This window comes from Algicella marina (genome assembly GCF_009931615.1).
Lineage (GTDB): Bacteria > Pseudomonadota > Alphaproteobacteria > Rhodobacterales > Rhodobacteraceae > Algicella > Algicella marina.
The window spans coordinates 3,566,662-3,624,332 of sequence record NZ_CP046620.1; the positions used below are offsets into that span (position 1 = coordinate 3,566,662).

Genomic DNA, 57,671 nt, shown 5'->3' on the forward strand with positions numbered 1-57,671 from the left:
CGATACATCCTGTCGCCCAAGGTTTTGAGAAACCTGAACAAGATGAAAAAGGGTGCAGGCGGAGAGATCCAGCTCACCGATGCTATCGCTCAGGAAATCGGCGAGTCCGACAACGTGTCCGGCTTCCGTTTCCGGGGCCAGCGCTACGATTGCGGTTCCAAGGCGGGTTTCCTGCAGGCAACTGTAGCTTTCGGGCTCGAACGTCCCGAATTGCGCGACGAATTCCGCGCTTTCCTTGCCGATACGGTTGCGCATCCGCAAGCCGCCGAATAATCAGAGCCGCGATACCTGCGGTTTGAGAGGTTCGGATGCGTAAAGTGCTCGTCACCGGTGGTGCCGGTTATATCGGCAGCCATGCGTGCAAACAATTGGCCGAGGCGGGCTACGAACCCGTAACCTACGACAACCTTTCCACCGGCTGGCAGGATGCCGTCAAATTCGGCCCTGCCGAAATTGGCGAACTGACTGACAGGGCGCGTCTGAATGAAGTCATCGCCCGCCACCAGCCCGAAGCGGTGATGCATTTCGCGGCGCTGTCCGATGTCGGCCAGTCCATGCGCGAACCCCAACTCTACTGGCGCAACAACGTCGTCGGTTCTATGACCCTGCTGGACGCCATAACCGCCGCCGAAATCCCGCGGTTCGTCTTCTCATCCACCTGTGCCACGTATGGAGAGCAGGACGGCGTCATGCTGGACGAGACAAGCAGCCAGAATCCGATAAACGCCTATGGCGGCTCCAAGCGCGCTGTCGAGGACATGTTGCGCGATTACGGCCGCATGTCCGGGCTCGCCCATGTCTCTTTCCGTTATTTCAATGTGGCGGGCGCGGACCCGGAGCGCCAGATCGGCGAATTCCACCGGCCCGAAACCCACCTCATTCCGCTGGCGCTGGATGCCGTCCGTGGCCGCCGCGACGCGCTCACCATTTTCGGCACCGATTACGAGACGCGTGATGGCACCTGTGTCCGCGACTACGTCCATGTGATGGACCTCGTGGACGCCCATATACGCGGTCTCGACTACCTCGCTTCAGGTGGCAAGGAGACGGTCTTCAACCTCGGCACCGGAAGCGGTTTCACTGTTCGCGAGGTCATCGATGCCGTCGCCGATGTGACCGAGCAGAAAGTGCCCTGCACAGAGGGGCCCCGCCGTCCCGGAGATTGTACGGCGCTCGTCTCCGGCAGCAGCAAGGCCCGCGAGATCCTCGGCTGGGAGCCGCAGTATTCCACCCTGCCGCAGATGATCTCCGACGCGTGGGGTTGGCACCAGTCGCAGGGATACATCAGGTGATCCGGCGCAGCCGCGGCAGATGAGCCTCGTACCGGGCAACATATGCCTCGACATCACGCGCACCGTTTCGCGCGCCGGCGCCGGTGCGCCTTCGGGCGTCGACAGGGTCGAACGCGCCTATATCCGCCAGGTCATGAAGGCCGACCGCAGCTATTTCCTGTCTCGGATACTCGGCGGCTTCGCGTTGCTTGATTCCGCCGGAATGCAGGAATTCCTCCATCTCGCCGACGCGGGGGACGGGCTGGACCCGCCCGACATGCTCTCCAGCCTCGGTCGACGCCAGACACCGGGACACAAGCGTGCCGAGAGCACCATCCGGCGTCTCGCTCTTCTCACCGTCCGCCGTACCCGCCTCGCTGCGATGCTGAAGGCCGACATGCAGGACGGTTTCACCTATCTGACCACCGGCCACAGCAACCAGACGGCCTTCACCTATTCCGCCATCCGCGCGGGTGGCGCCCATACCATCGCCACCCTCTTGCACGATGTGATCCCGCTTGATTTCCCGGAGTATACACGGCCGGAGGCGGTGCCCCGGTTCGAGACCCAGTTTCGCACCATGGCGGAAGCCAGCGACCTCCTGATCCACAACTCTGCCTACACCGCCGAGCGGGCAGCCCACTGGCTTGATGAGTTCGGCCTTGCCGTGCCCGGTGTCACCGCGCTTCTCGGCTGCGATCCCTTGCCGCTGCCCACCGCCACGGCCGCAGCCAGTCCGCCCACTTTTGTCACCCTTGGCACGATAGAGCCGCGCAAGAACCATCTGCTGTTGCTCAACGTCTGGCGCCGCTTCCACGATACCCTGCCGCCGGAAAAGGTACCGCATCTGCACATCGTCGGCCGGCGTGGCTGGGAAAACGAGAATATTGTCGACATCCTCGACCGCGCCCCCTTCATGGGCCGGACGGTCTTCGAACACGGCTTTCTGTCAGACGAGGATCTCGGCGCTCTCCTGTCCTCCGCCACAGCGCTCCTGTTCCCATCGTTCGTGGAGGGGTTCGGTTATCCGCTGGTGGAGGCCGTGCAGATGCGCAAACCGTGCATCGCCGCCGATCTGCCGCCCTTCCGCGAGATCGCGGGCGACCACGTCAACTACCTAGATCCCCTCGATGGCCCCGGCTGGGCCGCCGAAATCATGAAACACACTGAAGCAAAGCCTGATCCCGCAGCGGCCGATTCTCCGCTGCCGCCATTGCCAAGCTGGGATAATCATTTCAGAACAGTGGCCCACGCGCTCGCCGCGTTGAACGAGGGACAGGGCTGAAACCGAATGCCATGGATGGAGACAACCAGACTGCGCCGCGAACGGGTGGAATGGCAATTCCGTGCGGCCAAGAAATTCCTCCAACTCAGGAATGTGGTGGACCGTACCCGCGAGATCGCCAAGGGCGACATCCTTGTCTTCGCCACCGTGCGCAACGAACACCCGCGTCTTCCCTTTTTCATGAAGTACTATCGCGATCTCGGTGCCAACCATTTCTTCTTCGTGGACAATGACAGCACCGACGGCACCCGCGAATACCTCACCGCGCAGGAAGATGCGTCCGTCTGGACAACAACCGGCAGCTACAAGCGTGCCAAGTTCGGGATGGACTGGCTCAACGCCCTGCTGAACCTCCACGCCCACGATCACTGGGTGCTTGTCGTCGATGTCGACGAGTTCTTCGTCTATCCCAAGATCGATACACGCCCGCTGCGTGCCCTAACGGACTGGCTGGACGCCTCCCGCCGCCGCACGTTCGGCGCCATGTTGATTGATATGTACTCGAAAAGTCCGATCACCGACAATGTCTACCAACCGGGTGACAACCCTTTCGATACACTTAATTTTTTCGACAGCGGAAACTACGTCTACGAACAGAACCACAAGTATTTCAACCTGTGGATTCAGGGCGGCCCCCGTCAGCGCGTGTTCTTCTCCGATCAGCCGGAACTTGGCCCCGCGCTCAACAAGATTCCGCTGGTCAAATGGACGTTCGGCAATGTCTACATCTCCTCCACCCACACGATCCTGCCGCGCGGCCTCAACCGCGTCTATGACCAATGGGGCGGAGAAAAGGCGAGCGGTTGCCTGCTGCACGCCAAGTTCCTCTCGTTCTTCGCCGACAAGGCGGAGGAGGAACTGGACAGGGGGCAGCACTACGCCGCCAGCCGCGAGTATCGCGCCTACCAGTCGCATCTGGTCGAGGGGCAGGGGCTCTGGACACCCAACTCCACCCGCTACACCGGCTGGAAACAGCTTGAAAACCTTGGCCTGATATCCTCCGGTGGCTGGCTGTGATCGGTATCGTCATCCTCGCCCACAATCACCTGCACCGGGTGGAGTCACTTGCCCGCTATCTCGCTGGCCAGTCCTGCGCCGTCGTCATCCATATCGACAAGACCGCCAGCGCCGAGGCGGCAGACGGGCTGATCGCGGCCCTCGCGTCGATCCCCAATATCGCCTTCAGCGAACGCCACCATTGCGAGTGGGGGCGCTTCTCTCTTGTGGAGGCCGCGCTCACCGCCTCGCGCCAACTGCTCGACAGTTTCCCGGAGGCGACCCACGTCGCCCTGATCTCCGGCAGTTGCCTGCCCATCCGCCCGATTACGGAATTGGCGGCCCATCTTGCCGAAGAGCCGGAGGCTGACCACATCGAATCCGTGCTGGTGGAGCAGGACGGCTGGGTCCGTGACGGACTGTCCGCCGAGCGCTTTACCCTCTACTTCCCGTTCTCCTTCCAGCGCCACCGCCGGATCTTCGACCGGTTCGTCGATCTCCAGCGCAAGCTGAAGGTCCGCCGCCAGATGCCGGAGGGCCTGTCGCCGCATATAGGCCTGCAATGGTGGTGCCTGTCGCGCGGCACCCTGCAGCGCATTTTCGACGATCCGCTGCTGCCCGCCTACAAGCGCTTCTTCAAACTTACCTGGATCCCCGACGAGAGCTTTTTCCAGACGCTGGCCCGCAAGCACAGCCGCCACATCATCAACCGGCCGCTGACCTTCGTGACATTCGACAATCAGGGCAAGCCGTTCACGTTCTACGACGATCACCTCGATCTGCTGACGAAATGCGACAACTTCTTCGTACGAAAGATCTGGCCCGGTGCCGACAAGCTCTACGAAGAACTGCTCGACCCGTCCCGCAAGTCGCCGGACCCGGCCACGCGCTCTTCCGATCCGATGCTGAAAGCCGTAACCCGCTCCGTCAACCTCCGCTCCCGCGGCAGGCCCGGCCTCATCAACCAGAATCGGTACACTTCTCGCTGGTACGAGCAGGTCTTCGCTACCGCGCGGCCCTACTATGTCTTCGACGGCTTCGACCGCCTGTTCCCGCGCTTTCTCGAAGGCCTGCGCGAGAGCGAGGGACTGGAGATGCATGGCCATCTCTATGCCGCTGACAAGGTGGAATTCATCGGCGATGCCCAGGTCTTCGCCGGCAACCTGATCGCCTCACCCCCGCATCGCGATTACCGGCCGGACCAGTTCCTCGTCAATCTGGTTTGGGGTCGCCGCCAGATCCTTCAGGGATTTCTTCACGATTTCGGCCCTTCCATCCGGTTGCGCAGGCACATCCTTCGCGACCCCAATGCCCAGATCGTCCGCATCGCCGAAGGCTGGATGCTGGCTGCCTACCTCCATAGTCGTTCGCAGCCGGACATGGAGGCCGTCTTCTTCGGCCTGTTCAGGTCGGAGCGCGAGAACCTCACAAAGGGCTTCGAGGAATGGGATCTGAAGGCCGACATCCTCGAAATCCCGTTGCTGGCCCTGCTGAACCGCCCCTTGCGCACCGCCCGCAGCATTCAGACCGTTCTTCCGCCGGATACCGATATCGCCCCGGCCCTCTCGCACATCGCCGTGCCCGAGGGCTTCCCCGAGTTCCTCGAACGCATGGCTTCCGAAGGGTTCGATATACCGGAGATGGAGCCACTGCTTGCCGCTCTTCGCCGCCAACAGAAATCTGACGGCTTCGATCCTGCAAAGCAGATCCGCCGAATCTGATGCCCGGCGCTCAGTCTCGGCAAAGGGTTCCGGTGGCAACGATCTGACCCGCCTTGCCCGAAAGGCGCTTGCACCTGAGAGAACCAGTGTTCAGACGCCGCCCATCATGCCGGGCGGCCCGGGCCAAAAATCTTGAGTTATCGAGAATCGGCAAAATCCCACGGCATCACGCCGCCTGGGATTTCTCGGTGTCGGCCAGAATGGCATAGAGCGCCGCCACATCCTTGGTGGACCGGAGCTTGGCGCAGACAGATTCGGAGCGCAGTACCCGCGAGACCTTGGCCAAGGCTTTCAGATGCTCCGCACCCGCACTCTGCGGCGCAAACAGCGCGAACACCAGATCGACCGGCTTGCGGTCCACAGATTCGAATTCCACCGGAGATTCGAGGCTGAAGAACAGCCCGACCACATGGTCGAGCTGTTCGATTCGTGCATGGGGAATGGCCACGCCGAAGCCGACACCCGTCGGCCCGAGGTTCTCGCGCTCCAGCAGCGCAGCCTGAAGCTGCGCTTCCGGCAGTCGCAGTCGGGCGCTTGCCGCCGACGCGATTTCCTGAAACAGCCGTTTTTTACTCTGAACTTTTACGCACGCGAAAACAGCGTCTGATCCAAGTATATCCGTCAGCTCCATCAAGCGCCTCTCTTCAGTTACGCGAGTCTCGGCTCACCCCAGATTGCGGGGATCGACCCAACCTATATTTCCGTCTTCCCGCCGATATACGACGTTCACACCACCATGTTTGTCATTTCTGAACACCAGAACGGGAGCACCGGCCAACTCCATCTGCATGACCGCCTCTCCGACTGAGAATGACTGTACCTTTGTTTCCATTTCAGCCACAATTACGGGCTGCAGTGTCTCCGGTTCCTGATCGTCATCCTCATGGCTTTCTGACTCGAGGATATACGCGGGTGCGCCGAAAGCTTCAATAGGGGTAGGGCGGTTCTGGTGATGGTCCTTCAATCGCCGTTTGTACCGGCGCAATTGCTTTTCGATCTTCTCGGCCGCATCCTCGAAAGCCTCGTAGACTTCTGCCGCGCGGCCCTTGGCCTGCACCGTCATTCCCGTGGACAGATGCAGCGAGGTATCGGCGATAAATTCATGCCGGTCCTTGGAAAAAGTGGCTTGCGCCTCTGTCGGGCGCGGGGTCGAAAATTTCGCCACCACATCCCCGACACGGGTTTCGACATGGGTCCGCAATGCGTCCCCGACATCCATGTGTTTTCCGTTAACCAGAATGCGCATTGGATCTCCTTTACCATGCTTATCGCTGCGCGCCTTATCCCCGGCGCGGTGTGGAGAGATCAGAGTTTCCAAGACTTCAGTACCCGAGCGCACGATGCTTCCAACTCGTTAAGCTTCGGTGAAGCGTCACATGTAAAAGTGAACGAAGTATGGCGCGATGAGGAAAAGCCGGTTCTGACCATACGTTAAACCTATGGTTGCCATCGCATTCCTGCAATGGGTTTGATCAGATACGGAAGCGCTCGCCGAGGTAGACACGGCGAACATTGTCATCGGCAACCACCTCATCGGGTGTGCCGCTCATCAGGATGGTGCCGTCGTGCAGGATGTATGCTCGATCGACGATGGAGAGCGTTTCGCGCACGTTGTGGTCGGTGATCAGTACGCCGAGCCCCCGGTCCTTCAATTGTGCCGTCAGCGTCCGGATTTCCCCCACGGCAATCGGGTCCACCCCGGCGAACGGTTCATCCAGCAGCACGAAACTCGGGTCACTGGCAAGGCAGCGCGCGATCTCCACCCGCCGACGCTCACCGCCCGAAAGCGCCAGCGCGGAGGCGCGCCGCAGATGCGTGATGGAGAATTCCGCCAGCAACTCGTCCAGCCGGTTTTCCCGCTCCGTCCGATCGCTGTAGTGGAGTTCCAGAACCGCGCGGATGTTGGATTCGACGCTCAGGCCGCGAAAGATGCTGGCTTCCTGCGGCAGGTAGCCTATACCCATTTTCGCCCTGCGATACATCGGCAGCAGCGTCACGTCCTGGCCGTCCACCGTCACGCTGCCCAGTTCCGGCGTCACCAGCCCGGCCACGGCATAGAAACATGTGGTCTTGCCCGCACCGTTCGGCCCAAGCAGCGCCACTACCTCGCCACGCTTCAGATCCAGCGACACATCCGTCAGAACCCGGCGCTTGCGATAGCTCTTGCCCAGTCCGCGCACGGCCAGTCCGCCACCACCGTCAACAACTGAGAGTCCCGCCTCGGCCATCACTGGCTTTCCGGCTGGAAGATCGTTTTGACCCGGCCTTCCATCTGCGCCGTTCCGGCGTTCAGGTCTATCCGCAGGCGCTGCCCGGAAATCGCGTTCTGTCCCTGGCTCAGCAAAACGTCGCCCTGCATCAGCACAGCACCATCGGCGACGGTGTAGACAGCCTCCGCCGCTTCGGCGGCCTCCGCGCCGTTGCTCAACGTCACTCCGCCAGAGGCCTTCATCTCCCGAACCTCGCCAGTGCCGCTGCCGCCGTAGGTCACCTCGATCCGTTCGGCCGCCAACCGCAGGCTGCCCTGGCCGACAACGACGTTGCCCGCAAAAGTAGCCAGCCCATTGGCCTGATCGACGCTCAGATTGTCGGCCGTTATTTCCACTGGCAGCGAACTGTCGTGGCTGAAACCGCCGAAAGGCACGTTCGTGCCCTGCGCTGCAGCCCCGCTTGCCAACGTCAACGTCGCAAACACCACGGCCAACAGCACTGCCCATGCAGGTCTGCGAACTGCGCTCATCGTCAATCGCTCTCTCCGGCTTCCTTGGCCGGTACATACCGCACTTTCACGTCGTTGGTAAACGTTATCACCGACTCGTTGCCGATTTCGGTCAACGCGGTTTCCTCGCCGCTCTCGATCAGGAATTCCTCGGAACTGATCTCGCCGATCGGTCCCTCCGCGTAAACCTTGCCTTCGCCCCAGATACGCCCGCCCTTCAAGTCGATCCGCACATCTTCGGCCCGCGCCACGTACCCATCGGAACTCTCCAGTCGCATCCCCTCGCCCAGTAATATCCGCTCTCCGGGCAGGTCGATGGCAGCCGTGGCAGATGAGACATGCACGCTCCGCCCGTCGCGGAACCGGATCGTGCCCTCCAGCGCGGCAATATCGGCGATCTCCAGCGACGCATCACGCGGGATCACCTCGTCGGCCATGAAGTCATAGAGATCGCCATCGAGGCTCGCCCCCGAAAACCGCGGCTCCGTCACTTTCAGCCCGGTGCCCAGCGCCTGCAGGTCAGCGTCGGAGAATGAAAGCCCGCCCGGCAACTCGCTCCGCGTTCCCAACATGAAGACGGACGCAAGGAGTGCCATCGCCACCAGAGGCAGGCCCACTTTCAGCGCAGCGACGAAACGGGAGTAGCGATCGGCACCCCGCCGTGCCACGTCAGGCCACTCCGGCGCGCAGGCAGTCGTGAACGTGGATGATGCCCTCGGGCCGGTGCTGGCTGTCCATGACGAACAGGGTGGTAACCTTCTTGCGGTTCATCACAGCCAACGCATCCGAGGCCCGCGCTTCGGCGGTGATTGTCACCGGGTCCGGCGTCATCACGTCACCGGCCTTGTGTGCCAGCAGATTGGCCATGTGCCGCCGCAAGTCACCATCGGTGATTATTCCGGCCAGGCGGCCATCGGCGTCGCGCACCCCGGCCACGCCAAAGCCCTGGCTGGTGATCGCGATCAGCACTTCCGGCATCGGGGTGGAGATATCCACCATCGGCAGATCGTCCTTGCCGTGCATCAGGTCGCCGACGGTGGCGAGAATGGCGCCCAGCTTGCCGCCCGGGTGGAAATCACGGAAGTTCTCCGGCGTGAAGCCGCGCATGTTCATCAGCGCTACCGCCAGAGCATCGCCCAGCGCCAGCGTCAGCGTGGTCGATGTCGTCGGCGCCAGCCCGTTCGGGCAGGCTTCCGGCGCCTGCGGCAGCAGGATGGCAATGTCGGATTTCTTCAGCAGCGTGCTTTCCGCCCGTGCTGCCACGCCGATCAGCGTGTTGCCCTTCTTGCGGGTGTAGGCGATCAGATCCGCCAGTTCCGGTGTCTCGCCGGAGTTGGACAGCAGCAGCACCACGTCGGCGTTGGTGATCTTGCCGAGGTCGCCGTGGCTCGCCTCGCCGGGATGCACGAACAGCGAGGGCGTGCCGGTGGAGGCGAACGTCGCCGCGATCTTGCGGGCGATATGGCCGGATTTCCCCATACCGCTGACGATCAGATGGCCGCGCGAATTCAGGATCGCCTGCGTCGCCTTGGCGAAATTCTCGTCCAGCATGTCAACGAAGCTGCTCAGCGCTTCCGCTTCCACGCGCAGCACTTCGCGACCGTGGGCGATAATATCCTGCGCCGCATTGCGCGGCATCAGTTCCGGGGCATTCAAGGCCATACTCACCTCAAGTTTCCTGCAGCATTCTTGCCGTCAAACCGCGAGGTTTCGGGCGATTTCTGCGTTAGTGGGCAAATATATCCACCTCGGGCCACCCCTGCAAATCAAGCTCTGCCCGAAACGGTAGGAAGGTGAAACATTCCGTGGCCAACTCCGTCCGGCCTTCACGGGCCAGCATCCTGTCCAGTTCCGCCTTCAACTGGTGCAGGTACAGCACGTCCGACGCCGCATAGGCCACCTGCGCATCGGTCAAGGTCTCCGCGCCCCAGTCGGAGCTCTGTTGCTGCTTGGAGATATCGATGTTCAGCAGTTCCGACAGCAGGTATTTCAGCCCGTGCCGGTCAGTATAGGTCCGCACCAGCTTGCTGGCGATCTTGGTGCAATAGACGGGCGCTGCCAGCACGCCGAACCGCTGCCGCATTGCCGCGATGTCAAACCGCCCGAAGTGAAACAGTTTCAGAACCTCGGGGTCGGCCAACAACCGGCAAAGATTGGGGGCTTCGGTCTGGTCCTGCGCGATCTGCACGACGTGGGCATCGCCGTTGCCACCGGAAAGCTGCACCACGCACAGCCGGTCCCTCCCCGGCACCAGCCCCATCGTCTCGCAGTCGATGGCCACGGTTTTCCCGAGATCGAGATCGTCGGGCAGGTCACCCTTGTGCACGTGGTTCGTCAATGCTCGGTCCTCATCGCCATGCCTGTGTTGCCCCGGCTTGTACGAGACCGTGGGGCACACCTCAAGCAATCATCTCGGTGCAGCGTTGCCGACAGGTGAATCCGTTCAGGGCTTGCTGTCCATCTCCGTCACGGTAACGGAGACATTCAGGCCGAGAAAATCAGAAGGCAGGCCCCGGAAACTGCCTGACACCGGCGAGGCCTGCGCCGGCTTGCGCGTCGTCGCCACCCGGATCAGCGCACTGCCGGCGGTGATCCTGTTGGTCGGGTCGAACTCGATCCAGCCCTCGCCCGGCACGAATACATCCGCCCAGGCATGGGTGGCGCCGCCACCCACGGGCATGCCGGAACCTGTGGAAGAACTGTTCAGGTAGCCTGTCACGAACCGGGCTGCAAAACCGAAACGGCGCGACGCTTCCATGAACAGGAACGCGAAGTCCCGGCATGTTCCCAACCCGCGCTGGATGGTTTCTGCCGCCGTCTGCGTTCCCATCTCCTCCCGGCTCAGGTAGCCGATGGCACCGTGCAGCGCACTGCTCAGGCTGTTGAGGAAGCCGACGGCATCGCCCGGACGCTCCGTGAAAACCCTGTCCAGCCACTCACCCAGCACGTCGGCTTCGCCCTTGTTCTCAAGGCCGAGGTACGGGTCCAGATCCTGCAGGTCATCGTCGCCGTAATCGAACGGATAGGGGCAGGCACATACGTTGCTCGCCCCGAACCTCAGGTCCCGAGGATAGCGCCGCAACAGCAACTCGCTCTCGATCACCAGCTGGTCCGCCTCCTGCGTGAAGGTCGCGTCCGCGATCGAATTGCCGAACGTGTCGAAATGCCAGCGCAGATTCGCGTTTGGCTGGATGCGCAGGAAGGCATCGTCCACCCACAGGTCATGGGCATCCCGGGGGCGCAGCATCAGCCGATGCTGGTTCAGTACCACCCGTTGGCGGTAATTGTATTCGGTCCTGTGCAGGACCCGAAGAAAACTCGGCAAAGGAACGTTTCCCGGCGCAGTGCGTTGAATGATCAATGCGCAATGTAGGTCGAAGAAGGCCACAGTTGGTGCAGTATTACCGAAAAACAAGGATAAAATGATGCTCATCCGCGTCGGATTCGAAATCGAGATCGATAGCTCAGCGCCAGTTCCGATGCTCTTGGCGCTTTCGATCCACAGCCGGCAGGCCGGGCGACAATTCGGCGAGGATTGCGTCCGCACCGGCGATCACGCCTCCGGGCACGTCTATCTGGACCGGTTCGAAAACCGCATTACCCGCATCGTCGCGCCCGGCGGCCCGCTGCGGCTCTGGTCAGATTGCGTGATCGAAAGCGATGGTCAGCCAGACATTCAGAACCCATCCGCCCGCCAGATGGCGGTTCAGGATCTCCCCGATGATGTGGTGTCGTATCTGGTGCCCAGCCGCTACTGCGACAGCGACAACCTGTTGAACGCGGCCTGGTCGCACTTTGGCCAATATCCGGAAGGCTGGCAGCGGGTGCAGGCCATCACGGAGTTTGTCCACAACCATGTCGTGTTCGGCTACCAGTTCGGCCGATCCAACAAGACAGCTTCCGAAGTCTACAAGGAACGTTCCGGCGTCTGCCGCGATTTCGCGCATCTCGCCATCGCCTTCTGCCGCGCGATGAACATCCCAGCCCGCTACGCCAGCGGTTATCTGGGCGATATCGGTGTGCCGTATTCTGGCCCGGGTGATTTCTGCGCATGGTTCGAGGTCTACTTGGAAGGCCGATGGTATACGTTTGATGCCCGCTACAACACGCCGCGCATTGGCCGGGTGTTGATGGTCAGGGGTGCCGATGCAGCGGATGTCGCCATGATTACCTCATTCGGCGATCACAGTCTCAGGCACTTCGTTGTCTGGTGCGATGAACTCGATCCGACGTTGAGCGAAAGCGCCGTTCACCAACTGCTGCAATCGCGCCCCAAGGCCGAAGCGCTCGTCTACAGCACCTCCGCCCGCGTCGCCTGATTTTCGATCGTTCAGCCGGCATTTGCCACCTTCGGCACCGTATGGTGCCGCAAACCGCCTGCCATACCAAACCCATATCAAACCCATACCGAATCCATATTCCGTCCCGCAGGCCGGAACTGCCTCATTTCTGGGCACAGTCCGCCCAGCCCGCTTGCGGCTCACGCATTCGCACGGATTTGCTCCGACACAACCTAATGATGCGTTGCAGCATTTTCCGCGCCGGGCGAACATGCAGCAGCCATTAGCCGGAGCCATGGATGGAAGACCTCCACATCGTCGTGATCGAAACCAACCGGGACCGGGCGGGAATGATCGTCGAGGGCCTGCGCCAAGGCGACGACATCCACATTACAGTTATCTCCGAAATGGCGGGTCTCGCCCGTCGCCTGCGCGATCTCAAGCCTGATATCGTATTGATAGACTTGGCAAATCCCAGTCGCGACATCCTCTCTGAACTCGCCACGGCGACAGAGCCGAGCGAACGCCCGGTAGCCATGTTCGTCGATCAGTCCGACAAGTCGATGATGACGGCCGCGCTGGAAGCCGGGGTCAGCGCCTATGTCGTGGATGGCCTCAAGCCGGAACGCATCCGCTCTGTCATGGAAACAGCCATCGCCCGCTTTCATGCCTTCTCCCGCCTTCGCGCCGAACTCGCCGCAACCAAGGCCGCACTGGAGGAGCGCAAGACAATCGACAGAGCCAAGGGCCTGCTGATGAAACTGAAAAACATAGGCGAGGAAGAGGCTTACGCGCTCCTGCGCAAAACGGCCATGGATCAGGGAAAACGCGTAGCCGATGTCGCCGCCTCTCTCGTGACTACCGCGGGACTGCTCCGATGAAGCAGGCGAAAGTGGATTGCGGATTCATCCGCCTGACAGACAGCGCAGTTCTTATCGCTGCCTTGGAAATGGGTTTCGCCAGTGAGGAGAGACTGGAACTCGTGCTGCACCGCGAAGGCAACTGGTCCAGCATCCGCGACAAGATCGCCCTCGGCGCCTACCCGGCGGCACATATGCTGTCTCCCATGGCCATCGCCATGTCGCTGGGACTAGGGCCGATACCAACTCAGATAATCGCGCCATTCGTCCTCAGCCGCAACGGCAGCAGCTTGTCAGCCACGCAAGGTTTCGCAAATCAAATCCGGCAGTTAGGCGGTCACCCGGCCTCCGCCCGATCCATCGGCGCTGCCATCGCCAGCCTCTCGAAGCAGCGTGTCCTGCGCATCGGCGTGCCGTTTCCGCACTCCATGCATCTGCTTCTCAGCCGCTACTTTCTCCTGTCCTCCAGCGCCTCTCCGGCCAACCTCACCTTCACCGTAGCGCCCCCTGCCATCCTGCCGGATGTCATGGCCGCTGGCGAAATCGACCTCCTGATGGTCGGTGCGCCCTGGGGCTCCGTTGCGGTGGAGCGCGGCGACACGGAAATATTGCTGCCCAGCGCCGCCATTTGGGACTCTGCTCCGGAAAAAGTGCTTGGCGTCCGCAAGGACTGGGCCGACGACGAACCTGAAACCCTCCGCCGCCTCCTGCGTGCGCTCCACCGGGCGGCGGAGTGGTGCGCAAGCCCCGACACCCGTGCCACCCTATCGGAAATTCTTTCACTGCCACGCTATCTCGATGTCCCTGCCGACATCCTCGAGCGCGCACTGCGCGGCGAACTGATTCTGAATGGCGCAGGCGAAATCCTCAGCCACCCGCGTCTGATCTCCCTCGGCGGCGGCGACACGAACTTCCCCTGGCGCAGCGCCGGCATGTGGATAGGCGACCACGCGGCAGCTCCATGGGGCGTGGCCCGTCAGAAAGCGATTTCCGCCGGCGCAGAGTGCTTCCGCAGCGATCTTCTGCGTCAGGCGCTAGGCGCAATGGGCAGCGATCTGCCGACATCCATCACCCGTGTCGAGGGCGAACTAGGCCGATCGGGCCAGAGCGGCCGTTTCTTCGATGACGCGGAATTTACCTATTTAGATGAATAATTGTGCAAAAAATCGCGATTTTTCGCCCGACAAATAGGCAGAGGCCGCATTTTGGGCAATTTTCCACCTGATTTTCCTTCACCAACTTGACCGAATCCGATCCCTGCCCGCAGAAGGAACGCAACGGACGACGCAGTCTGTAGATCACCCCAAGGTTGGGGACCATCCAAGCAAAGCCGCTTGAACCGTGCACGGGAACGCTCCCGGCCACTGGTTCTGCGGCTTTTTTTCGTTTTCAGGAGATCACAACCTATGTCCATCCGCACCCTGCTTCCGGCAACCGCGTTTCTTGCCTTGGGCCTTTCTGCTGCTCACGCCCAGTTTCTGGAACTTGAAAAGGACGAACTGACCTTCGGCTTCATCAAGCTCACCGACATGGCCCCGCTCGCCGTAGCCTACGAGAACGGCTATTTCGAGGATGAGGGCCTCTTCGTCACTCTCGAAGCCCAAGCCAACTGGAAAGTCCTTCTCGACGGCGTCATCGACGGCCAGCTTGACGGCGCCCACATGCTCGCGGGGCAGCCGCTCGCCGCGACCATCGGTTTCGGCACGGAAGCGCACATCGTCACGCCCTTCTCGATGGACCTGAACGGCAACGGCATCACCGTCTCCAACGAAATCTGGGCAGCAATGAAAGAACATGTGCCCCACGAGGACGGCAAGCCTGTCCATCCGATCCCCGCATCCGCGCTGAAGCCCGTCGTCGAACAGTATCGCGCCGACGGCAAGCCCTTCAACATGGGCATGGTCTTCCCCGTCTCGACCCACAACTACGAGCTTCGCTACTGGCTCGCCGCCGGCGATCTGAAGCCCGGCTATTACTCGCCAGAGAACGTTTCCGGCCAGATCGACGCTGATGTTCTGCTCTCAGTCACCCCGCCGCCGCAGATGCCTGCCACGATGGAGGCCGGCACGATCTACGGCTACTGCGTGGGCGAGCCATGGAACCAGCAGGCTGTGTTCAAGGGCATCGGCGTCCCGGTGATCACCGACTACGAGATTTGGAAGAACAACCCCGAGAAGGTGTTCGGCATCACCGCCGAATTCGCCGAGGAATATCCCAACACAACACTCGCCATCACCAAGGCGCTGATCCGCGCCGCGATGTGGCTCGACGAGAACGACAACGCCAACCGCCCTGAGGCGGTGGAAATCCTCTCCCGCTCCGAATACGTGGGTGCGGACGAGGAGGTGATCGCCAACTCGATGACCGGCACCTTCGAATACGAGAAGGGCGACAAGCGCGAGATCCCGGACTTCAACGTCTTCTTCCGCTACTACGCAACCTATCCCTACTACTCGGATGCCGTCTGGTACCTGACTCAGATGCGCCGCTGGGGTCAGATATCCGAGGCAAAGACCGACGAGTGGTATTTCGAGCAGGCAGAAAAGGTCTACCGCCCCGATATCTATCTCGAAGCGGCCCGTCTGCTGGTCGATGAAGGCCTCGCTAGTGAGGCAGATTTCCCTTGGGAAACAGATGGCTACCGAGAGGCGACGTCGGAATTCATCGACGGTCTCGAGTATGATGGCCGCCAGCCGAACGCTTATCTGGACAGTTTCCCGATCGGGCTCAAGGGCTCCCAGAAGGTCGTAGGAAACGCCGTCGAGGGGTGAGTGAAAGGGGGCGGGCCATCTTTGCCCGCCCGATCCACCCAGCCAACGTCAGCCCGGAAGGACACTTCGCAATGACCACCGTCACCGAGACAGACTTCGCAGCGGAAGCCGCCAGGGAAGCCCGGCGCGCCAAGCTCTTCACCCGCATCAACAAGGCCGACACCTGGTTCAGGGTGCTGGGCCTCAGCTGGGTAACGCCCGTTCTGCGCGCAGCGGCGGGGGATAACCCCAAATCCCAGATCACCGAAATCTGGCGGCTCCTTGGCGTGCCACTGCTCGCCATCATCGCTTTCCTAACCCTGTGGGCCACGCTCGCGCCCACGGTACAGACATCCCTTGGCGCCATCCCCGGCCCCGGTGCCGTGTGGGAACAGGTGGGTGAACTTCATGCCGACCATGTCCGGGAACGGGAAAAGGCCGCCGCTTTCTATGAACGGCAGGATGTTCGCAACGCCAAGTTGGAGGCCGAGGGCCAGGCCGACAGGATCAAGTTCCGCACTTATACCGGTAAGCCGACCTACTACGACCAGATATGGACCTCGATCCAGACCGTTTTCTTCGGCTTCCTGATCGCCACCGCCGTGGCCGTGCCAATCGGCATCCTGTGCGGCCTCTCGCCCACCGCGAACGCCGCGTTCAACCCGATCATCCAGATCTTCAAGCCCGTCAGTCCGCTGGCATGGTTGCCCATCGTCACCATGGTCGTTTCGGCGGTCTATGTGACCAACGATGGCTGGTTTTCGAAGTCCTTCCTCAACTCCGCCATCACGGTCACCCTCTGCTCGCTCTGGCCGACGCTGATCAACACCGCCCTTGGCGTCGCTTCCATCGACAAGGACCTCATCAACGTCGGCAAGGTGCTGAAACTCGGCACGTGGACGAAGATCACCAAGCTGGTGCTGCCGTCGGCGCTGCCGCTGATCTTCACCGGTCTCCGCCTCTCGCTCGGGGTCGGCTGGATGGTGCTGATCGCCGCCGAGATGCTGGCACAGAACCCGGGCCTCGGCAAATTCGTGTGGGACGAGTTCCAGAACGGCTCCTCCCAGTCGCTCGCCAAGATCATGGTCGCAGTCTTCACCATCGGCATCATCGGCTTCCTGCTGGACCGCCTGATGTACGCCGTGCAGGCCGCCTTCACCTTCTCGAACAATCGGTGATCGACATGCCAATCCTCGAATTCAAGAACGCCTCCAAGGGTTTCGGCGTCGGAACCCAGTACGAAGATGTCCTGAAGGAAATCGACTTCGCGGTGGAGGAGGGCGAGTTCATCGCCATCCTCGGTTTCTCCGGTACGGGCAAGACCACCCTGATAAACCTGATCGCCGGGCTGGAGACGCCAAACAAGGGCGAAGTGCTCTTCCGAGGTAAGCCCATTCAAGGCCCGGGGCCGGAACGCGGGCTGGTCTTCCAATCCTACTCGCTCATGCCCTGGCTCTCCGTTTTCGGCAACATCGCTCTCGCTGTCGACGCCGTCCACAAGGGCAAATCGAAAGCGGAACGGGCGGATATCGTCGAACACAACATCAAGCTCGTCGGCCTGGCCCACGCCCGCGACAGAAAGCCGGCGGAGCTTTCGGGCGGAATGCGTCAGCGCGTCGCCGTCGCCCGTGCGTTGGCCATGAACCCGGACCTGCTGCTGCTGGATGAACCACTTTCCGCGCTCGACGCGCTCACCCGCGCCAACCTTCAGGATGAAATCGAGCGGATCTGGGAATCCGACCGCAAGACCGTGATCCTCATCACCAACGATGTGGACGAGGCGATCCTCCTGGCCGACCGAATTTTCGTGCTGAACCCCGATGGCACGATGACGGAGACATTCCCCGTCGCACTCCAACGCCCGCGTGACCGCACGGCGATGAACCACGACGCGACCTTCAAGGCGCTGCGCGCGAAGGTCACGCAGTATCTCATGGATATCGGCATCGCCGCCAAGACGGAGGAAACGCGCAAGCTGCCCAATGTCACGCCGCTGCACGGCCTTCCCAAAGCTTATGCGGAGGCCGCCGTCACCCAAACGGACGATCGCTACCTCCAATTCTCGCAGCTCGACAAGGTCTACCCGACTCCCAAGGGTCCGCTGACGGTGGTGGAGAACTTCGAGATGACGCTGAAGAAAGGCGAGTTCGTCTCCCTCATCGGCCACTCGGGCTGCGGCAAATCCACCGTGCTCACCATGACGGCTGGGCTCAACGAAATCTCGTCCGGCGCCATCGTGCTGGATGGCACCCACGTCGAGGGCGCCGACCCAGAACGTGCGGTCGTCTTCCAGTCTCCCAGCCTCTTCCCGTGGCTGACGGCGCGCGAGAACGTCGCCATCGGTGTGGATCGCGTCTACCCCAAGGCGTCCCAGCAGGAGCGTCAGGACGTCGTCGAATACTACCTCGAACGCGTCGGGCTGGCGGATTCCATGCATAAACCCGCTGCCGACCTTTCCAACGGCATGCGCCAACGCGTCGGCATCGCGCGGGCCTTCGCGCTCTCGCCGAAGCTGCTTTTGCTCGATGAACCCTTCGGGATGCTGGACAGCCTCACCCGATGGGAACTTCAGGAAGTGCTGATGGAAGTCTGGTCGCGCACCAAGGTCACCGCCGTCTGCGTGACGCACGACGTGGACGAGGCGATCCTGCTCGCCGACCGGGTCGTGATGATGACGAACGGTCCTCGCGCCACCATCGGCAAGATCATGGAAGTGGACCTGCCGCGCCCACGTACCCGCAAGGCCCTGCTCGAACACCCCGACTACTACGCTTACCGCGAACAGCTTCTCTCGTTCCTCGAGGAATACGAGCACGGAAAGAAACCGGCTGAAGAAAAGAAGGCCGACGCGGCCTGAGCGACGCGCTGAAGGAGAACCGACACATGCTGGAAAACGTCAAGGAAGCGAGCGATGCTGCCGCCACGACGGCCAAGACCTTCATCCGCGTCACCGAAGTTTGGGTGCCGGATGAGGCCGACGGGCGCCTGAAACGCGCGGGTGGGCTCTATGGTGATCTCACCGAATTCGAAGCGGTCAGCGGCAAGGAAATTTTCGCACTCGGCGAGGGCCTGCCCGGCAAGGCATGGGCGGAGCAGAAGCCGATTGTCCTCAAGGGTTTCCGCGGCTCGTATTTCAAGCGAACAGACGCTGCCGAAGCTGCCGGTCTCACAGCCGGCATCGCCATGCCGGTCTTCGCGGGTAGCCGCCTGACTGCTGTCGTGACCTTTCTTTTCGGCGATGACAGCGAACATGTCGGCGCGGTTGAAGTCTGGGCTCCGGGAGAGGACCCGTCAGGCCCTCTCGCCCTGCAGGACGGCTACTTCGGGACAGCCGATCACTTTGCATGGATCTCCCGGCACACCCGTTTTCCCAAGGGCATGGGTCTGCCCGGCAAGACATGGGAAAGCGGTCGTCCCAAGCTGTTCCACGATCTCGGAATTTCCCACCGCTTCCTGCGTTCCGACAGCGCCGCCGACGCCGGCATGACTGCAGGTCTCGGCCTGCCAGTGTCTGCACCGAGCGGCGACACGCACATAGTAACCCTGCTCTCGGCTCTGGGTACGCCCATCGCACGCCAATTCGAAATCTGGTCCCTGACGGGGGATGGTTATTTCACGGTCTCCGATGGCGTGCCGGACAGGCTCCCCCCCTCTGCCCGTGTCACGCCGGGCGAAGGCATACTGGGCACGGTAGCTGCAACCGGCGTGCCCGTCGCCACTGGCGAACCCGGTTCGGCGATCGTCGCCATTCCCATTCACCGCAACGGCAAGGTCACTGACATTGCCGCATGGTATTTCTGAGGGAGGCGCGGATGACACCCGATCAACGCATCCTCGTTCGCCAGAGCTTCGATTTCATCCGCCCCATGTCGCATCAGGCGGCCGGGCTGTTTTACCAGCGTCTCTTCGAGATCGCGCCCGAAGTCGCCCCGCTTTTCGCGGAGTCGGACATGAAGAGCCAGGGCCATCGAATGATGGCGGCGCTCAACCTTATCGCCCATTCGCTGGACGAACCCACGGTGCTCATCCCGATCGCCCGCGAACTGGCACAGCGCCATGTCGGCTATGGCGTCCGGCCAGAGCATTACCAGCCGGTCGGAGAGGCCCTGATCTGGGCACTGGAAACGGGCCTCGGCCCGAACTTTGACACGGAAACCAAGGCGGCATGGGCTGCCGCCTACGGCGCATTGTCGGATGCCATGATCGCGGCCGCCTACGGTCCCGACGGCAAAACCGGCATCGAAGCAGCGGAGTGAGCAGCATGAAACAGAAACTCGTCGTCATCGGCGCCGGCATGGCCTCCGGCCGTGCGCTGGAGCATTTGCTGGAGAATGCTCCGGATGCCTATGACATCACACTTTTCGGTGCGGAGCCGCGCGGTAACTACAACCGCATCATGCTCTCCCCCGTCCTGTCGGGTGAGAAAACCTACGAGGAGATCGTGACCCACGATACCGCCTGGTACGCGGCGAACGGCATCACCTGCCGCTTCGGCGAGAAGGTGCAGCGGATTGACCGCGCGGCAAAGGTGATCGTCACCCCGAAGGGCCAGACACCCTACGACAAGCTCATCATCGCCACCGGCTCGGACCCGTTCATCATTCCCGTGCCGGGCCACGACCTGCCCGGCGTACTGGCCTACCGCGATCTCGACGATACCAACGCGATGATCGAGGCCTCCGCGAAGCCCGGCGCAAAAGCCGTGGTGATCGGCGGCGGCCTGCTCGGACTGGAAGCCGCCGCGGGCCTGGCGCTGCGCGGCATGGAAGTTTCGGTCGTCCACCTGATGGGCCACCTGATGGAGCGCCAGCTCGACGAGGCGGCAGGCTACCTGCTGCGCAAGGAACTCGTCGGGCGCGGCATCAAGATACACTGTTCCGCCAACACCAGGCAGGTCGTGGGCGACGGCAAGGTAGAGGGGCTGGAACTCGAAGACGGCACCATCCTGCCCGCCGACATCGTGGTGATGGCCGTCGGCATCCGCCCTAGCGTGGCGCTGGCGAAAGAGGCGGGGCTGGAAATCGGGCGCGGCCTGAAGGTCAACGACCAGCTCGTCACCTCCGACCCCGATATCCTCGCGCTCGGCGAATGCGTCGAGCATGACGGCATGGTCTACGGCCTCGTCGCGCCCCTGTATGATATGGCCAAGGTGCTGGCCAAAACCCTCGCCGGCGAGCACGATGCCTATCGCGGCTCCCAGATATCCACCAAGCTCAAGGTCACGGGTGTCGATCTCTTCTCCGCAGGCGATTTCGCCGATGGCGCGGACCGCGAGGAGATCGTGTTTCGCGATCCCGCCCGCGGCGTCTACAAGCGCCTCGTCCTCCAGAACGACCGCATCATCGGCGCGGTGATGTACGGCGACACGGCGGACGGAAGCTGGTTCTTCGGCCTCATCAAGGACGAGGAGGACATCTCCGAGATGCGCGACACGCTCATCTTCGGCCCCGCCTTCGCCGGAGGCACCCCCATGGACCCTATGGCGGCCGTTGCAGCCTTACCGGATGACGCAGAAATCTGCGGCTGCAACGGCGTATCAAAAGGCACCATCATCGCGGCCATCAACGGCGGGGCGACCACACTCGACGCCGTGAAGGCGAAAACCAAGGCTTCAACTTCCTGCGGCACCTGTGCCGGCCTCACCGAGCAGGTCGTCGCACTCACGCTCGGCGATGATTTCGTCCTGCCCGCCGCCGCTGGCATGTGCAAGTGCACGGACCATTCCCACGACGACGTGCGCCGCCTGATCCGTGCGAAGGAGCTGAAATCCATCCCAGCGATCCAGCAGGAACTCCAGTGGAAATCCTCCGGCGGCTGCCACTCCTGCCGCCCCGCGCTCAACTATTACCTCGTCTGCGAATGGCCGGGCGAGTATGTCGACCACGCCCAAAGCCGTTTCATCAACGAGCGCGTGCACGCCAATATCCAGAAGGACGGCACCTATTCCGTCGTGCCGCGCATGTGGGGCGGGATCACTACGCCGAACGAGTTGCGCGCCATCGCCGATGTGGCCGACAAGTTCGCGATCCCCACCGTCAAGGTCACCGGCGGCCAGCGCATCGACCTGCTGGGCGTGAAGAAGGAAGACCTGCCCGCCGTCTGGTCCGACCTCAACGATGCCGGCATGGTCTCCGGCCATGCCTACGCCAAGGGTCTGCGCACCGTGAAAACCTGTGTGGGCACGGACTGGTGCCGCTTCGGCACGCAGGACAGCACGGGCCTCGGCGTGAAGATCGAGCGCCTGATGTGGGGCTCGTGGACGCCCCACAAGGTCAAGATGGCCGTCTCCGGCTGCCCCCGTAACTGCGCCGAGGCGACCTGCAAGGATGTCGGCATCGTCTGCGTCGACAGCGGCTACGAGATCGGCGTCGGCGGCGCCGCGGGCATGGACGTTCGCGAAGTCCAGCCGCTCGCCAAGGTCGGCACGGAAGAGGAGGTGCTCGAATACATCTCCGCCTTCGTCCAGCTCTACCGCGAGAACGCGCAATACCTGCACCGCCCCTACAAGTGGATCGCCAAGGTCGGGCTCGACTGGGTGAAAAGCCGCGTGGTGGAGGATGCCGAAAGCCGCAAGGCTCTCGCCGAACGCTTCGAGCACTCGCAAACCTTCTACCGCAAGGACCCGTGGGCCGAGCGCGTGGCAGGCGCCGAGGCGCACGAATTCAATCCCCTCGCAGATCTCACACAGGTGGCAGCAGAATGAGCGATTTCATAGATATCGGCGCGCTGGAGGATATCCGCCCGCAAAGCGCCCGCCTCGTCCGCACCGCGATGGGCTGCATCGCCGTGTTCCGCACCGCGGACGACGAAGTGTTCGCCCTCGACGACCGCTGCCCGCACAAGGGCGGGCCATTGTCCAACGGCATCCAGCACGGGCGCTCGATCACCTGCCCGCTGCACAACTGGGTCATCTCGCTCTCGACCGGCATGGCCGAGGGCGCCGATGAAGGCAGCGTGCGCACCTATCCGGTGCAGGTCTCGGACGGGCGCATCCTGATGGATGCCCGCGCCCTCGCCGAGTCCATGGCCGCGGAATGAGCGGCGCGGGCCCGATCCGCACCACCTGCCCCTATTGCGGGGTCGGCTGCGGTGTGCTGGTCACACCCGACGGCAAGGGCGGCGCCACGGTCGCGGGCGATACCGCCCACCCCGCCAACTACGGCCGCCTCTGCTCCAAGGGTCTGGCACTCGGCGAAACGCTCGGCCTGCACGACCGCATCCTCGCCCCACGCTTCCACAACCGCGAAACGGACTGGGACGAGGCGCTCGACACGGTGGCGGAGAAATTCTCCACCGCGATCCGCGATCACGGCCCCGACAGCGTAGCCTTCTACGTCTCGGGCCAGTTCCTGACCGAGGATTACTACGTCGCCAACAAGCTGATGAAGGGCTACATCGGCTCGGCCAACATCGACACCAATTCGCGGCTCTGCATGGCGTCCTCCGTCGCCGGCCACAAGCGTGCCTTCGGAGCTGATACCGTGCCCGGCACCTACGAGGATCTGGAGGAAGCGGACGTTATCGTCCTCGTCGGTTCCAACCTGGCATGGTGCCACCCCGTCCTCTTCCAGCGCATCCTCGCCGCCCGCCAGCAGCGCCCGATCACCCTTGTTACCGTCGATCCGCGCCGAACCGCCACGGCCGAAAGCAGCGATATGCATCTGGCAATCGCACCCGGCACGGACACCTCGCTTTTCAATGGCCTTCTGCATCGAATCGCGGCCGAAGGTGCGGTGAATGGTGATTTCGTCACCCGCCACGTCGAGGGCCTGTCCGAAGCGGTGGCCGCCGCCTGTGACATGCCGCTGGAAGCGGTGGCAAGTGTCACCGGCGTCGACACCAATCTTCTAGACGAATTCTTCAGCCTCTGGACCGGTACCGAAAAGGTCGTCACCGTCTATTCGCAAGGCGTCAATCAGGCCAGCGACGGCACTGACAAGGTCAGTGCGATCATCAATTGCCATCTCGCAACCGGTCGTATCGGACGCCCGGGCATGGGTCCGTTTTCCGTCACAGGCCAGCCGAATGCCATGGGCGGGCGGGAAGTCGGCGGGCTGTCCAACATGCTTGCCGCGCATCTCGATATCGAGAATTCGAACCACCGCGCCCTTGTTCGCGGCTTCTGGAACGCCCCGGCGATGCCGGAAAAGTCCGGTCTGAAGGCAGTCGACATGTTTGACGCCTGTGCCACAGGTCAGATCAAGGCACTCTGGATCATGTGCACCAACCCGGCCGTGTCGCTGCCCCGTGCCAACCACGTTCGCGACGCTATCGAGGCATGTGATTTTGTCGTGGTGTCCGACATCACCGAGACAGACACCACCCGTATCGCCGATCTCGTTCTGCCGGCAACCGGATGGGGGGAAAAGGACGGCACCGTCACCAACTCCGAACGCCGCATCTCCCGCCAGCGCCCGTTCCTGCCGGCACCCGGCGTAGCCCGGCATGACTGGCAGGCGATCTGCGGCGTCGCCCGGCGCATGGGCTTTGGCGACGCGTTTGACTACCAGAACCCGGCCGAGATCTTTGCCGAACACGCTGCCCTCTCCGGTCTCGCCGCCCGTGCGGGCCGGGATTTCGATGTTTCCGGTTTTGCCTCGCAGACCTACGATGACATCGAACCGCAGCTCTGGCCCAGCCCCGGCACCGGTACCGCAGACGAAAGGTTCTTCGCCGACGGTGGCTTCTACCACCCCGACGGCATGGCCCGCATGGTCGCCGTCCATCCTCGCACCAGCCCGAATATCACCGGGCCTGAATACCCCTTCATTCTGAACACTGGTCGCATCCGCGACCAGTGGCACACGATGACACGCACCGCGCGTTCCGCACGGTTGTCGCGCCACCTCGCCGAACCTTTCGTCGAGATCCATCCCGATGACGCCCATGCCAACGGCATCGCCCCCGCCGATCTGGTAGAGGTGGCAAGCCAGCACGGCGGCATCGTCGCCCGCGCACTGGTAACGGACAGAACCCCGCGCGGCACCCTGTTCGCACCGATGCACTGGACAGCCCACTGGACTGCGCTCGGCCGCGTCGATGCCGTCATGGCGGCAGTGACGGACCCGACATCCGGCCAGCCGGAGCTGAAACGCACGGCCGTGTGCCTGCGAAAGGCAACGATGGATTGGCACGCCTTCGCCGTGACCCGCAACGAACCGTTTCCGGCCGTTGACTACTGGGCCAAGGCCCGTGCCGACGGTGGCTGGACGGTCGAACTCGCGGGGACGGGCGCCCTGCCGGAAGCGGAAGGATTTCTAAGACAAATGGCCGGTGCACCGGAGGCCGCGGCGATGACCATGGCCGATCCCTCTCGCGGTGGCATGCGGGTCGCCCTGTTCGATGGCCCGGTGCTCGTTGCCGCGCTGTTCCTCTCCCGCCGGCCGGTTGCCGTTTCCCGCGCCTACCTCGCCGACGCACTGAAGAGCGACGTTCCGGACATTCTCCCCGGCCACCCCGGCAGCGGCAGGCCGGATCCGGGTGCAATCGTCTGCTCCTGTTTCGGCGTCGGCATCAACACCATCCGCGAGGCCATCGTTTCCCGTCGTCTGACATCTGTCGCCGAGATCGGCGAGGCCCTTCAGGCGGGCACCAACTGCGGCACCTGTCGGGCCGAACTGAAAACCATCCTCGACCGCACGGACCTTCCCCTCGCTGCCGAATAAGGAGCAAACCGATGAAGACTTTTCCGATGTTCCTCCGCATGGCGGGCCGCGATGTCGTCATCCTCGGCGGTGGCGAAGAGGCGGCGCAGAAAACCCGCCTGATGCTGAAGACGGAGGCCACGATTATCGTAGCCGCCCCGGCCTTGGAGCCGGAGTTGTCCGCCCTTGCTGCCGGTGGTCGCATCCGCCATCACACCGGCCCCGTCGATGCTGCGCTGCTCGCCAACGCCGCGCTTGTCTTCGCCGCCTCCGGCTGCCCCGGCACCGACGCGGCGCATGCCAGGCTTGCCCGCGCGCTCGGTCGGGTCGTGAACGCCGTCGATCAGCCCGATCTCTGCGATGCGTTCACCCCAAGTTTGGTGGACCGTGATCCCGTCGTCGTCGCTATCGGCACCGAAGGTACGGCACCGATCTTGGCGCGCCAGATCAAGACACAGGTCGAAGCGATGCTGGAGCCGCGTCTCGGCGATCTCGCGGCCTTCGCCGGGCGGATGCGCGAAGCCGTGGCCGTGGCCGTGCCCCGCACTGGCCGCCGCAAATTCTGGAACTGGGTTTTTGCCGGCAGTCCGCGCCACGCTCATGGCCGCGGCGCACAGGCTCATGCCTATGCTGCCGTGAAGCAGGCCGTTGCCAAAGGCGCGGCCCCAGTCGATGAGGCCGGGGAAGGGGTGGTTTCACTCGTCGGTGCTGGCCCCGGCTCAGGTGATCTGATCACGCTGCGCGGCGTCCAGCGTCTGCAGGAGGCCGACATCATCCTGCATGACAGATTGGTCGGTGCCGAGGTGCTGGAGCTTGCCCGACGCGATGCAGAACGGATCTGCGTTGGCAAGGCATCCGGCGATGCCGCCCTGCCGGACCGTTGGAGCCAGGAGCGTATCAACCGCCTGATCGTCGCGGAGGCGCGCAGGGGCAGGCGGGTCGTTCGCCTCAAATGCGGCGATCCCGGCATTTTCGCGCGCGGTGCAGAGGAGGCCGCGGCCTGCAGGGCTGCCGGTATCAATTGTGAAATCGTGCCGGGCATCACCTCAGCCAGCGCCGCAATGGCCGCTTCCGGCGGGTTCCTGACCGAACGCGGCGAGGTAGACACCCTCGTCCTGACGACGGCTACCGGTTCGGATGGCGGGCTTCCCCCCGCTTTCGGCACGAACTACGCACCCGGGACGCAATACGCCGTCTACATGGGTGTCGGTGCCGCAGCCCGGATCGAGGCGGAACTCGTCACTCCTCAGAGTGCCGGCCACGCCGTCACCATCGTCCAGTCCGCAAGCCACTCTGACCAACGCATCGTACAGTGCACTCTCGGCACCTTGTCAGAGACGGTCCGCAGCGTGGGCATCGCCGCCCCGGCGATCATCCTGATCCGCAATCCCAAAGAGGCTGTTGCTGTCGAACGGCAAATGGAAGTGGCAGGCTGACGCCTGTTCACCTGCCGGGCAGGCGCACCACGAAATCGGCGCCATCACTCGGCGCGCCGCGAACCTCGATTGAGCCACCGTGGTTGTGGACGATCCGCCGACACAGCGTCAGCCCGACGCCTGAGCCAGGATAGTCCTCGTACCCGTGCAACCGCCCGAACAATCGGAACACCTGCTGGCGGCAGTCCCTCGGGATGCCAATCCCGTTGTCAGCGAAACTGATGACTTCCATTCCATGCTCATCCCGGCCGAGCCAGCGGATGGAGAGTTCCGGTTTCCGCTCTGAGGATCGGAATTTCAGTGCATTATCGATCAGGTTCCGGAATAACATGGCCATCTGTTCCGGCACGCCGTCGATCTCCGGCAGAAGTCCGAAAGAGATCGTTGCGTCCAGTGTCTCTACCTGCATCTTCCGCAGTTCATCCGCCAAGACTTCCGACAGTGCTACACACTCTCGGTTCATGGTATCGGAAATGACCGTTGAGTAGACGTGAACGTCCTGCAGGATCTTACTCAACCGCGCGCTGGTCTGTCCGGCCATTTCCAGCAGCATCGCCGTCTCTTCATCCAGGTTGACACTGGCCTCGATCTCCAGTTCGGAAACGATCAGGCTCAACGTGTTCGCCGGTGACTTCAGGTCGTGCGAGAGCGCGAAGCAGATTTCTGCATGTTCCTTGTTGGCGGCACTCAGGCTCCGGCCGCGCGCCGCCAAGGCTTTCGTCAGGTCGTCCACCTCGGCTTCCAGTTGCCCGCATCGGCGCGTTTGCATGGCCAGCCGGACCTCGCCGTCATTCACCTGTTGCCGCGCGCCGTCCAGCGCTTCCTCGATTCGAGCTAGGTCGTCGTCCACATGCTGAAATGCGTGTGCATCTGTCTTGGCAATGCGGCGCAGATCTCGGAATATGAAATGGTGAACAATCCAGAGGGTTCCGCCGGCGAACAAAGCCATACACGCAAGGTTGATGAACAGCAGCCGCCCGCCATCTGCCGGACCGGTATCTCCGATCTGTATCCATGTGAGGACGCCGGCCAGCAAAACGCCGAGCGCGGCCATCCAGCACGTGATGCGCCGGAGCGGCCCCGTCGCAGTTCGGACCTGCCGTGCGTCATTGTCGCGCCAACCGTCATTGCCAGACGCTACCCCGTGGCTGTCAGTCATCGAAAACACCGTCCGGTTGTTTGGCAAGTAGTCGGTTGGGGTTGCGGCGAAGTCGCAGATTTGTCCGGTTGCGGGTTTCATCAAACATCTTCTGGTCTCTGCGGTTCAAATTAACTAATTCGGAATGACTTATTCTAGCCAATCCAAACCGCTTTGGCAAATCGGATATATGCACAAATCAAATAAGCTGATTTCGGCAGGCCCGGCGAAGGTCTCTGACGCTGCCTAAAGGGCGGCAGCGACTCGTGCGCCCTGGTCGATCGCCCGCTTGGCATCCAGTTCCGCCGCGACGTCTGCACCGCCGATCACGTGCACTGGCCGGCCCAGGGCCGCCAGTTCCTCGGCAAGACTGCGCTCCGGAACCTGGCCGGCACACAGTACCACGGTATCTACCTCCAGCCAGCGCGGATTCTCCCTTGCCTCGCCTGTGGATATTCGCAGCCCCCGCGGCCCGATTTCCTCGTAGTTGACGCCACCAAGCATCTCCACGCCTTTCATCTTGAGGCTGGCCCGGTGAATCCATCCGGTCGTCTTGCCCAGTCCCTTGCCCAGTTTCTGGGCCTTGCGCTGACACAGAACGATGCTGCGCGCCGGTGGTTCAGGGGCCGGTCCCTCCGGCGCCAGGCCGGAACGCGCATCCCATGGCGGCACTACGCCCCATTCCCTCCGCCACAGCGCCACGTCCTCCGCCGGGCTGACGCCCTGGTGCGCCAGATACTCTGCCACGTCGAAGCCGATGCCCCCGGCGCCGACGATCGCCACCCGCGAACCGACGTCGGCGCCACCGCGCAGCACGTCGATGTAGTTCACCACGTTGGGTCCGTTCTGCCCCGGTATCTCCGGATCACGCGGCAGCACCCCTGTCGCCACGATCACGGCGTCGAACCCTTCCAGCGCTGCGGCATCCGCCCGCTGGCCAAGCCGCACCTCCACCTGCCGCTCCGTCAGCATCCGCGCGAAATAGTCGACAAGACCGAAGAATTCCTCCTTCCCCGGCACCTGCTTTGCCATGTTGAGCTGCCCGCCGATCTCCTCCGCCGCATCGAACAGCACCACGCTGTGGCCCCGCTCCGCCGCCACCAGCGCTGCCGAGAGCCCGGCCGGTCCGGCACCGACCACGGCGATCCTCCGCGCCGTTTCTGCCGGTTCGTACCGCAATTCCGTCTCGTGGCAGGCCCGCGGGTTCACGAGGCACGTCGAAACCTTCAGTTCGAAAGTATGGTCGAGACAGGCCTGGTTGCAGGCAATGCAAGGCGCAATCGTGCCCGCCGCACCGCGATCCGCCTTGGCCACGAAATCCGGGTCCGCGAGAAAGGGCCGTGCCATGCTCACCATGTCGGCACAACCATCCGCCAGCACGGCTTCGGCAACCGCCGGAGTGTTGATCCGGTTGGACGTGATCAGCGGGATGGCGACTGAGCCCATCATCCGCCGTGTCACATCGGCAAAGGCCCGCCGCGGCACGCTGGTCGCGATCGTCGGCACACGCGCCTCGTGCCAGCCGATTCCGGTGTTGATGATCGAGGCGCCTGCCGCCTCCACCGCCTGCGCAAGCTGCACCACTTCCCCCCAGGTGGAGCCATCGGGCACGAGATCAATCATCGACAGCCGGAAAATGATGATGAAATCTGTACCCACCGCCGCCCTGCAGCGTCGCACGACCTCCACCGGCAGTCGCATCCTGTTCTCGTAGGCGCCGCCCCAATCGTCGCTGCGCCTGTTGGTGTGGGTCACAAGAAACTGGTTCAGGAAGTAACCCTCCGAACCCATGATCTCGATACCGTCGTAACCCGCCTCCCGCGCCCGCGCCGCAGCCGTGGCGATATCCGCGATCTGCTTCTCGATGCCGTCCGCATCCAGTTCCGCCGGCGGAAAGGGCGATATCGGCGATTTGACAGGGCTCGGCGCCACACATTTAGGGCTGTAGGCGTACCGTCCTGCGTGCAGAATCTGCATGGCGATCCGCCCGCCGGCCTCATGTACCCGGTCGGTCACCACCCGGTGATTGGCGACATCATCGCTGGTGAACAGCCCGGCCGCGCCCGGCAGCACTCCACCCTCGGCATTGGGGGCCATCCCGCCCGTCACCATCAGCCCGGCCCCTCCACGGGTCCGCGCCGCGAAATACTCGGCGATACGGTTCCAGTCGCCGCGCTCTTCCAGCCCGGTGTGCATCGACCCCATCAGGATTCGGTTTGGCAACACCACATGGCCAAGATCGAGCGGTCGAAAAATATGCGGGTAGTGCGGGTGGGCCATGGCGTCCTCCGGGTATTTTCGGCCACTGTGCCGAAACACCCCCGCCGTGTCACGCCGGACGCGGCGTCAGAGAGCCGCGTCCACTACCTCGGTGACGGTTTCCGGAGGCGCATTCGCCGCCCTTGTCCGCCCGGCCAGTTCCCGCAGCAATTCCCGCGCGGCCGCGTCACTCAGCCCGCCGCGCTGGAAACCGTTGACTGTGCCGAACATCAGCCGTCCGCCCGCCTCGAAGAAGCCGCGCCAGAACACCGGCGAGGCCCCGGGAATCGGTGATGGGCCCGTATCCTCGATTTTGATGAACAGGATTCCATCGGCAATGTCGCTCTCCAGTACCTTCACCGCCTCCGGATCGCCGCTCTTGCCAAGGGTCACCACCCCCGGCCCGTCGACGAGGAAAGCCTGCAGAGCCTCCAGGCTGCCAGGCACACCGTCGGTGCCGACATTGGCTGAGATCACGGCGCTTATCGGATCACCTTCGACGGCAACCGCATTCAGCACCGCGCAGTCTCCAAACAACAGGAACCCTCCCGCCTTCGTCACGTCCACCGATTGCGGATCGACGCAGAAGCCGCCGGGCGCCACCACCGTCAGCCGCTCGCCTGCCACACGCAGGTTGGCGCGGTCGGTGGCGGGAATGGAGACGGCACAGGCCGCGAGCACCAGCACCAGGGAAACCGGCAGCAAGGCCTTGGTTTCCCGGGTGCCCTTCACTGTCGCAGGAAAATTCTGCCGCGCCCCTGTGGTCACAACGGCGCGGAATCTGGCAAGACCGCTCCGCTCAAAGATCGACATACTGATGCTTCTCCGCCGCACCGCCGGGATGGGTGACGGCGCCCTTGTAGGTTTCGCCGACCAGTTGCGCGTATTTCCAGAGTGCGCCGGAAGCATAGAGCGTTTCCCGCGGCCCGGCCCAGTTTTCCTTGCGGCTGGCCAGTTCCTCGTCGGTCAGCGCCACCGAAATCTCACCCTTGATCGCGTCGATGGTGATTTCGTCGCCGTTCTTCAACAGCGCGATCGGACCGCCATGAGCCGATTCCGGTCCGACATGGCCGACACAGAAGCCGCGCGTTGCCCCCGAGAACCGACCGTCGGTGATCAGCGCCACCTTCTTGCCCATTCCCTGGCCGGAGAGAGCAGCCGTGGTCGCCAGCATCTCACGCATGCCCGGTCCGCCGGCCGGGCCCTCGTTGCGGATGACGATTACCTCGCCTTCCTTGTACTCGCGCTTCTGCACGGCGGCGAAGGCATCTTCCTCGCATTCGAACACCCGCGCAGGGCCGGTAAACACCTGATTTTCCGGCGCAATCCCGGCCACCTTCACGATGGCCCCTGTCGGCGCAAGGTTGCCTTTCAGCCCGACGACACCGCCTGTCTTGGTGATCGGGGTTTCGATCGGGTAGATCACGCGACCGTCGGCCTCGCGTTCGATCAGGGCCAGTTCCTCGCCGATGGACCGGCCGGTTGCCGTCATGCAGTCCTCGTGGATAAGGCCTGCCTTGCGCAGTTCTTTCATCACTACGGGGATGCCACCGGCATCGTACAGGTCCTTGGCAACAAACTGGCCGCCGGGCTTGAGATCGACGAAATAGGGCGTGTCGCGGAAAATCTCGCAAACATCCTCCAGGAAGAAGTCGATCCCCGCTTCATGCGCAATCGCCGGCAGGTGCAGGCCGGCATTGGTGGAGCCGCCGGTACAGGCGACGACGCGCGCCGCATTCTCCAGGCTCTGGCGTGTCACCACGTCACGGGCGCGGATGTTCTTTTCGAGCAGATTCATCACCGCCTGGCCCGAGGCTTCCGAATACTGATCGCGACTCTCATAGGGCGCGGGCATTCCGGAAGAGTTCATCAGCGCGAGCCCGATCGCCTCGGAAACGCAGGCCATGGTGTTGGCTGTGAACTGGCCGCCGCAGGCGCCCGCGCTGGGGCAGGCAACCCGTTCCAGCATGTCCAGCGCCTTGTCGGAAAGCTCGTGGTTCTGATGGCGGCCGACCGCCTCGAACATGTCCTGTACCGTCAGATCGCGGGAGCGGAAATCCTCTGGAATTTCATCAACCTGTGGGGCCTTGCCCGGAAGGATCGACCCACCGTAGATGAACACGGACGGCACGTTCAGCCGCACCATAGCCATCATCATGCCTGGCAACGACTTGTCGCACCCCGCCAGCCCGACAAGCGCGTCGTAACAGTGCCCGCGCATCGTCAACTCGACGGTATCCGCAATCGCCTCGCGACTGGCGAGCGAGGAGCGCATACCCTCGTGCCCCATGGCGATGCCATCGGTTACGGTGATTGTCGTGAACTCGCGCGGCGTCCCCATCGCGGCCTTCACGCCGAGTTTTACCGCTTGTGCCTGCCGGTTCAGTGCAATGTTGCACGGTGCTGCCTCGTTCCAGCATGTTGCCACGCCCACCAGCGGCTGGTGAATCTCCACGTCGCTCAGTCCCATCGCGTACAGGTAAGACCGGTGCGGTGCCCGCTCCGGTCCTTCCGTCACGTGACGGCTGGGCAGTTTGCTCTTGTTGAAACGTGGCGCGTCCATGGCTGATCCTCCGGCTGCGGTTTTGAGGAGAAGCCATAGAACTGCAGCAAGGAAAGCTCAAGCCTGCTGGCTTGGGAGTGGTCCCCGGCCCCGGTCATCCAGGGAGGAATGACAACCGGGCCGGGTAATGCGGGCCGCCCGGCGGCCGATGGGGGATCGGCGGACGGACGGCCCGGTCCTGCTGCCCAGGGGGGTCAGAGGGCGCAGGGTCCACTCTTGGTAGCGCGAATGCCCGCGATTGGGGGGCTGCAGGCATTCGCGCCGCACCTAACGTCGTCTTCTCAGACGAAATTCGGTGGCAAATCGAAAAACCCCGGCTGCACCGACGGGGGAAGTCGGCGCACAGAGGTGCATTCAGTCAGGCAAGCGAACAACCGTATGGAACCCTGAAAGGCATTCCATGCGATTATCCCAAGCGATCCATGCTCACTTTGAGAGTTCAAAGCGCTTTCAAATTCGCTAGGAGTACATATGCGGAAAAATAGTTAACCATAAACCGCGTAGGTTGTGTCACGCAGTTGCGTAGCTTCCTTAAGGTAAAGCGTGCGGAAGTCAGGCCGGGCTCACGTCACGTAGCCGCGGATCACACCCATTCCCAGCCCGCGGATCGCCGCCGTAATCCGGTCGGTCGTGCCAAGCTTAACAAACACGCGACGGAGATAGGCGTCAACCGTGTGCGACGAAAGACCGAGAATATCGGCGATCACGGTATTGCTCTTGCCCCGCGCAACCCATTCCAGAATCTCGATTTCCCGCTGCGAAAGCGCCGGCGGCACAGGCAGGCTTTCGCGCATCAGGATGCAATAGCGCTGGTGCGCCGCCTGACAGGCGCATTGCAGGATCGTCCGCGTACCACGCCCGGTCTCGATCCTCGCTCCGCCAAAACCCAATCCGAAATAACCGTTGCGCCCACCCGGCCCGAACGCCGGTATTGCCAACCCGTCGCCAAGACCGGCCTGCGAGAGGTTGGCCAGAAAGGCGCGTTCCTTGTCGCCATGCCCGCGCTCGTTGATCACCTCCGACCAGTAGACCGGCATTTCCTGCCTGAACGCAACCGCAGGCATCGGATCGATGCGGAACAGCTTGCTGCGAATATATTTTTCGGTCCAGTCGCCGGGATATCCGTGGGAAACGACCCGCACGCGCCCTTCATCGGTGGCACCCATGGGCGGCAGGTGATGGTAGGCCACCATCGGGAATCCCATTTGCGAGCAAAATTCGATCAGGCCCGTCCAAAGTGGCTCGGACCAGGTCGCTGCCCCTACATCCTTGAGAAAGTTTTCCAGGTCGCCCAAGAGATTCCCCTCACATGGCTTACCTTACGTCAATTCGTGCAAATGCAATACGTTTTGAACAGAACGCAGGTGAAATTAGTTCACTTTGCCGCTAGGTCCGGATCGGGCAGAGCGAAAGAGGCAAGAGTACGTGCAGACAATGGCGGAATTCAGGGCACAGAGCGCGGCGCGGTTCGGCCGCACGCCCGTCTGGCGCATCATCCTCGGCACCGGCATCGCCGGAGGCACCTATGTCGTGCTCACGATTCTGGCCTTCGTCGCCCTCGGCGTCGTCTACATGATCTTCGATCCGGCGCGGTTGGCGCAATTTCAGGCCGGCGTGATCGACCGCCTCTCGCTTCTCGTCCTGCTCGCGGCCTTTGCCGGTGTGCATCTCGGCGTCCTCGTGGCCGGGCTCGTGCTCCACGGCAAACCTTACCGCGCGTTCTGGGGCCAGTTACCGGCATTCCGCCCGCGGGCCTTCGCTCTCGGCACATGTCTCATTCTGCTCACCCTCTCGGTTCTTATCCTCCCCGCCATTTTCATCTCGCCGCCGGTGCCGCAGGTGCCCCTGCCCACATGGCTGTCTTTCCTGCCATTTGTCCTCATTGTCCTCCTCGTCCAGACCTCGGCGGAGGAATTGCTGTTTCGCGGTTATCTCCAGCCACTCCTCGCCAGCCGTTTCAACTCCCGCCTCGTGTGGCTGCTGCTCCCCGCGTTCCTGTTCGGTGCACTGCACTGGAAGCCGGACCCGTATGGTCCGAACGCCGCCATCGTCGTCATCGCCGCCACCCTCATGGGACTGATCGCGGGTGATGTGACGGCCCGCACCGGCAACATCTCCGCCGCCTTCGGCCTGCATTTCGGCAACAACTGTGTCGGCCTGCTGTTCCTTGCCACGCCCGGCGATCTCAGCGCCTTCGGCCTCTACCTCACGCCCATTGGCCCCGAAGACGTGCAGGCGACACGCATCGGCCTGATCGCCAATGTCGTGCTCATGGGGCTGGCCTACGGCTTGTGGCGCCTGTTCCTGCGGCGCCGAGCCCGATTGCTTTCCGGCGATGGGCCAACTATCTAGAGCAAAATCCGGGTGCGCGCCCAGCGATGCATCCGGCAAGCAGTCAAGCGGAACAGGCCGCACGGAGGAGCGAAAGCCCCATGAACTGGATCTCGAATTACGTCCGCCCGAAGATCAACTCGCTGTTTTCGCGGCGGGAGGTACCGGAAAACCTGTGGACGAAATGCGATGAGTGCGGAACCATGTTGTTCCACCGGGAATTGACGGACGCGCTGCACGTCTGCCCGAACTGCCAGCATCACATGTACATCACGCCGCAGGCCCGGTTCGCATCGCTCTTCGATGGCGGCCTCTACGTCGACATCCCCGTGCCGGAACCATTGGCCGACCCTCTGCATTTCCGCGACCAGAAACGCTATTCGGACCGCATCCGCGACGCCCGCCGCGAATCCGGCAACCATGATGCCATGCAGATCGCCGAGGGCGACATCGGCCGCCTGAAGACGATCGTCGCCGTGCAGGACTTCAAATTCATGTCCGGCTCCATGGGCATGTTCGTTGGCAATGCCATCCTCGCCGCAGCAGAGCGGGCGATCGAACGCCGCGCGCCCCTTGTCCTGTTCTCCGCCGCCGGCGGTGCCCGCATGCAGGAGGGTATCCTTTCGCTGATGCAGATGCCGCGCACGACCGTTGCCGTGGAAATGCTGAAAGAGGCGGGCCTTCCCTATATCGTCGTGCTCACCCACGCCACCACCGGCGGCGTGACGGCCAGCTACGCGATGCTGGGTGACGTGCACCTCGCCGAACCCAACGCCCTGATCTGCTTCGCTGGTCCCCGCGTGATCGAACAGACAATCCGCGAAAGTCTGCCCGAGGGTTTTCAGCGTTCCGAGTATCTGCTGGAACACGGCATGATCGACCGTGTGGTCCAGCGCAAAGACATGCGCGAGGAGATCGGCACCCTCATCCGCCTGCTGATGAAGGAGGCACCGATGATCCACGGCGATTTGCCGACGCCGGAAAAGAGCAAGCCCGCACTGGCACCCCCGCCCCCGCCCTCGAAAGACGCGGCGGCTTCCGAAACCGGATCGTGAGCGCCGACACCAGCGACACGATCCTCACGAGGCTGATGTCGCTCCACCCCAAGGTCATCGACCTGTCGCTCGACCGCATGCACGCCATTCTGGCGGCGCTGGGCGATCCCCAGCACCGTCTGCCGCCGGTCGTGCATGTCGCCGGAACCAACGGCAAGGGTTCGACCCAGGCGATGATCCGCGCCGGGCTGGAAGGCGCGGGCCATGCCGTGCACGCCTACACCTCGCCGCACCTCGCCCGTTTTCATGAGCGTATCCGCGTGGCCGGCAACCTCATCGCCGAGGACGATCTCGCCGCAATACTTGCCGAATGCGAGGTCGCAAACGGCGACGAACCGATCACCTATTTCGAGATCACAACCGCCGCTGCCCTGCTGGCATTCGCCCGCTCCCCCGCGGACTTCACATTGCTGGAGGTCGGTCTCGGCGGCCGCCTCGATGCCACCAACGTCATGCGTCCGGCCCTGTCGGTCATCACCCCGGTCTCCATAGACCACCAGCAATTCCTCGGCGAGACGCTGGAGGAGATTGCCTTCGAGAAGGCGGGCATCATCAAGCCCGGTGTCCCCTGTGTCGTCACGGCGCAGGAACCCGACGCCATGGACGTCATAACCCGTCAGGGTGCGCGTATGGGCGCACCGCTGCTTATCCAGAATCAGGACTGGCAGGTGTGGGAGGAGCGCGGCCGCCTTGTTTATCAGGACGAGCATGGGCTGGAGGATCTGCCGATGCCACGGCTTATCGGCGCCCATCAGGTCACCAATGCCGGGGCTGCCCTCGCCGCCCTCCGTCACCTTCGTACCGGCGACCTGGAGGCGGCAATGACAGACGCCCACTGGCCAGCCCGCCTCCAGCGCCTGAAGTCGGGCCCGCTGACCGATGCCGCCGGGCCCGGTGCCGAAGTCTGGCTCGACGGTGGCCACAACGCCGCTGCCGGCGAGGCGCTGGCCGAAGCCCTCACCCGACTGCCGGCGCGCCCGCTCTACATGATCTGCGGCATGCTGAAGACCAAGGACGTCCGCACGTACCTGAAGCCGTTCCGGGACGTCACCCGCGAACTCCATGCCATCTCGATCCCCGGCGAAGCGGCGACGCTGACGGCGGCGGAAACGGAAGCGGCTGCCAGCAGCATCGGCATCCCCGCCCGACAGGCCGACAGCCCGCTCGACGCCGTCCGTCAGATCGCGGCACACCACCCCGATGCCCGCATCCTCGTCTGCGGCTCTCTCTATCTCGCAGGCGCCGTGCTGCGGGAAAACGCCTGATCATCACCGCGCGAACCCGTAGAAGCGCGGTTCATCCCTGCTTTTCGTTGAGAAATCCATGCGGACTGAGCTCGGCTAAACGCCGCAGCTGAAGGAATCCGCCGTCATGCACAGATCGCGACAGAGTTCTCAGCTCCGCCCGGCCAACGCCGCCGCCGCGCCGCCCATGGCACAGGCGCTTACGCGATTCGCTGCCCGCATCGCTCGCGGCGTCCGCAAAAGCAGCCGCGCACGGTCCGCGGCCAGCGCCCACGCGCAATCGATCACCGCCAGCGTTGTCACGGCGACGACGCACAGCACCGCCCACTCACGCAGGCCTGCGTCCGAAAGGTCGACCAGCGCCGGCAGCAACGCCACGTAGAAAACCATGATCTTCGGGTTTCCCAGCGTCACCGCCATTCCGGCACCGAACATCGACAGTGGGGAAGCCTTGCGCGGCAAATCTTCGCCGGCCCCACCCACAGGCTGACGCCACATCCGGAAGGCCAGCCAGCACAGGTAGGCGATACCGGCCCATTTCAGCACCTCGAATGCGAACTGGAAACTCTGCGCCAGCGCAGACAGCCCGGCCATCGCCATGCTCAGCCAGATGACCTCGCCGACCCACATGGCCGCGAGGAAGGGCGCCACATCGCGCCAGCCGTTGGTGATCACCCGCGCCACCAGCGCAGCAATGCTGGGCCCCGGTGTCCCGGCCGCCAGGAACAGGGCCCCGGCAAAAAGCATGAGGGAGAGGGCATCCATCCGGACTAGCCGATGAGCCGCGAGGCCGTTGCGGGGCCCGGGCCGTCAGCCGTCATCAGTGCAACTGCCCGTCAATTTCGTAGCGTCCGTCCGCCAGATGCCCGAACATCTGCTCCACTTCCGGATGCTCAACAGGCTCGCCGGTATCGTCGGAAACGAGGTTCTGCTCCGAAACATAGGCCACGTAATAGCTGGTCTCGTTCTCCGCCAGCAGGTGGTAGAACGGCTGATCCTTGGACGGCCGGTTTTCCGGCGGGATCGACTCATACCATTCGTCGGTGTTGTCGAACGTCGGATCGACATCGAAAATCACACCGCGGAACGGGTGAAACCGGTGGCGGACCACCTGCCCGAGGGAAAATTTGGCTGTCTGTTGTTCCATCTTGGCGGCCAGACTCCGGCCCCTGCCTTTATAACGCGTTGACAAGCGCCATTTATCGCGCCCATCACGGCGGAGGTCAACACTTCCCGCGAGGAACCCACCCCGATGTCATTGCTACTGGAGGTGCTGCAGATCGTAGCGCCCGTGTTCTTCCTCGCCGCCATCGGTTTCGCCTGGGTGAAGGCCGGTTTCGAGTATCGCGTCCAGTTTGTCACCCGCCTCGCCATGACCCTCTCCGTACCCTGCCTGATTTTCGTGGCGCTGGTGGAAACGGAGATTGACCCGAAGGCTCTGCGCGATACGGCCATAGCCACGCTCGTTGCCTATTCCGTCCTCGGCGCGGTCCTCTTCGGCATCTGCCGCCTCGCCCGCCTCGATGTCCGCACCTTCTGGGCACCGCTCACCTTCGGCAACACCGGCAATCTCGGCCTGCCGCTGGCGCTCTTCGCCTTCGGCTCCGAAGGTTTCGGTTTTGCCGTTGTGATCTTCGCCATCATGGCCGTCCTGTCCTTCACCATCGGCATCTATGCCGTCTCAGGCGGGGGATCGCTGATGAATGTGGTGAAGGAGCCGATCGTCGGTGCCACCCTTCTCGGCGGCGTCTTTCTCGTCATGGACTGGTCACTGCCCCAATGGTCAATGAACACGCTGGACCTAATCGGACAGATCGCCATTCCGCTGATGCTCATCACCCTCGGCGTCGCCATTTCCCGTCTCCAGCCCGGTGCCGTCCTCCGCGCGTCCGTCCTCAGTGTCGTCAAACTCGTGCTCTGCTTCGCCATCGCCTATTGGGCGGGCCTGCAATTCGGGCTCGGTCCCGTGGCACTGGCGGTGCTGGTGTTGCAGGTCTCCACTCCCGTCGCCGTCACGTCCTACATGTTGGCGGAAAAGTACGAAGCCGACTCGACAGAGGTCGCGGGACTGGTCGTCGTATCCACGCTTCTGTGCGTCTTTGCCATTCCCGTCATCCTGGCGCTCTTTGTCTGAACACGCTTTCCCTTCACAATTGCCACAATTTGGGGCATCCTGATTATAGACGCGGAAAACCGCGCGAGAGCAGTCGACGTATTGAGGTTTACAGGCAATGTACCGCTTTGCCCTACTATTTCTGCTTTTCCTGAGCGCATGTTCGGGCGGGCAGGGGCCACCGAATGACGTGGAGAACGCCTGCGCGATCAAGCGCGACAGGCCAAGCTGGTTCCGAGCGATGGAGCGGACGGAGCGGCGCCACGGCGCACCCGTTCACGTTCAGCTTGCTACCCTCTATCAGGAGAGCACGTTCCGCCCCGACGCGCGCACCCCGCGCAAATGGTTCCTCGGGTTCATTCCCAACGGACGGGTTTCCTCCGCCTACGGCTATGCTCAGGCGATCGACGGCACGTGGGACTGGTATCGCGACGAGACGGGCCGGCGCGGCGCGAAGCGCAACAACTTCCGCGACGCATCCGACTTCATGGGCTGGTACATGGCCAAATCGCGCGAGATGAACGGAATCGCCATGCACGACGCCTACAACCAGTATCTTGCGTATCACGATGGTCATGCGGGGTACCGCCGCGGCAGCCACAATTCCAAGGGTTGGCTGCTCAGCACGGCCGCCCGGGTCGATGCTCGCGCCAAGCGCTACCAGGAACAGCTGCAATATTGCTCATGACACTTGTCGCCCCGGGCGCAAGTCATTACCTCTCAGCCAGCCCGTCGCCAATCGGTTGATTTGCGCAGTATTGGGGCGCGAAGGAGAAACAGATTAATGGACAGATTGAGTGAGATGGAGGCGTTCGTCTCCGTCGTCGATCAGGGCGGATTTACCGATGCGGCCCGCAAGATGGGCATGTCGAAATCCGCGGTTTCCAAGCATGTTTCGGCTCTGGAGGCCCGGCTTGGTGCTCGTCTTTTGAACCGCACCACCCGCCGTGTCAGCCCCACAGAAATCGGTCTCGCCTATTATGATCGCGCAAGCCAGGTACTCTCCAGCGCCTCCGAGGCGGACGAAATGGTCAACGCGATGCAGGACGCCCCGCGCGGCGCCCTGCGCGTCTCCGTTCCCGTCAGCTTCGGTATCAGCCAGATATCGGCCCGCGTCGGTAGCTTCCTCTGCGAATACCCCGACATTTCGCTGAACCTCGTCCTCGATGACCGCTTCGTCGAACTGGTGTCCGAGGGGTTCGACATGGCCATCCGCGTCGGCCATCTCGAAGACAGCACCCTGCGCGCGCGCAAACTGGCCGAGAGCCGCATCGTCATGGCCGCATCGCCGGACTACCTGCGCAAACGGGGCAAGCCCGAAAAGCTGGAAGAATTGTCCGACCACCAGCTTCTGCACTACTCCAACCTCGCCACCGGCAACTTCTGGCGACTGCAGACGAAGAGCGGCGAGGAACGCCACGTGCGCGTTGGCGGGCGCCTGACCGCCAACAACGGAGAATCACTTCTGAAAGCCGCCGAGAGCGGTCTCGGCGTGGCCCTGCTGCCGGCTTTCATCATCGGCGACAGCCTTCAAAAGGGCCGTCTGCTGGAAGTTCTGCCGGACAATCAGAACCCGCCGCTCGGCATCTATGCCGTCTATCCGCCGGGCCGCTTCGTTCAGCCCAAGCTTCGGGCTTTCATTGATTTCCTGGTCCAGTCGTTCAAGGGCATGGGGCCAGACGACTGGCAGACTTGACGCAGACAAACCTCATTCTGGGCATATAATAAGCAATTTACCTGCATTTAATCGGCCTCTGATCACATATCCGCGCAACGGGGCCAAATCTGCCGTTGCCGGATGACAGGCGCGGCGGCGATGTCTATGTTGCACCGCATCAAGAAAGCGTCCGGCGCGGTGTGCGCATCAAACGGTGAAAGGGCAGATCATGGAACTGCCATCGCAAATGCTGTTGTTTGCCAAGGTCGTGGAGGGCGGCAGTTTTTCTGCGGCTGCGCGAACGCTCGGCTATGCGCCTTCGTCGGTTTCAAAGCAGATCGCACAGTTGGAGGACAAGATCGGCCTCCGCCTGCTCACCCGTACCCAAACGGGCATCGTCCTCACCGAGGAAGGTCGCATCTTTCACCAGCGGTGCCGCGATCTCGAAGCAACGTTACAGGAAACGGAGGAACAGTTCGCTTCGATGAGCGGGCACCCCACCGGCCTTCTCCGCGTCAGTTGCACCGTCGCCTTCGGCAAGCTCCAGTTGCTGCCGGTCCTCCCGCGCTTCATGGCTGCCAACCCGGATATCGAGGTGTCGCTGTCACTGTCGGACAATATCCTCGATCTCACGGAGGAACAGGTCGACATCGGCATCCGCTTTGCCGAGCAGATCGAGGATCCTTCAGCCATCGTCCGCAAGATCGGCGGTAGCGACAGGGTAATCTGCGCTTCACCGGAATACCTCGCCCGCAACGGTCATCCGCAGGAACCGGAGGATCTTCAGCACCACAACTGCCTGTTGCTCTCCACCGCCCGCCGCAAGGGCGTGTGGATGCTCGTCGGTCCCAACGGCAACGAGGATGTGCGCATCTCGGGCAACCTGGAGACCGACAGCGCCGATGCGATCTACCATGCCGTAAGGGCAGGTCTCGGCGTCGCCCGCCTGTCCACCTATCTCGTCGGCGACGATATCGCCGCCGCAAGGCTGATTCACCTGCTGCCGGACTACACGCTCAAGGGATCGGATCTCATGGCGATCTTCCGGGACAAGCGCAACCTGCCACCCAAGACGCGGGTTTTCCTCGATTTTCTCATCGCGGAGTTCGGCCATGCCAAGCATTGGCGCCGGCAGGCCCTGGAAAAATCGGCCTGAAATCCGCTTTGCCTCTGAGGCACATCGCCTTTTCCCAAACCTCTATGGAACACGTACCTCAGCACTGCTAGAAAACTCCTGACCTTGTTTCCAAGGTCTTTGCCCGGAGACGGGCATTTCCTCCCTAGACTTGGGCCACGCATTGCGTGGCCCCTTTTTTTTGTCTGGCACACAATCTGTCAGCGGGCCACGATTTCCACCCTTCGGTTCCGAAGACGGGTCGCGTCATCGGTATTGGCCGTCAGTGGCGCCAGAAACCCGACCCCCGCTGCCTCCAGTCTTTCGGGATCGACGCCGTAATCCCGCACCAGCGCCTCCAGCACCGCCCGCGCCCGTCGTTCGGAAATCTGAACATTTGCCGCCAGCGTGCCGGAGTTGTCCGAATGGCCGACGATCACCAGCGCCAGCGCCGAGTCCGCCGCCAGCAGGTCCGCCACCGCCTGCAGCGCCTCCCCACTGCCTTCCGCAAGCCGCACCTCGCCAGCGGCAAAGCTGATTCCCTCCAGCACCGCCCGCCCATTCCGTGCCAGTTCGTCGGCAATCGGTCCGGGTGCTGCTGCCGGCGGCTCCAGCGTCACGGCCGTCGCCGCATCCGGCGCAATATCCGTCAGTTGCACGAAGGCCTGTACGTCATCCTGGCTCACCAGCAGTCCCAGATGCCGCTCCGGCGCTTCCCGGCTTGCAGCGCTCAGGTAATGGAACGCCCCGAGGTCCAGCGCCATCTCCGGCCGTGGCAGAATTCGCGCCTTCAGGGCGAAGTCATAGCCGCCGCACAGCCTTCCGCTGCAATCGTGCAGGATACGGTAGCCCGCCGCCTCCACCTCCTGCCGCAGTGCGCGATAGAGCGGCAGCGTCCCGCTCGCGTCCAGCGGCATCCGCCACGCGCGGATCAGCACACGGCCCTCCAGCACCAGCCCCGGTTGATGATCGGGCGTGAACCGCGCCGTTGGCAGCAGGTAACGTGCCGCCGCTTCTTCCACCCGCGCCGTCTCGCGCGCGCCAGCGGGCAGGGGCAGCGCCAGTTCCGCCCGCGCGGGCAGGCCCAGCATCAACAGAAGGCACAGAAACCGGATCACCGCGCCTGCGCGTGGTATTCGGGGTTGGGTCGCATATCCACAGCAGAGGCCATGCGGTTGGACATGTTGAAGAACGAGGCTGTGGCGGCGATGTCCCAGATGTCGGCATCGCTGAAACCAACGCTCCGCAGCGCTTCCCGATCCTCCTCGCCTATCCTGGCCGAACTTTCGGTCATCAGTACCGCGAAATCCAGCATCGCCCGCTGTTTCGGCGAAAGCTCCGCCACCCGGTAGTTCATCACCAGCGCCTCGCCCAAAGCCGGATCGCCGGAGAGAGTGCGCACTGCCGCCCCATGCGCGACGAGGCAGTAGAAGCATTTGTTTACCGAGGAGACCACCACGGCAATCATCTCCCGCTCCAGCTTCGAGAGTCCGCTCGGCCCTAGCATCAACTCGTTGTACATCGCCGCAAAGGCGTCGAGCTTTTCCTTGCTGAAGGCATAGGCCCGCAAGACATTCGGCAGGATACCCAGTTTCTCGACGCAAATGTCGAAATAGCGCTGAGTTTCCTCCGGCAACGGGTCCAGCGGGGGCAGGTCCAGGGCGGTCGGGTTGGTCATCACTCGCCTTTCGGGTCAGGTGCGGTGCGGTAATGGTAGCCTGTCCTCTCACCCATCCCAAGGGAGTTGTAGAGCGCACTCGCGCCCACGTTGTCCCGCACCACCAGCACCGCGATCTCCCGTGCCCCAGCCTCCTGCGCAACGCGTGCCGCCCCGGCCATCATCAGCTTGCCCAGCCCCTTGCCCCGATGCGCCGGCAGCACCTCCAGCCCGTGCAGCATGGCGATGCCCTCATGTATGCCCATGAAGGCTGTCGCCGCCGGCACATCGCCGTCCCGGCCCAGCAGCGTCCGGGTGGGGCAGGCGGCCCGACCCATCACGGCCAGCCGCTCTGGACCAATGCCACCCTGCGCCCAGATCTCGGCCTGCACCGCCAGGATCCCGTCGCTAACCACAACCGATCGGCCGGCCCGTGCCGGCTCCAGTGCATCCGGGGTTGATGCCAGCACCGCCACCGGGTCCTTCACGGCATAGCCGCGACGATCGAGCGCGGCATCGAGCTCTCCGTCATCAGGCCGGATCATGAACAGGGGCTTTTGCCCCATCGCTGCCATTTCAGCCTCCGCAAAGCCGATCTCGGCGTCTTCTGCCACCTGGCTCGCCGCCGAAACCCGCTGCCCGCCGCCCGCACCGCGCCGCAGCATCCATCCTCCGGCCTCTCGCATTTCTGCCGGTGCCCATGTCGCGTCTATCAATTCGAAATACTCTGCGGTCACGTGCCTCACTCCCTCATTCCCGGCGAAAAGATCACAGATCAATCCCTTTGTCTGCCCCGACAATCGGCCAGAAAACCGTTGACGCGCTGCAGCATTGCTGCAATGTTAGCGCTAACACCGACGCGCTTGGCGTGTCCGGTGGCTCGTGTCTCAGCCTTATTAGGGCCTTGGCTGCGGCATATCATCTGCAAGGCGTGAAATGGTTCTCCCCAGAACACGCCTTGCAGATAAACCTCCCTCCCCATCACAGCCTCATCTACGCCTGCGCGGTTGACGTTTGGTCCCTCGCAAGGGCATATCGACGGCAACGACAATCGCTTTCGCAAAAAGGATGGGGAAGATGGGAATCAAGGTCGGCATCAACGGGTTCGGGCGCATCGGGCGGAACGTCCTTCGCGCGATCATGGAGAACGGGCACGACGATATCGAGGTGGTGGCGATCAACGATCTTGGACCGGTCGAAACCAATGCCCACCTGATGCGCTACGACAGCGTTCACGGCCGGTTCCCCGGCACGGTCACGGTTGACGGCGACACCATGGATGTCGGTCGCGGACCCATCCGCGTCTCGGCCGAACGTAATCCGGCTGACCTGAAGTGGAGCGATGTCGACATCGCGCTGGAATGTACCGGCATCTTCACCGCTCGCGACAAGGCCGCCTCCCACTTGGAAAACGGCTCCAGCCGCGTGCTGATCTCCGCACCCGGCGCCAACGCGGACAAGACCATCGTGTTCGGCGTCAATCACGATACGCTGACAGCCGACGATCTCGTCGTCTCCAACGCATCCTGCACCACCAACTGCCTCGCGCCTGTCGCCAAGGTTCTGCATGAGAAGTTCGGCATCGCCTCCGGTTACATGACGACAATCCATGCCTACACCGGCGACCAGCCGACACTCGACACGATGCACAAGGATCTTTATCGGGCCCGCGCCGCCGCGCTGTCGATGATCCCCACGTCCACCGGTGCCGCCAAGGCCGTCGGTCTCGTCATGCCTGAACTTGCGGGCAAGCTGGATGGCTCGTCGGTCCGCGTGCCGACACCGAACGTCAGCTGCATCGACCTGAAGTTCACCTCCGGCAGCGCACTCGATGCAGATGCGATCAATGCCGCGATGAAAGAGGCCGCCGAAGGCGCGCTGAAGGGCATCCTCGGCTATGCCGATGCGCCACTGGTGTCCTCCGATTTCAACCACGATCCGCATTCGTCCAGCTTCGCACCCGCGCAGACGAAGGTGATCGACGGCTCTCTCGGTCGCGTCTTCAGCTGGTACGACAACGAATGGGGCTTCTCCAACCGCATGGTCGATACCGCCCGCGCGATGGCAGCCTTCATCTGAAACGGCGTGTCAGGCACGTCAGTCGCGAATTTCGCGCCTCCGCATCTCTCTGCGGGGGCGCTTCTTGTCCCGGCCAATACAGGCGCGCGGCCAAGGGCAGGGCTGCAGCCAGGGCGCCAGCCTCACCAGCAGGACATACGGCATGACCATCACCCATCAGGATGAACTGGACGGACTGAAGGCCATCGGCCGTATTGTTGCCAATACGCTGAAGGGCATGGGCCGGGCGCTGGAGCCGGGCATGACCACAGCGGAGCTGGACGAAATCGGCCGCGAGATGCTGGAGACCGCAGGTGCCAGATCCGCGCCGCAGTCCGTCTACGATTTCCCCGGCGCCACCTGCATCAGCGTCAACGAGGAAATCGCCCACGGCGTTCCCGGTAGCCGCGTCATATCCGCCGGTGATCTCGTCAATATCGACGTTTCCGCTTCCAAGGACGGCTTTTTTTCAGATACCGGCGCCACCTTCCGCGTACCGCCACTTCGCCCCGCGCAGGAGCGGCTCTGCCGAGACGGCAAACGCGCCACGCAGATCGGCATCGCCCAGGTCGGCAGCGGCAAGCCGTTGGCGGGCATCGGCAATGCCGTCGGCCGCTTCGCCGCCCAGCACGGCTACACCCTCATCCGCAATCTCGCCAGCCACGGCATTGGCCGGTCGCTGCATGAATACCCCGAGGAAATCGCCACATGGCCCACCCGGCAGGACAAGCGCCGCATTGAAAAGGGTATGGTTCTGACTGTGGAGCCCTTCCTGTCCCGGGGCGGGCTCTGGGCGTCTGAAGGTGCGGACGGATGGACGCTCTACAGCGAACCTCGCGCCCCCGCTGTCCAGTACGAACACACCGTTGTCGCCACCGACAAACGCGCCATCATCCTTACCCTGCCGGGCTGACAGGCAGGTGTTCCGGCGGCCGCACGGCGGATACATGGCATTTTAGGCATTCCGCATTTACGGCCCTTCCGGGGTTAAGCTCTCCGAAACCCATCGCTCCCATAACTCCCCCAATCAATCGGCATGGTTTCCCGGCCGACGACAAGACGGAGAGTTCTGGATGGCGCAAGCGCAGTTTCAACCTTCTGGCCCCGCCCTGCGCGGTCCCTATGCTGTCGGAGGCCGAGGTGTCTGAGGTCGCGGCGTCCGACTCAGCGCCGATCGCCATTCCGGCCGCGGCCGACATGGATGCGGCAGAGGATCTCCTCGCCAGGCTGCGGGAGATTGGCAGCGAAGGCCCGCTGACCATTGATGCATCCGCGGTCGAAAGCATGAGCACGCCGGTCGTCCTCACCATCGTCAGCGCCCTCAACACGCGTGCTGAACTCAAACCGCCCGCGACCGTGCTCAATCCTTCCACCGCCTTCGTGGACGCTTTCACGGATCTCGGCCTGTTTCAGGACCTTATGAAAATGGAGTTTGCCACATGAGCCGCGTCCTCGCCGTCGATGATACCCGGGCCCTGCGCATGATGCTTGGCGAATGCCTGAAAAAGGGTGGCCACGAGGTGGTGCTCGCCGTCGATGGCGTCGAGGCCCTCGACAAATTGCGGGAACACAAGCCCGACATCGTCATCACCGATCTCAACATGCCGCGCATGAACGGTCTCGATTTCATCGAAGCAGCACGGAAGGAGCCAGAGGGCAAATCCCTGCCCATGCTGTTGCTGACGACGGAGACGGCCCAGGCATTGAAGGATCGTGCCAAGGCGGTAAAGGCGACCGGATGGCTGACCAAGCCCTTCGATCCAAACCAGATCCTCGCCCTCGTTGAACAGCTTTCCTGAAGACCGGAGACCTCCTCATGGATGACGACGACGATTTCGACTTTCAGGCACTTTTTTTCGAGGAGTGTCATGAACTGCTGGGCACGCTTCAGGAACACCTGAACCAGCTCGCCGACGGCACGAATGACGAGGAGACGGTTCACGCCGCATTCCGCGCCGTGCATTCCGTGAAGGGTGGCGCCGCAGCCTTCGGCTTCGATCAGCTCATCAGCTTCGCCCACATCTTCGAAACCGTGATGGATCTCATCCGTTCAGACCAGATGGTGCCGACGGCGGAAATCAACCAGATTCTCCTGCGTTCCGGCGACATGATGGAAGTGCTCATTGAAGGCGCGGAAAACGGCACACCGGTCGATGAGGAAAAACTGGACAATCTGCAAGCCGAACTCGAACACCTCGCCAGCGGCGAGGCTCCTGCGGCGTCTGCGCCCGCAGCTCCGGTGAGTGCGTCACCGTCACCCGCAGGGGCGGAGCCGGCGGTCGCCGACGGGTTCGAACTCTTCGGTGGCGATGACGAGCAAGGTGATGACGCGGGGGAGCCCGCGGCCGAGCCGGAAACTGAAGGGGAAACCACCCGCGAAGTCACCGTCCGCTTCACACCGGACGCCGATTTCTTCGCCTCTGGTCACGATCCTCTGCGTCTTCTGCGCTCGGCCAAGTCACATGACCTCACAAGCCTGGAGGCGATAGGCCAGGTTCCGGACCTCGAGGCCTTCGATCCGTCGGTGTGTGCGCTGTCGTTCGAAATGGTCTTCCAGACCGCGAAATCCGTCAGTGAACTGGAGGAGTTTTTCGAAATCTACGCCCATATCGCCGACATCGAATTTCTCGCTGATGCCGAGGAAGAAGATGTATCCGGCGAGGAGGAGGCGGAGCCGCCGCAATCCGCGAGCGTTTCGCCGGAGACACCTGCCGAAACCGCCTCACCGGATGCAAAGCCCGCACCCGAGGCCACGGCCAATGACGGGCAGGCGCAAGCCAAACCAATGGAAGCCGGCAAACCCGCCGCCTCCGGCGGGGCAAAACAGCGTGGTGGCCCAAGCAAATCGCTGAGGGTGGAATTGCCCCGAATCGACCGGCTGGTGAACCTTGTGGGCGAAATGCTCATCACCCAGGCAGGCATCGCCCAGAAACTCATGGAAATCCAGGCCGCCGATTCCAGCGAGGATGGCATGGAAATGGGTCACAATGTCGAGGCCATGTCCCGCCAGTTGCGCGAGTTGCAGGAAAGCGTCATGGCCATCCGCGCCCAGCCCGTCAAATCGGTGTTCAGCCGCATGCCCCGCGTCGTACGCGACCTCGCCGACAAGCTCGGCAAGGAAGCCAAGCTGGAACTCTCCGGCGAACATACGGAGGTGGACGCCACCGTCATCGAGGAACTGGCCGAACCGCTCACCCATATGCTTCGCAACTCGATGGATCACGGGTTGGAAGCGACAACCGAAGACAGGATCGCCGCCGGCAAATCCCGTGTCGGCCTCATCAAGCTTTCGGCCGAACACCGGGGAGAGCGGGTGATCATCACCGTCGAGGATGACGGGCGCGGCGTGAACCGGGAACGCGTCCTGGCCAAGGCCCGCGAAAACAACCTGATCTCCGCGGAGGACAACCTCAGCCCCGAAGAAATCGACATGCTGATCTTCCATCCGGGCTTTTCCACGGCGGCGGAAGTCTCGTCAGTATCCGGTCGTGGCGTTGGCATGGATGTCGTCAAGAAAAAGATCGTTTCGCTCGGTGGCCGCTGCGCCCTGGAATCGACCCCTGGAAAGGGCACCCGCTTCGAAATCACCCTGCCTCTGACCCTTGCGGTGATGGACGGCATGACCATCGTCGTCGGCGATCAGAAATTCATCCTGCCGCTGTCCTCCGTAGTGGAGGCACTACATATCGACTCCGATGCGTTGAAGCATTTGCCGAATGGCGAAACGTTGCTGGAACGCCGCGGCGAATTCCTTCGCCTGATCGACCTGCGCACCGTCCTCTGTCAGCCGACAGCGGGTGAGGCGGTGGATATGGCCATTGTCGTGGACACCGAGACAAGCGGCCTCGTAGCCCTCGTCGTCGATGAACTCATCGGCCAGCGCCAGATCGTCCTCAAGAGCCTGGAGGCCAACTTCCGGCGCGTCGAAGGCATTTCCGGTGCCACCATTCTCGGCGATGGCCAGGTCGCCCTGATCCTTGATGTCCCATCGCTGCTGAGCATGAACGGTTCCGGCGGCACTTACTCGGAGATGATGCATTGACCGATTTCCCAGATGTCCTCGAAAACCCGGATCGCGCCGCCACCTCGTCCGGCACGATCAAGCAATATGTCACCTTTCTGGTCGATGACCGTTCTTACGGCGTGGACATCAACCTCGTGCGCGAAATCAAGCAGTGGTCGCCGACGACAACCCTGCCGAACCAGCCGCACTTCACCCGCGGCGTTCTCAACCTGCGCGGCACCATCGTTCCCGTCCACGATCTTCGCGCCCGTTTCGGCGGCGCCCTCACCGAAGCGACCGAGGTTCACGTTGTCGTCATCGTCTGGATCGGCAGCAAGACGGTCGGCATTCTCGTCGATGCCGTTTCCGACATTATCAGCGTGCCGACCGATGATATCCGTCCGGTTCCTTCCGGTCAGTCGCTCGGTGACATGTCCTCGCTCTCCGGCCTCGTCAATACGGAGAACGGCATGGTTGCCCTGCTGGATCTCAACACGCTGTTCCCCGTCACCGATGACGAACTCTGACAGGAAGCCGCCCCCAGCATGAGTTCCTCAGCAGTCAGGAAATCCACCGATTTCGAGGCCGGCGGCCCCGCCGGAACACTTTCGGAAAAGGACTTTCAGCATGTGGCACGCCGCATCTACGATCTCGCGGGTATCGTGCTGGAGCCGCAGAAAAAGCAGATGATCCACGCGCGCCTCAGCCGCCGTCTGCGCGCCACCGGCATCAGTGATTTCCCCGCCTATCTGGAATTTCTGGAGTCTGGCAAGGACAAGTCCGAGCAACAGGAATTCATCAACGCGATCACCACAAACCTCACGTCGTTCTTCCGCGAAAATCACCACTTCGATCATTTTCGGCAGCATGTCCTGCCCGCCTCCCTCCAGTCCCCGGACCGGCGCCTCCGGGTCTGGTCCGCCGGATGCTCGAGCGGGGAGGAGCCTTACTCGATCGCGCTTACCATCCTCGCCGCCTGTCCGGAGCCCCCGTCCGATTTCAGAATACTCGCGACAGATCTCGACACCAGGGTGCTCGACAAGGCGGCAACAGGGCTCTATTCCGCCGACAAGGCGGGTGACGCGCTCAGCGCCTACCAGCGCTACGCCCGTAAGCAGGATGATGGTCAGACGATTCTCATCCAGCCGCAGGCCCGCAACCTGATCTCTTTCCTCCAGCTCAACCTCATGCAGCCCTGGCCGATGAAGGGCAGTTTCGACGCAATCTTCTGCCGCAACGTCCTCATCTATTTCGATCCCGAAACAAAGTCGCGGCTGGTCAACCGTTTCGCAAAAATCATCCGGCCGGAGGGTTTCCTCTACCTCGGCCACTCGGAATCGATCCTCGGTGACCATCCGGCGTTCGAGAACCTCGGCCAGACAACCTACAGAAGGCGCGCGACATGAGAGCAGAGGCCCTGAGCAACCCGGTCTATTACGAGGCCAAGGTCAATTCCAACGTCTTTCCCGTCCTGCCCGGCTTTCACAAGGTGATCCACGAACCGGGCATCGCCGTTACCACGCTCCTAGGCTCCTGCGTCGCGGCCTGCATTCGCGACGCCCGCACCGGCATCGGCGGTCTCAACCATTTCCTCCTCCCCCGCGACAGGAGTGAGGGCGCCGCCGGTTTTTCCGCCCGATATGGCGTCAACGCCATGGAAGTGCTGATCAACGAGATCCTGCGCACCGGTGCCCGGAAGAACGATCTTGAGGCCAAGGTCTTCGGCGCTGGCAATGTCATCCACCGCGGCGAGGCCAACAACGTCGGCCAGCAGAACGCCGAGTTCGTCGTCAGCTACCTGCGTGACGAGGGCATCCGCCTGCTTGCCTCCGACCTGGGAGGTGACCGTGCCCGACGCGTCTTCTACTTCCCCGAAACGGGCAAGGCCAGGGTCCTCAGTCTCTCCAATCGCGATTCCGCGCAGGCCGGACAGGCCGAACTCACCCTCGAACAGAAACTCCGGTCGGAGAAGAAGGCCACCCCAAGCGTCGTGGAGTTGTTCTGATGACATTCACCGCAACCGGCACCCGTACACGCGTGGTTGTCGTCGATGACAGCAGCCTCATGCTCAAGATGATTACCGCCAGCCTGGAGGCAGAGGGCGACATAGATGTCGTCGGACAGGCCCGAAACCCGCAGGAGGCGCGGGAGATCATCAAGCGCACCGATCCCGACGTCGTCACCCTCGACGTGGAGATGCCGGGCATGAACGGGCTCGAATTTCTCGAAAAGATCATGTCGCTCCGGCCAATGCCCGTCATCATGGTCTCCACACTCACCAAGGCCGGGACGGACGTCACCCTCAGCGCCCTGCACATCGGTGCCGTCGATGCCGTCGCCAAACCGGCCGGGCGGGAGGGATTGGCAATTTTCGGCAACGAGCTGCGTGTGAAGGTGCGCAATTCCCGTGGTGCGCGCGTCCGGAAATGGGTTCCGGCGCAGGGGCGGGCGACAGGCTCCACCAATGTCGGTGGTCGCGGTGGCGCGGCCCCGCTCTCGCGGATCAGCGGAGTCGATCTCATCGCCATAGGCTCTTCGACTGGCGGCGTCGCCGCGCTCTTCGATGTCGTTGCCGGTCTGCCGCCCAACGGACCACCCATCGTCATCACTCAGCACATGCCCGCCCGGTTCACCGGCCGTTTCGCCGCCCGTCTCGGCCAGCAATACGCCTTCGACGTCAAGGAGGCTGAGCATGGGGAGCCGATTCACGCCGGGCAGATTCGTGTGGCTCCGGGCGACAGACATCTCTGCATCCAGCGGGAGAACGGCCGTATCGTCACCCGGCTGGACGGCAACTCCGGCCCCATTTCCGGACATATTCCATCTGTCGATGTGTTGTTCAACAGCGTCTGTTCCGCCATCGGCGCGTCGAGCATCGGCCTAATCCTCACCGGAATGGGCCGGGACGGCGCCGCCGGCTTGCGGGCCATGCGCAACGCCGGCGCATTCACCATAGGCCAGAACGAATCCTCCTGCGTTGTCTACGGCATGCCGAAAGCCGCCGCGGCGCTCAACGCTCTCGATGAAGAGTTGGATTTGAGCCAGATCGGCCCCCGGGTTTGTCAATTTCTTAATTCGCCCGGCGCTAGAAAGCGCGCATGAGCCTGAAGGAGCAGATGAGATGCCTGACGCGAAGTCGTTGAAAATTCTGGTGGTGGATGATCAGCAGAGCATGCGCGGCCTGGCCCGCCAGTGCCTCAAGAAGCTGGGCGTCATGGATGTCGCACTCGCCGCCGGTGGCGATCAGGCGCTGGAGATAATGGGCACCAAGAAATTCGACGCAGTGATCTCTGATCTGAACATGCCCGGTCTCTCCGGCGTCGAACTGGCCCAGAAAATCAAGAACCACCCGGCCTTGAAGGGCACGCCGGTCTTCCTTGCCACATCCGACGCGTACCGTGACAAGGCTGATGATGCCACGGTCGATCACTTCGTGGCCAAGCCGTTCAGCGTTGCCGACATGCGCGAGGCGATCGAGACCCATCTCGGCACGCTCACCTGAAGCGCTGGCAACCGGTCCGATCACAAATCTTTGGTGCAAGGCGTACCGCTGGCGGCTCGTCTTGCACCCGTTCGGCCTTTGTGATCCTCTCCCGTCAGATTCCAAGAAAAGCACCGGGAGACACCAATGCTGGACCAGACGAACCTCGCAAATCTCCTCGAAGATCCCTCACTGCTGCTCGACAAGGCGCTTGTCGCAGGGGAGTGGGTTGCCGCGGACAGCGGCAAGACCTTTGACGTATCCAACCCGGCCCGCGGTGACATCCTGACACCGGTGCCGGACATGAGCCGCGCCGAAACCGCCCGCGCGATCGACGCGGCCTATGTCGCCCAGAAGGACTGGGCGGCGAAGACCGGCAAGGAACGGGCAGCGATCCTTCGCAAGTGGTACGATCTGATGATCGCCAATGCCGACGATCTCGCGCGTATTCTAACCGCGGAAATGGGAAAACCATTCGCCGAGGCCCGTGGCGAGATCCTCTACGGTGCCAGTTTTGTGGAGTGGTTTTCCGAAGAGGCGAAGCGTGTCTACGGCGAGACCATTCCCGGCCACCAGCCAGACAAACGCATAACGGTCATCAGGCAACCGGTCGGCGTCGTCGGCTCGATCACGCCGTGGAACTTCCCCAATGCCATGATCGCCCGCAAGGTCGCCCCGGCTCTCGCGGTCGGCTGCGCCTTCGTTGCCAAACCCGCCGGTGAAACCCCCCTCTCGGCACTCGCCATGGCTCTGCTGGCAGAGCGGGCGGGCGTGCCGAAAGGCGTGTTTTCCGTCATCACCTCGGCTTCATCGTCGGAAATCGGCAAGGAGTTCTGCGAAAACCCCAAGGTCCGCAAACTAACTTTCACCGGCTCCACCGAGGTCGGCCGCATCCTCCTGCGGCAGGGGGCGGATCAGGTCATGAAGATGTCGATGGAACTGGGCGGCAACGCTCCCTTCATTGTCTTCGACGATGCCGATCTCGATGCCGCCGTCGAAGGCACGATGATCTCGAAATATCGCAACAACGGCCAGACCTGCGTTTGCGCCAACCGCATCTACGTGCAGGCCGGCGTTTATGATGCTTTTGCCGAGAAACTGGCCAAAGCAGCAGCCAAACTCCAGGTTGGCGACGGTCTCGAGGATGGAGTCACCACTGGTCCTCTCATCAATGCGAAGGCCGTGGACAAGGTCGAGGAACATATCGCCGATGCCGTCGCGAAGGGCGCGAAGGTGCTCTCGGGCGGCAAGCGTCACGAACTTGGCGGCACGTTCTTCCAACCGACAGTGCTCACCGGCGTCACCTCCGACATGATGGTCACTCACGACGAGACATTCGGCCCCGTCGCGCCGCTTTTCAAGTTCGAGGACGAGGATGATGTCATCGCGCAGGCCAACGACACGATTTACGGTCTCGCCAGCTACTTCTATGCCCGCGATCTCTCCCGCGTCACCCGCGTCTCCGAAGCGCTGGAATACGGTATGGTCGGCGTCAACACCGGCCTGATCTCTACCGAGGTTGCGCCATTCGGCGGCGTCAAGCAGTCCGGCCTCGGCCGTGAGGGCTCAAGCCATGGGATCGATGACTATCTGGAGATGAAATACATCTGCGTTTCGGTCCAGGACGCGGGGTAATCGATTCCGTTACCTCAAAGGTAATGGTCCGCGGAGCAAAGGTAATATTGGTCGGTATGGCTCGAATTCATGTGAATTGAGCCATACCGAAACCATACCGAACCCATACCAAATCCATACTTGAAAATGGCCTTATGCCGGCAACGGCATCACCGGCGGTTCGGGCTCCCGCGTCTCGGCTTCCAACGTGCCGTTTTCGAAGGCCCATTGCCGCAGAACCGGCGGCGGCGCGACCTCCTGCGGTGTCTGCAGGATCGCCATGCCCCAACGCCATTCCTGTGCCGTAAACCAGTTCAGCAGTGGCGCGACGATCAGCGAAATGGCCACCGGCAGTAGCCATGCACTCAAATATCCGGTGGCAAAAAGTCCAAACATTACAACGGCTACCGCCAGTTCCACTGCATGAAAGCGGACATACTCACGCGCCGGCATTGCGCCGGAAGCATGTGGTTTCCACCCGGTATTGACGCCGGCCAGAGTCCGCAAAACCGCGCCGATATGCTGAATCATCATCAACGGCGCCAGTACTACCGAGAACAGCACTTCAAACAGCCACGACAGGACGAACCGACCGCCGCCGCCCACATTCTCCAAACCGGGATCGCTAACCCAATAGCGCACCGCACCGATGACCTTAGGCGCGACCAACATACCGTAAACCAAGCACAAAATCACGATCTTGGCTGTCTGGTGCATCTCCGGCCAGGACACATAGAGCGGGTTGTCCGCACTGAAATACTCCACGGGCTTGCCCGCCTCCAGAATACCTTGGATCACCCAGAGCACCAGCAGCGCGAACCAACCCAAAGAGGCGCAGTAGGCCATCGCTCCTTGGAACAAATGCACACGGCTGACGGTCTTGAACCCTGCTGAACCCAGCAGGCGCATATGTTGCAAATTGCCCTGACACCAGCGACGGTCCCTCAGGATATGGCCAGTCAAGGTATCCGGCGTTTCTTCGTAACTACCTTTTATTTCAGGCAGAAAGCGAATTCCCCAACCGGCGCGCCGCATCAGCGCGGCCTCTACAAAGTCATGGCTCATCACCGTGCCGCCGAAGGGCGCACGCCCTGGCAATTCCGGCAATCCGGCGCAGGCTGCAAAAGCCCGCACCCGCATGATGGCATTATGGCCCCAGTAATTCGCCTCATCTCCAGCCCACTTCGCCAATCCGCGGGCAAGCGTCGTGCCATAGATGGTATTGGCAAACTGCTGGAGGCGGCCAAACAGACTCCGTGCACCGAACAGCCGCGGAACGCTCTGCACCAGCCCGAGCGAAGGCTCGGCGGCCAGCGCATCCATCAAGCGCCGCATCGCTTTTCCGGTCATCACGCTGTCGGCATCCAAGACGAGCATGGCTTCGTGACGCGCACCCCAGCGCGTTACCCATTCTTCAATGTTTCCAGCTTTGTAGCGGATGTTCTCTTCGCGATGGCGATAATGGACCATGTCGCCGAACTTCCGCTGTAGCCGTGCCACCATTCTGCTTTCGTGAGTGACTTTGGCTGCATCACGCGTGTCGGACAGCACATACATCGTTACCGGATGCGGACAGCCGCTGCGGCGCAGATCGTCCAGCATGACCGTGATATTGCGCTCGATGCCCTCTGCCGACTCACCGTAGACGGGCAGCAGCAGCGCGGTGTTGAGCGGCCGCCAGTTCCGGTCCCGATGCGACGTCCGCTGCGGCAGGCAACCCAGTAATGCCATGGCAACAGACAGCGCAATCCAGAAAAAGGTGAAGATCGCCAGCGCGACGATGCCACCTTCCAAAGCGCTGAACCCACCGCTTCTAAACCAGTCCCCGAAGATCAGGGCAAGGCCGGCCGTGGCAACGATGGCAAATCCGAACAGAAAAAATCGTTCCAAAACAGGGGCTTTTGACGGAATGGATTTGGCGTTGGCATCCCGGTAGGATTTTCCGAAATCCTGTCGGAGCATTTCGAGGTGGCTCTCTTCCGGCATCGGTGCGGGGCTGGGAAACGGGGCGGTCATGCTGTCCACCGATAGAGCCAGACTTCGGAAATCGTCTTACTGTCCACGAGAAGCTGCGCCCTCATTTCCACTGCCTGATGTTCCTGCGGGAAGAAGCTGAACCCCAGTCGCACCCCGCCAGTTTCAGGGTTTCGCTGGAGTATGCCGTCACTGATTTCGCCACGGTTGCTGCTGATATGGATCGCGACATCCGCGAGATCCTCGGGTATCGCCCCATGATCCGCAAAATCGACGGTCACAATCCGGCCACCACCTTCTTTCGCGCCCATGCGTGTGTTGAGTACGGGCGCCTTGTCCATCGGGATGGGCGCCGCATTGCACCAGTCTAGACGATAGGTGAAACGATAGCTGCCGCCTGCCACCATCGCTTCGCGTGGTCGCCAATACGCAACTATGTTATCGTAAA

At 62.6% G+C, this 57,671-nt stretch carries 55 protein-coding genes (2 of these 55 only partly in view); 35 read left to right on the forward strand and 20 right to left on the reverse strand.

Translation table 11 applies throughout. The features are described from left to right. The 5 genes in view from galU to GO499_RS17465 are tightly spaced (at most 35 nt apart) and all read left to right on the forward strand, a layout consistent with a single transcriptional unit that may run on beyond the window. Positions 1-273: the 3' end of a UTP--glucose-1-phosphate uridylyltransferase GalU gene (galU, locus tag GO499_RS17445; RefSeq protein WP_161863384.1), read on the forward strand. 621 nt of this gene lie to the left of the window's left edge; the window shows 273 of its 894 coding nt (coding positions 622-894); its start codon lies beyond the left edge, outside the window; the stop codon is at positions 271-273. 35 nt (positions 274-308) lie between these two features. Continuing rightward, positions 309-1,292 (forward strand): UDP-glucose 4-epimerase GalE, encoded by a 984-nt coding sequence (gene galE, locus GO499_RS17450; protein WP_161863385.1) that lies wholly within the window; start codon positions 309-311, stop codon positions 1,290-1,292. 19 nt (positions 1,293-1,311) lie between these two features. Continuing rightward, positions 1,312-2,556, forward strand: coding sequence for a glycosyltransferase family 4 protein (locus tag GO499_RS17455; protein ID WP_161863386.1), 1,245 nt, complete (start codon positions 1,312-1,314; stop codon positions 2,554-2,556). 6 nt (positions 2,557-2,562) lie between these two features. Then, positions 2,563-3,573 carry a glycosyltransferase family 2 protein gene (locus GO499_RS17460; protein WP_161863387.1) on the forward strand — a complete coding sequence of 337 codons (1,011 nt, stop codon included), beginning with the start codon at positions 2,563-2,565 and terminating at the stop codon, positions 3,571-3,573. Next, on the forward strand, positions 3,570-5,273 hold the full coding sequence (locus tag GO499_RS17465; RefSeq protein ID WP_161863388.1) for a DUF5927 domain-containing protein: 1,704 nt from the start codon (positions 3,570-3,572) through the stop codon (positions 5,271-5,273). The genes GO499_RS17460 and GO499_RS17465 overlap by 4 nt, the downstream gene beginning before the upstream one ends. Before the next feature lie 166 nt (positions 5,274-5,439). On the opposite strand, the gene GO499_RS17470 is transcribed toward GO499_RS17465, so the two are convergent. From GO499_RS17470 to GO499_RS17505, 8 genes are all read right to left on the reverse strand, one after another. Next, positions 5,440-5,904, reverse strand: coding sequence for a PTS sugar transporter subunit IIA (locus GO499_RS17470; protein ID WP_161863389.1), 465 nt, complete (start codon positions 5,902-5,904; stop codon positions 5,440-5,442). Positions 5,905-5,937: 33 nt separating this feature from the next. Further along, a complete protein-coding gene (hpf, locus tag GO499_RS17475; RefSeq protein WP_161863390.1) occupies positions 5,938-6,519 on the reverse strand; it encodes a ribosome hibernation-promoting factor, HPF/YfiA family in 582 nt (193 codons plus the stop codon). A 226-nt stretch (positions 6,520-6,745) separates the two neighbouring features. Beyond that, the gene (gene lptB / locus GO499_RS17480) at positions 6,746-7,501 is read right to left on the reverse strand and encodes an LPS export ABC transporter ATP-binding protein (RefSeq protein WP_161863391.1); all 756 of its coding nucleotides are present in this window, start codon (positions 7,499-7,501) and stop codon (positions 6,746-6,748) included. Beyond that, complete coding sequence (lptA, locus tag GO499_RS17485; protein ID WP_161863392.1) at positions 7,501-8,013, reverse strand: lipopolysaccharide transport periplasmic protein LptA; 513 nt, start codon at positions 8,011-8,013, stop codon at positions 7,501-7,503. Before lptA ends, lptB begins: the two co-directional genes overlap by 1 nt. A gap of 2 nt (positions 8,014-8,015) precedes the next feature. Then, the gene (locus GO499_RS17490) at positions 8,016-8,660 is read right to left on the reverse strand and encodes a hypothetical protein (RefSeq protein WP_161863393.1); all 645 of its coding nucleotides are present in this window, start codon (positions 8,658-8,660) and stop codon (positions 8,016-8,018) included. Between the two features lies 1 nt (position 8,661). Then, positions 8,662-9,654, reverse strand: coding sequence for a KpsF/GutQ family sugar-phosphate isomerase (locus GO499_RS17495; RefSeq protein WP_161863394.1), 993 nt, complete (start codon positions 9,652-9,654; stop codon positions 8,662-8,664). Between the two features lie 64 nt (positions 9,655-9,718). Next, a complete protein-coding gene (locus GO499_RS17500) occupies positions 9,719-10,330 on the reverse strand; it encodes a ribonuclease D (protein WP_161863395.1) in 612 nt (203 codons plus the stop codon). A gap of 105 nt (positions 10,331-10,435) precedes the next feature. After that, positions 10,436-11,425, reverse strand: a complete 990-nt coding sequence (locus GO499_RS17505; protein ID WP_161863396.1) for a transglutaminase family protein — start codon at positions 11,423-11,425, stop codon at positions 10,436-10,438. Between GO499_RS17505 and GO499_RS17510 the strand changes: the two genes are divergently transcribed. The 12 genes from GO499_RS17510 to cysG all read left to right on the forward strand — a co-directional run bounded on the left by GO499_RS17510 (position 11,418) and on the right by cysG (position 26,962). Next, positions 11,418-12,311, forward strand: a complete 894-nt coding sequence (locus GO499_RS17510) for a transglutaminase-like domain-containing protein (protein WP_161863397.1) — start codon at positions 11,418-11,420, stop codon at positions 12,309-12,311. The two genes, GO499_RS17505 and GO499_RS17510, sit on opposite strands and share 8 nt — an antisense overlap. Before the next feature lie 260 nt (positions 12,312-12,571). Further along, positions 12,572-13,153: an ANTAR domain-containing response regulator gene (locus tag GO499_RS17515; protein WP_161863398.1), complete on the forward strand. Its 582-nt coding sequence runs from the start codon at positions 12,572-12,574 to the stop codon at positions 13,151-13,153. After that, positions 13,150-14,286: a CmpA/NrtA family ABC transporter substrate-binding protein gene (locus tag GO499_RS17520; protein ID WP_161863399.1), complete on the forward strand. Its 1,137-nt coding sequence runs from the start codon at positions 13,150-13,152 to the stop codon at positions 14,284-14,286. The genes GO499_RS17515 and GO499_RS17520 overlap by 4 nt, the downstream gene beginning before the upstream one ends. 252 nt (positions 14,287-14,538) lie before the next feature. Continuing rightward, on the forward strand, positions 14,539-15,903 hold the full coding sequence (locus tag GO499_RS17525; RefSeq protein ID WP_161863400.1) for a CmpA/NrtA family ABC transporter substrate-binding protein: 1,365 nt from the start codon (positions 14,539-14,541) through the stop codon (positions 15,901-15,903). Positions 15,904-15,974: 71 nt separating this feature from the next. Further along, the gene (locus GO499_RS17530) at positions 15,975-17,060 is read left to right on the forward strand and encodes an ABC transporter permease (protein ID WP_161863401.1); all 1,086 of its coding nucleotides are present in this window, start codon (positions 15,975-15,977) and stop codon (positions 17,058-17,060) included. A 5-nt stretch (positions 17,061-17,065) separates the two neighbouring features. Next, on the forward strand, positions 17,066-18,739 hold the full coding sequence (locus tag GO499_RS17535) for an ABC transporter ATP-binding protein (RefSeq protein ID WP_161863402.1): 1,674 nt from the start codon (positions 17,066-17,068) through the stop codon (positions 18,737-18,739). 26 nt (positions 18,740-18,765) lie between these two features. After that, complete coding sequence (locus GO499_RS17540) at positions 18,766-19,683, forward strand: GAF domain-containing protein (protein WP_161863403.1); 918 nt, start codon at positions 18,766-18,768, stop codon at positions 19,681-19,683. A gap of 11 nt (positions 19,684-19,694) precedes the next feature. Beyond that, positions 19,695-20,138, forward strand: a complete 444-nt coding sequence (locus tag GO499_RS17545; RefSeq protein ID WP_161863404.1) for a globin domain-containing protein — start codon at positions 19,695-19,697, stop codon at positions 20,136-20,138. A gap of 5 nt (positions 20,139-20,143) precedes the next feature. Then, positions 20,144-22,585: a nitrite reductase large subunit NirB gene (gene nirB, locus GO499_RS17550; RefSeq protein WP_161863405.1), complete on the forward strand. Its 2,442-nt coding sequence runs from the start codon at positions 20,144-20,146 to the stop codon at positions 22,583-22,585. Further along, positions 22,582-22,920 (forward strand): nitrite reductase small subunit NirD, encoded by a 339-nt coding sequence (gene nirD / locus GO499_RS17555; RefSeq protein ID WP_161863406.1) that lies wholly within the window; start codon positions 22,582-22,584, stop codon positions 22,918-22,920. Before nirB ends, nirD begins: the two co-directional genes overlap by 4 nt. Beyond that, the gene (locus GO499_RS17560; RefSeq protein WP_161863407.1) at positions 22,917-25,547 is read left to right on the forward strand and encodes a nitrate reductase; all 2,631 of its coding nucleotides are present in this window, start codon (positions 22,917-22,919) and stop codon (positions 25,545-25,547) included. Before nirD ends, GO499_RS17560 begins: the two co-directional genes overlap by 4 nt. Positions 25,548-25,558: 11 nt before the next feature. Then, on the forward strand, positions 25,559-26,962 hold the full coding sequence (gene cysG, locus GO499_RS17565) for a siroheme synthase CysG (RefSeq protein ID WP_161863408.1): 1,404 nt from the start codon (positions 25,559-25,561) through the stop codon (positions 26,960-26,962). Positions 26,963-26,969: 7 nt separating this feature from the next. Here cysG and GO499_RS17570 read toward each other — a convergent pair whose 3' ends face one another. From GO499_RS17570 to GO499_RS17590, 5 genes are all read right to left on the reverse strand, one after another. Next, positions 26,970-28,202 carry a sensor histidine kinase gene (locus tag GO499_RS17570; protein ID WP_161863409.1) on the reverse strand — a complete coding sequence of 411 codons (1,233 nt, stop codon included), beginning with the start codon at positions 28,200-28,202 and terminating at the stop codon, positions 26,970-26,972. Positions 28,203-28,346: 144 nt separating this feature from the next. After that, on the reverse strand, positions 28,347-30,380 hold the full coding sequence (locus GO499_RS17575; protein ID WP_161863410.1) for an NADPH-dependent 2,4-dienoyl-CoA reductase: 2,034 nt from the start codon (positions 30,378-30,380) through the stop codon (positions 28,347-28,349). A 66-nt stretch (positions 30,381-30,446) separates the two neighbouring features. Then, on the reverse strand, positions 30,447-31,172 hold the full coding sequence (locus tag GO499_RS17580; RefSeq protein ID WP_161863411.1) for a hypothetical protein: 726 nt from the start codon (positions 31,170-31,172) through the stop codon (positions 30,447-30,449). Continuing rightward, a complete protein-coding gene (gene ilvD, locus GO499_RS17585) occupies positions 31,159-32,922 on the reverse strand; it encodes a dihydroxy-acid dehydratase (protein ID WP_161863412.1) in 1,764 nt (587 codons plus the stop codon). Before ilvD ends, GO499_RS17580 begins: the two co-directional genes overlap by 14 nt. 563 nt (positions 32,923-33,485) lie before the next feature. Beyond that, positions 33,486-34,217 (reverse strand): LuxR family transcriptional regulator, encoded by a 732-nt coding sequence (locus GO499_RS17590; RefSeq protein WP_161863413.1) that lies wholly within the window; start codon positions 34,215-34,217, stop codon positions 33,486-33,488. A 139-nt stretch (positions 34,218-34,356) separates the two neighbouring features. Between GO499_RS17590 and GO499_RS17595 the strand changes: the two genes are divergently transcribed. The 3 genes from GO499_RS17595 to GO499_RS17605 all read left to right on the forward strand — a co-directional run bounded on the left by GO499_RS17595 (position 34,357) and on the right by GO499_RS17605 (position 37,573). Next, entirely contained in the window at positions 34,357-35,274 is a 918-nt protein-coding gene (locus GO499_RS17595; RefSeq protein WP_161863414.1) for a CPBP family intramembrane glutamic endopeptidase, read from the forward strand. Between the two features lie 80 nt (positions 35,275-35,354). Beyond that, positions 35,355-36,308, forward strand: coding sequence for an acetyl-CoA carboxylase, carboxyltransferase subunit beta (gene accD / locus GO499_RS17600; protein WP_161863415.1), 954 nt, complete (start codon positions 35,355-35,357; stop codon positions 36,306-36,308). Next, entirely contained in the window at positions 36,305-37,573 is a 1,269-nt protein-coding gene (locus GO499_RS17605; protein ID WP_284154797.1) for a bifunctional folylpolyglutamate synthase/dihydrofolate synthase, read from the forward strand. The genes accD and GO499_RS17605 overlap by 4 nt, the downstream gene beginning before the upstream one ends. A 129-nt stretch (positions 37,574-37,702) precedes the next feature. Here the strand turns inward: GO499_RS17605 and GO499_RS17610 are convergent, their stop codons facing one another. Beyond that, on the reverse strand, positions 37,703-38,317 hold the full coding sequence (locus GO499_RS17610; protein ID WP_161863416.1) for a LysE family translocator: 615 nt from the start codon (positions 38,315-38,317) through the stop codon (positions 37,703-37,705). A 55-nt stretch (positions 38,318-38,372) separates the two neighbouring features. Next, positions 38,373-38,699 (reverse strand): heat shock protein HspQ, encoded by a 327-nt coding sequence (gene hspQ / locus GO499_RS17615; RefSeq protein WP_161863417.1) that lies wholly within the window; start codon positions 38,697-38,699, stop codon positions 38,373-38,375. A 105-nt stretch (positions 38,700-38,804) separates the two neighbouring features. On the opposite strand from hspQ, the gene GO499_RS17620 reads away from it, so the two are divergent. The 4 genes from GO499_RS17620 to GO499_RS17635 all read left to right on the forward strand — a co-directional run bounded on the left by GO499_RS17620 (position 38,805) and on the right by GO499_RS17635 (position 42,478). Further along, positions 38,805-39,686 carry an AEC family transporter gene (locus tag GO499_RS17620; protein WP_161863418.1) on the forward strand — a complete coding sequence of 294 codons (882 nt, stop codon included), beginning with the start codon at positions 38,805-38,807 and terminating at the stop codon, positions 39,684-39,686. Positions 39,687-39,783: 97 nt separating this feature from the next. Next, on the forward strand, positions 39,784-40,353 hold the full coding sequence (locus GO499_RS17625) for a transglycosylase SLT domain-containing protein (RefSeq protein ID WP_161863419.1): 570 nt from the start codon (positions 39,784-39,786) through the stop codon (positions 40,351-40,353). A gap of 96 nt (positions 40,354-40,449) precedes the next feature. After that, the gene (locus GO499_RS17630; RefSeq protein WP_161863420.1) at positions 40,450-41,361 is read left to right on the forward strand and encodes a LysR family transcriptional regulator; all 912 of its coding nucleotides are present in this window, start codon (positions 40,450-40,452) and stop codon (positions 41,359-41,361) included. 190 nt (positions 41,362-41,551) lie between these two features. Then, complete coding sequence (locus GO499_RS17635) at positions 41,552-42,478, forward strand: LysR family transcriptional regulator (protein ID WP_161863421.1); 927 nt, start codon at positions 41,552-41,554, stop codon at positions 42,476-42,478. A gap of 179 nt (positions 42,479-42,657) precedes the next feature. Here GO499_RS17635 and GO499_RS17640 read toward each other — a convergent pair whose 3' ends face one another. From GO499_RS17640 to GO499_RS17650, 3 genes are read right to left on the reverse strand one after another with little or no spacing between them, the layout of a single operon-like run. Next, positions 42,658-43,554 carry an OmpA family protein gene (locus GO499_RS17640; protein ID WP_161863422.1) on the reverse strand — a complete coding sequence of 299 codons (897 nt, stop codon included), beginning with the start codon at positions 43,552-43,554 and terminating at the stop codon, positions 42,658-42,660. After that, positions 43,551-44,114 (reverse strand): peroxidase-related enzyme, encoded by a 564-nt coding sequence (locus GO499_RS17645; RefSeq protein ID WP_161863423.1) that lies wholly within the window; start codon positions 44,112-44,114, stop codon positions 43,551-43,553. The genes GO499_RS17640 and GO499_RS17645 overlap by 4 nt, the downstream gene beginning before the upstream one ends. Further along, positions 44,114-44,830 (reverse strand): GNAT family N-acetyltransferase, encoded by a 717-nt coding sequence (locus GO499_RS17650; RefSeq protein WP_284154798.1) that lies wholly within the window; start codon positions 44,828-44,830, stop codon positions 44,114-44,116. The genes GO499_RS17645 and GO499_RS17650 overlap by 1 nt, the downstream gene beginning before the upstream one ends. A gap of 340 nt (positions 44,831-45,170) precedes the next feature. Here GO499_RS17650 and gap point away from each other — a divergent pair, with 340 nt between their 5' ends. The 11 genes from gap (at position 45,171) to GO499_RS17705 (ending at position 55,270) form a co-directional block, all read left to right on the forward strand. Further along, complete coding sequence (gene gap, locus GO499_RS17655) at positions 45,171-46,172, forward strand: type I glyceraldehyde-3-phosphate dehydrogenase (RefSeq protein ID WP_161863424.1); 1,002 nt, start codon at positions 45,171-45,173, stop codon at positions 46,170-46,172. A 142-nt stretch (positions 46,173-46,314) separates the two neighbouring features. Beyond that, entirely contained in the window at positions 46,315-47,064 is a 750-nt protein-coding gene (gene map, locus GO499_RS17660) for a type I methionyl aminopeptidase (RefSeq protein ID WP_161863425.1), read from the forward strand. Positions 47,065-47,291: 227 nt separating this feature from the next. Then, positions 47,292-47,594 (forward strand): STAS domain-containing protein, encoded by a 303-nt coding sequence (locus tag GO499_RS17665; RefSeq protein WP_161863426.1) that lies wholly within the window; start codon positions 47,292-47,294, stop codon positions 47,592-47,594. Next, a complete protein-coding gene (locus GO499_RS17670) occupies positions 47,591-47,950 on the forward strand; it encodes a response regulator (RefSeq protein ID WP_161863427.1) in 360 nt (119 codons plus the stop codon). Before GO499_RS17665 ends, GO499_RS17670 begins: the two co-directional genes overlap by 4 nt. 17 nt (positions 47,951-47,967) lie before the next feature. Continuing rightward, a complete protein-coding gene (locus tag GO499_RS17675; protein ID WP_161863428.1) occupies positions 47,968-50,193 on the forward strand; it encodes a chemotaxis protein CheA in 2,226 nt (741 codons plus the stop codon). Continuing rightward, the gene (locus GO499_RS17680; RefSeq protein ID WP_161863429.1) at positions 50,190-50,681 is read left to right on the forward strand and encodes a chemotaxis protein CheW; all 492 of its coding nucleotides are present in this window, start codon (positions 50,190-50,192) and stop codon (positions 50,679-50,681) included. Before GO499_RS17675 ends, GO499_RS17680 begins: the two co-directional genes overlap by 4 nt. Positions 50,682-50,699: 18 nt before the next feature. Further along, positions 50,700-51,560 carry a CheR family methyltransferase gene (locus GO499_RS17685; protein ID WP_161863430.1) on the forward strand — a complete coding sequence of 287 codons (861 nt, stop codon included), beginning with the start codon at positions 50,700-50,702 and terminating at the stop codon, positions 51,558-51,560. Continuing rightward, on the forward strand, positions 51,557-52,159 hold the full coding sequence (locus GO499_RS17690; protein WP_161863431.1) for a chemoreceptor glutamine deamidase CheD: 603 nt from the start codon (positions 51,557-51,559) through the stop codon (positions 52,157-52,159). The genes GO499_RS17685 and GO499_RS17690 overlap by 4 nt, the downstream gene beginning before the upstream one ends. Further along, a complete protein-coding gene (locus GO499_RS17695) occupies positions 52,159-53,256 on the forward strand; it encodes a protein-glutamate methylesterase/protein-glutamine glutaminase (protein ID WP_161863432.1) in 1,098 nt (365 codons plus the stop codon). The genes GO499_RS17690 and GO499_RS17695 overlap by 1 nt, the downstream gene beginning before the upstream one ends. Positions 53,257-53,275: 19 nt before the next feature. Continuing rightward, on the forward strand, positions 53,276-53,656 hold the full coding sequence (locus GO499_RS17700) for a response regulator (protein WP_161863433.1): 381 nt from the start codon (positions 53,276-53,278) through the stop codon (positions 53,654-53,656). A 126-nt stretch (positions 53,657-53,782) separates the two neighbouring features. Continuing rightward, positions 53,783-55,270 (forward strand): NAD-dependent succinate-semialdehyde dehydrogenase, encoded by a 1,488-nt coding sequence (locus GO499_RS17705; RefSeq protein ID WP_161863434.1) that lies wholly within the window; start codon positions 53,783-53,785, stop codon positions 55,268-55,270. A gap of 132 nt (positions 55,271-55,402) precedes the next feature. Here the strand turns inward: GO499_RS17705 and mdoH are convergent, their stop codons facing one another. Both mdoH and GO499_RS17715 read right to left on the reverse strand, forming a co-directional pair. Next, complete coding sequence (mdoH, locus tag GO499_RS17710; RefSeq protein WP_161863435.1) at positions 55,403-57,265, reverse strand: glucans biosynthesis glucosyltransferase MdoH; 1,863 nt, start codon at positions 57,263-57,265, stop codon at positions 55,403-55,405. Beyond that, a protein-coding gene (locus GO499_RS17715) for an OpgD/OpgG family glucan biosynthesis protein (protein WP_161864047.1) crosses the window boundary here: on the reverse strand, positions 57,262-57,671 show its end. It continues 1,126 nt past the right edge of the window; the window shows 410 of its 1,536 coding nt (coding positions 1,127-1,536); the start codon falls outside the window, past its right edge; the stop codon is at positions 57,262-57,264. Before GO499_RS17715 ends, mdoH begins: the two co-directional genes overlap by 4 nt.

Coding starts and splice junctions, on each gene's coding strand:
- galE (WP_161863385.1), top strand. CDS start 309: ATGCGTAAAGTGCTCGTCACCGGTGGTGCCGGTTATATCGGCAGCCAT.
- GO499_RS17455 (WP_161863386.1), top strand. CDS start 1,312: ATGAGCCTCGTACCGGGCAACATATGCCTCGACATCACGCGCACCGTT.
- GO499_RS17460 (WP_161863387.1), top strand. CDS start 2,563: ATGCCATGGATGGAGACAACCAGACTGCGCCGCGAACGGGTGGAATGG.
- GO499_RS17470 (WP_161863389.1), bottom strand. CDS start 5,904: ATGGAGCTGACGGATATACTTGGATCAGACGCTGTTTTCGCGTGCGTA.
- hpf (WP_161863390.1), bottom strand. CDS start 6,519: ATGCGCATTCTGGTTAACGGAAAACACATGGATGTCGGGGACGCATTG.
- lptB (WP_161863391.1), bottom strand. CDS start 7,501: ATGGCCGAGGCGGGACTCTCAGTTGTTGACGGTGGTGGCGGACTGGCC.
- lptA (WP_161863392.1), bottom strand. CDS start 8,013: ATGAGCGCAGTTCGCAGACCTGCATGGGCAGTGCTGTTGGCCGTGGTG.
- GO499_RS17495 (WP_161863394.1), bottom strand. CDS start 9,654: ATGGCCTTGAATGCCCCGGAACTGATGCCGCGCAATGCGGCGCAGGAT.
- GO499_RS17510 (WP_161863397.1), top strand. CDS start 11,418: ATGCTCATCCGCGTCGGATTCGAAATCGAGATCGATAGCTCAGCGCCA.
- GO499_RS17505 (WP_161863396.1), bottom strand. CDS start 11,425: ATGAGCATCATTTTATCCTTGTTTTTCGGTAATACTGCACCAACTGTG.
- GO499_RS17515 (WP_161863398.1), top strand. CDS start 12,572: ATGGAAGACCTCCACATCGTCGTGATCGAAACCAACCGGGACCGGGCG.
- GO499_RS17520 (WP_161863399.1), top strand. CDS start 13,150: ATGAAGCAGGCGAAAGTGGATTGCGGATTCATCCGCCTGACAGACAGC.
- GO499_RS17525 (WP_161863400.1), top strand. CDS start 14,539: ATGTCCATCCGCACCCTGCTTCCGGCAACCGCGTTTCTTGCCTTGGGC.
- GO499_RS17530 (WP_161863401.1), top strand. CDS start 15,975: ATGACCACCGTCACCGAGACAGACTTCGCAGCGGAAGCCGCCAGGGAA.
- GO499_RS17535 (WP_161863402.1), top strand. CDS start 17,066: ATGCCAATCCTCGAATTCAAGAACGCCTCCAAGGGTTTCGGCGTCGGA.
- GO499_RS17540 (WP_161863403.1), top strand. CDS start 18,766: ATGCTGGAAAACGTCAAGGAAGCGAGCGATGCTGCCGCCACGACGGCC.
- GO499_RS17545 (WP_161863404.1), top strand. CDS start 19,695: ATGACACCCGATCAACGCATCCTCGTTCGCCAGAGCTTCGATTTCATC.
- nirB (WP_161863405.1), top strand. CDS start 20,144: ATGAAACAGAAACTCGTCGTCATCGGCGCCGGCATGGCCTCCGGCCGT.
- nirD (WP_161863406.1), top strand. CDS start 22,582: ATGAGCGATTTCATAGATATCGGCGCGCTGGAGGATATCCGCCCGCAA.
- GO499_RS17560 (WP_161863407.1), top strand. CDS start 22,917: ATGAGCGGCGCGGGCCCGATCCGCACCACCTGCCCCTATTGCGGGGTC.
- cysG (WP_161863408.1), top strand. CDS start 25,559: ATGAAGACTTTTCCGATGTTCCTCCGCATGGCGGGCCGCGATGTCGTC.
- GO499_RS17570 (WP_161863409.1), bottom strand. CDS start 28,202: ATGAAACCCGCAACCGGACAAATCTGCGACTTCGCCGCAACCCCAACC.
- GO499_RS17575 (WP_161863410.1), bottom strand. CDS start 30,380: ATGGCCCACCCGCACTACCCGCATATTTTTCGACCGCTCGATCTTGGC.
- GO499_RS17580 (WP_161863411.1), bottom strand. CDS start 31,172: ATGTCGATCTTTGAGCGGAGCGGTCTTGCCAGATTCCGCGCCGTTGTG.
- ilvD (WP_161863412.1), bottom strand. CDS start 32,922: ATGGACGCGCCACGTTTCAACAAGAGCAAACTGCCCAGCCGTCACGTG.
- GO499_RS17595 (WP_161863414.1), top strand. CDS start 34,357: ATGGCGGAATTCAGGGCACAGAGCGCGGCGCGGTTCGGCCGCACGCCC.
- accD (WP_161863415.1), top strand. CDS start 35,355: ATGAACTGGATCTCGAATTACGTCCGCCCGAAGATCAACTCGCTGTTT.
- GO499_RS17610 (WP_161863416.1), bottom strand. CDS start 38,317: ATGGATGCCCTCTCCCTCATGCTTTTTGCCGGGGCCCTGTTCCTGGCG.
- hspQ (WP_161863417.1), bottom strand. CDS start 38,699: ATGGAACAACAGACAGCCAAATTTTCCCTCGGGCAGGTGGTCCGCCAC.
- GO499_RS17620 (WP_161863418.1), top strand. CDS start 38,805: ATGTCATTGCTACTGGAGGTGCTGCAGATCGTAGCGCCCGTGTTCTTC.
- GO499_RS17625 (WP_161863419.1), top strand. CDS start 39,784: ATGTACCGCTTTGCCCTACTATTTCTGCTTTTCCTGAGCGCATGTTCG.
- GO499_RS17630 (WP_161863420.1), top strand. CDS start 40,450: ATGGACAGATTGAGTGAGATGGAGGCGTTCGTCTCCGTCGTCGATCAG.
- GO499_RS17635 (WP_161863421.1), top strand. CDS start 41,552: ATGGAACTGCCATCGCAAATGCTGTTGTTTGCCAAGGTCGTGGAGGGC.
- GO499_RS17645 (WP_161863423.1), bottom strand. CDS start 44,114: ATGACCAACCCGACCGCCCTGGACCTGCCCCCGCTGGACCCGTTGCCG.
- gap (WP_161863424.1), top strand. CDS start 45,171: ATGGGAATCAAGGTCGGCATCAACGGGTTCGGGCGCATCGGGCGGAAC.
- map (WP_161863425.1), top strand. CDS start 46,315: ATGACCATCACCCATCAGGATGAACTGGACGGACTGAAGGCCATCGGC.
- GO499_RS17670 (WP_161863427.1), top strand. CDS start 47,591: ATGAGCCGCGTCCTCGCCGTCGATGATACCCGGGCCCTGCGCATGATG.
- GO499_RS17675 (WP_161863428.1), top strand. CDS start 47,968: ATGGATGACGACGACGATTTCGACTTTCAGGCACTTTTTTTCGAGGAG.
- GO499_RS17685 (WP_161863430.1), top strand. CDS start 50,700: ATGAGTTCCTCAGCAGTCAGGAAATCCACCGATTTCGAGGCCGGCGGC.
- GO499_RS17690 (WP_161863431.1), top strand. CDS start 51,557: ATGAGAGCAGAGGCCCTGAGCAACCCGGTCTATTACGAGGCCAAGGTC.
- GO499_RS17695 (WP_161863432.1), top strand. CDS start 52,159: ATGACATTCACCGCAACCGGCACCCGTACACGCGTGGTTGTCGTCGAT.
- GO499_RS17700 (WP_161863433.1), top strand. CDS start 53,276: ATGCCTGACGCGAAGTCGTTGAAAATTCTGGTGGTGGATGATCAGCAG.
- GO499_RS17705 (WP_161863434.1), top strand. CDS start 53,783: ATGCTGGACCAGACGAACCTCGCAAATCTCCTCGAAGATCCCTCACTG.
- mdoH (WP_161863435.1), bottom strand. CDS start 57,265: ATGACCGCCCCGTTTCCCAGCCCCGCACCGATGCCGGAAGAGAGCCAC.